Here is a 54,620-nt window from a genome sequence, read left to right on the forward strand (position 1 = left end):
TCGAACATGATCGGGCCGATGCTGGAGGCCGTCCGGGCCGAGGCGACGCTCGGCGAGATCTGCGACGCCCTGCGGGACGAGTGGGGGATCTACGTGGAGCCGGCCGGTTTCTGAGTCGCGACCGCCAGCCCTCCCACCACCAGCGCGGCGAACCGGCCCGCCCACTCCGGGTCCACCGGCTCCGCGCTGACCAGGGTGCGGTGCACCACCGCGCCCGCGATCACATCGAAGATCAGGTCCGCGTTGCGGGCTGCCGAGGCGGGGTCCTCCTCGTCCGGCAGCTCGCCGCGGACCTGTGCCCGTTCGCGCCCCAGCAGCACCAGCCGCTTCTGGCGGTCCACGATGGCGCTGCGGATCCGGGTCCGCAGCGCCTCGTCGCGCGTGGACTCCGCCACGACGGCCATCAGCGCCGTCTTCGTCTCCGGCCGCTCCAGCAGCGCGGCGAACTGCAGCACCACGCCCTCGATGTCGGCCTGGAGGCCGCCCCGGTCGGGGAGTTCGAGGTGCTCGTCGAAGAGCGCCGCCACGGCGTCCACGACGAGCTCGTTCTTGCCCGCCCAGCGCCGGTAGAGCGTGGTCTTGGCGACGCCCGCACGGGCGGCCACGTCGCTCATCGTCAGCTTTCCCCAGCCCAGCTCGACCAGCGCGGCGCGCGTCGCGTCGAGGATCGCGCGGTCGGCCTCGGGGCTGCGCGGGCGGCCGGTGCGGCGCGGCGCGGGGGAGGAGGCGGTGGAGCTCATGGCACCGGACCCTACCGCCGGGTAGGCCCGGTGGCGGGAGGGGCTTGCGGAGGGGGAGGGGGTTGCAGTTACGCTACGGCTCGTAGCGTAAGAGCGACAACCACGGACGCCGGGTGGGGACCCGGTGTCGCACGCCACCGCTATTTTTCCGGTTCGCGCGCGGAGGGGGGAGGATGGGCCCATGCAGCCACGGAACATGTCCATGAGTGGAGTGGTCGACCTCGCCGCGGTGAAGGCGGCCGGGGAAGCCAAGCAGAAGGCGGAGCAGGCGCGCGCCGAGGCCGCCCGGAAGGGCACGCCGCCCGCCGCCGCGGGCCGTCTGGTCTTCGACGCCGACGAGGCCGGCTTCGAGACGCAGGTCCTGCAGCGCTCCGCCGAGGTGCCCGTCGTCATCGACTTCTGGGCCGACTGGTGCGAGCCGTGCAAGCAGCTCGGCCCGCTGCTGGAGCGGCTGGCGGCCGAGTACGCGGGCCGTTTCGTGCTCGCCAAGGTCGACGTCGAGGCCAATCAGCTGCTCTTCCAGCAGTTCGGCGTGCAGTCGATCCCCGCGGTCTTCGCGGTGGTGGCGGGCCAGGCCCTGCCGCTGTTCCAGGGCGCCGCGCCGGAGGCGCAGATCCGTCAGGTGCTGGACCAGCTGGTGCAGGTGGCGGAGCAGCGCTTCGGCATCGTGGGCGCGCCGGTCTCCGCGGAGGGCGCCGAGGAGGGTGCGGCGGAGCCGCAGCAGCCGGCCGGTCCGTACGACGGCGTGCTGAGCCTGGCGCACGAGGCGCTGGACAAGGGCGACCTGAGCGGCGCCGTCCAGGCGTACAAGAACGTGCTGGCCGATGACCCGGGCAACCCGGAGGCGAAGCTGGGCCTCGCGCAGGCCGAGCTGCTCCAGCGCGTCCAGGGCGTCGACCCGCAGGCGGTCCGCAAGGCCGCCGCGGAGGGTCCCGGTGATGTGCAGGCGCAGATCGCCGCGGCCGACCTGGATCTGGTGGGCGGTCATGTCGAGGACGCTTTCGGCCGTCTCATCGACACGGTCAGGCGCACGGCGGGCGAGGACCGGAACGCGGCCCGCGTGCGGCTGCTGGAGCTCTTCGAGGTGATCGGGGCGGACGACCCGCGGGTGAGTGCCGCGCGGACCGCGCTCTCTCGCGCGCTGTTCTGACCCACATGACCCAGCGGCATCGCTTTACCAAAACTTGGTAAACGGGGCCGCCGTTACTGCGAGTAAGGAAAACCCGGGCTTTCGCCCGGGTTTTTCGTTTTACCTCCCCTTCTTTCCGGGCACGGTGCGGCGACCTCGCGCGGCCCGCCGATGCGCACCGGACGCCCCGCGGTTATCGGCTCGTTACTCGCTAGTAATGAACCTCTTGTGCGGCAGCCGGGAATGCACCACGATCGGCCAAGCTCGGTCCGTTCCCCCACCCGGCAGCCGGCCGGGGCCGGAGAACGGGTCCCCACCGGGCGGACCGGCCCCCTGCGGGCCGGTTCAGGGACAGGGGGGTCCCCGCCGCACTCCGGCAGGGCCTGTCCCGGAGGTTGCGCGAAGGCGTGGCCAAGTGGTTGTCGCTCGGGGGTGATCGCCGGTGGTCCCGGAGGCGTTTCGTGTCGCCGGACGGCGGCGCTCTCCTTCCCGAGGACGTAGCACGTCTCCCATCCCCGGGCGCGGATCCGCGACGCGGAGCCGGAGCCGGGGGTGTACGTCCGAGAAGGAGGCAAGTCATGGAGTCTCAGACTCGCGGTGGGACCAGATGGCGGCGGTTCGCCGTCGTCATGGTCCCGAGCGTCGCGGCGACGGCCGCGATCGGGGTCGCCATAGCGCAGGGTGCGCTGGCGGCGTCGTTCAGCGTGTCGGGCCAGCAGTTCCAGGTGACGGCCGGGAAGCTGCACGGCACCGGGTTCGTCCAGTACGGCGCGATGGACCAGACGAAGGCGGGCGGCAAGCCCGTGGCCGTCGTCGGCATCGACGAGGCGCAGATCAACAACCTGTGCCAGGCGGTCACGATCCCCATCCCCGGCACCGACAAGAAGGTGTCGATGAAGCTGGAGGCGGGCGGCGACAAGCAGGTCACGGCGTCCAAGCTCTACATCGACGCCGAGGACATGAAGGCCAACGCCACGTTCAAGAACGTCGACATCGGCGTGTCCGTGGACAACACCACCAAGGGGCCGGGCCCCGCGGGCGCGGGCAAGAACGGCGAGGGCGCGCACGTGCCCGGTTCGTTCGCCCAGCAGGCGGACGAGGTCTGGTTCGACAGCGTCGACCAGAAGGCCTGGGCCACCTCGGCCGGAACGTTCACGCTCCCCGGCCTGCACATGAGCGTCAACATGGGCGCGGCCGAGTGCCCGGCGCCCAAGGGCTGACACGCTGAACGGGCCGGTACGGGACGGGAGTTCCCGCACCCGTACCGCGTCCGCGCCGTATCGAAGAACATGCCCGTCCCGAGGAGCCGTACGACATGAGCGCCGACACGCGACCCCAGCAGATCAGTTCATTCGGCCGCGCCCGCCGTTCGTTCCGGGAGTGGCGCTGGCAACGCCCGTTCTGGGGCGGGCTGTGGACCCTGCTGGCCGGAATCCCGATCATGTACATCCCCTACCAGACCATGACGCTGGGCGACCTGCACATCCGCATGGCCACCACGGCGGGCGCCGGCTCGCTGATCATAGGGGTGCTGCTGATCGTGCTCGGGCTGACGCTCTGGTTCCAGCAGCAGTCGCGGATCTTCGCCGGGGTCGCGGCCATCCTGCTCGCGCTGGTCTCGCTGGTGGTCTCCAACTTCGGCGCGTTCGTCATCGGCTTCCTCCTCGCCCTCGTCGGCGGGGCCCTCGGGGTGTCCTGGGCACCGGGGAAGCCCGCCGCGAACGCGACCGCGAACGCCGGGGAGCCCGCCGTGTCGTTGGCCAAGGGGCCGGACGAGGGCCGGACGCACGGCGAGGAGACGGACGGAGGGCACCGTGCCGCCGAGTGACGGGCCGCGCCACGCCGCGCCCAGAAAGCCCCTGCTCGCCCGGCTGCACATGCCGGCGGGCAAGGCCGTCGCCCTCGTGGCGATGCCGAGCGCCGTCCTCATGGGGATGGGGCTCACACCGACGCTGGCCGCGGCCAAGCCCGCGCCCAAGAAGCTGTTCGACGGAGCCTGTGCCACGGCGCCGGACACGGCGTCCGAGAGCGCGAGCCCCGACGCGGAGAAGCCGGCCGGCCCGAGCGGCAAGCCGAGCGAGAAGCCGAGTGAGCAGCCGGGCGGCAAGCCCAGCAGCGGCCCGAGTGCGGCGCCGGGCGCGGGTGCGTCCGCGCCCGCCGGGAAGCAGGAGCAGCCGGAGAAGGCGGCGGCGCCGGAGAAGGCGGCTCCTGAGAAGTCCGCGTCGCCGAAGCCCGCGACGCCCCCGGCGGCCCCTTCCCCCTCGCCCTCCGCCTCCAAGGCCACCAACCCCCTCGACCCGCTGGGCCTCGGGGACAAGCTGCACGACATCCTGACCGGCGGCGCGAAGCCTCCCGCGGCGAGCTCCCCGGGTCCCGCAGCGCCGGTCCCGTCCGCACCCCCCACGTCCGGGGCTGCCGAGTCCAAGCCCTCCGCCAAGCCGTCCGCCCAGCCCTCCGCCCAGCCGGAGCAGGACGGGAAGAAGGCCGGGGAGAAGGCCGGGAAGAAGGAGACGGAGGAGCCGGACCCCTCCACGCCGGCCAGCCCCGCGCCCTCCGCCTCGACATCGGCGTCGGCCGCCCCCCAGCCGGGCGCCGACGGCGAGCTGCCCCCCTGCCCCAAGGGCACGGTCGTCGACGAGAACGAGCACCACGCCTTCCCGGACCAGCCCTGGTACCTGGAGGCGAGCAAGCTCACCCTCACCGGGCTGACCTACGAGGGCGTCAAGAAGATCACCATGGTGAACGGGCAGAAGAAGGACGTCCTCAAGTTCACCGCCGACTCGCTGGCGATCAAGGACCTGCACCAGATCGTCAACAGCCAGGGCAAGCAGTACCACGTGGCCGGCATCGGCACGGAGTCCACGGTCACCGGCGGGAAGATCACCATGTACACCGAGGAGCTGAAGGGCAACCTCCTCGGGCTCATCCCGGCGACCCACTCGCCCGGCGTCCCGCCGCCGCTGATCCCGGGGCTGAAGCTGCCGATCCCCGTCTTCTACACCAACGTCAAGATCCGTCAGGCGGGGCAGTTCGGCGGCACGCTGCACATCCCGAACCTGCACCAGTACATCACCGACGGCACGTACCCGTAGGGCCGGCGGGCGCACCCGCGCAGCAAACGGCCGTGGCCGCCGCCCCCGCGCGGGGACGGCGGCCACGGCCGTTCGTACGGGACGGGGGACCTAGCGGGTCTCGCCGCCCAGGTGGTGCACCCGCACCATGTTCGTCGTGCCGGGGACACCGGGCGGGGAGCCCGCCGTGATGATCATGGTGTCGCCGTCGTTGTAGCGCTTGAGCTTCAGCAGCTCCGCGTCGACGAGGTCGACCATCGCGTCCGTGTTCTCCACGTGCGGGACGACGAAGGTCTCGACGCCCCAGCTCAGCGTGAGCTGGTTGCAGGTGGAGGCGTCCGTGGTGAAGGCCAGGATCGGCTGGGCCGCGCGGTAGCGGGACAGCCGGCGGGCGGTGTCGCCGGACTTGGTGAAGGCGACCAGCGACTTGGCGCCCAGGAAGTCCGCGATCTCGCAGGCCGCGCGGGCGACGGAGCCGCCCTGGGTGCGCGGCTTCTTGCCCGGGACCAGCGGCTGCAGGCCCTTGGAGAGCAGCTCCTCCTCGGCCGCCTCGACGATGCGGGACATCGTCTTGACGGTCTCGATCGGGTAGGCGCCCACGCTGGACTCGGCGGAGAGCATGACCGCGTCGGCGCCGTCGAGGATGGCGTTGGCGACGTCGGAGGCCTCGGCGCGGGTCGGCCGCGAGTTGGTGATCATCGACTCCATCATCTGGGTCGCCACGATCACCGGCTTGGCGTTGCGGCGGCACATCTCGATGAGGCGCTTCTGCACCATCGGGACCTTCTCCAGCGGGTACTCCACCGCCAGGTCGCCGCGGGCCACCATCACGCCGTCGAACGCCATGACGACGTCCTCCATGTTGGCGACGGCCTGAGGCTTCTCGACCTTGGCGATGACCGGCACCCGGCGGCCCACCTCGTCCATGACGTGGTGGACGTCCAGGACGTCCTTGGCGTCGCGGACGAAGGACAGGGCGACCATGTCGCAGCCCATGGCGAGGGCGAACTTCAGGTCCTCGACGTCCTTCTCGGACAGCGCCGGGACGTTCACCGCCGCACCGGGCAGGTTGATGCCCTTGTGGTCGGAGATGACGCCGCCCTCGATCACGATGGTCCGCACGCGCGGGCCCTCGACCTCGGTGACCCGCAGCTCGACGTTGCCGTCGTTGATCAGGATCTGGTCGCCCTTGGCGACGTCGCCCGGCAGGCCCTTGTAGGTCGTGCCGCAGATGGTCCTGTCGCCGGGGACGTCCTCGGTCGTGATGGTGAACTCGTCGCCGCGCACCAGCTCCACCGGGCCGTCCGCGAAGGTCTCCAGGCGGATCTTCGGGCCCTGGAGGTCGGCGAGGACGCCGACCGCCCGGCCGGTCTCCTGTGCGGCCTTACGGAGGCGGTGGTACCGCTCCTCGTGCTCCGCGTGGGTCCCGTGGCTCATGTTGAAGCGGGCCACGTTCATGCCGGCCTCGATCAGCGTCTTCAGCTGCTCGAAGGAGTCGACGGCGGGGCCCAGGGTGCAGACGATTTTGGAACGGCGCATGGGGCTGATCCTATCGGTTTGTTTCGGAGCGGAATATTCGAGCTGTGGGAACGACCGAGCAGCGGCCGGCGATCAAGCGCTGACCAGGTCGTACGTCTGAGTGGCGATCTCCAGCTCCTCGTCGGTGGGCACGACGGCGACCGCGACCCGGGCGTACCCGGGGGAGATCAGGCGCGGCTCGCCGGAGCGGACGGCGTTGAGGTCGGCGTCCACGGCCAGGCCCAGCTCCTCCAGGCCCGCCACCGCGGCCTCCCGCACCGGTGCCGCGTTCTCGCCGACGCCCGCCGTGAAGGCCACGGCGTCGACCTTCCCGAGGACCGCGTAGTAGGCGCCGATGTACTTCTTCAGCCGGTGCACGTAGATGTCGAAGGCGAGCTTCGCCCGCTCGTCGCCCTCGTCGATGCGGCGGCGGATCTCGCGCATGTCGTTGTCGCCGCACAGGCCTATCAGGCCGCTCTTCTTGTTGAGCAGCGTGTCGATCTCGTCGGTGGACATCCCGGCGTTGCGCGACAGGTGGAAGATGACCGCCGGGTCCAGGTCGCCGGAGCGGGTGCCCATGACCAGGCCCTCCAGCGGGGTCAGGCCCATGGAGGTGTCGACGCAGCGGCCGCGCTCGACCGCGGACGCCGAGGCGCCGTTGCCCAGGTGCAGCACGATCACGTTGACCTCGGACGGGTCCTTGCCGAGCAGCTTCGCGGTCTCGCGCGCGACGTAGGCGTGCGAGGTGCCGTGGAAGCCGTAGCGGCGCACCATGTGGGCGTCGGCCGTGGCCGTGTCGATGGCGTAGCGGGCGGCGGCCTCCGGCATCGTCGTGTGGAACGCGGTGTCGAAGACGGCGACCTGCGGCAGGTCGGGGCGGAGCGCCTGCGCGGTGCGGATGCCGGTGATGTTGGCCGGGTTGTGCAGCGGGGCCACCGGCACCAGCCGCTCGATCTCCGCCAGCACCTCGTCGGTGATCACGGTGGGGGCGGTGAACTTCTGACCGCCGTGCACCACCCGGTGGCCGATCGCGGCGAGCTCCGGCGAGTCGAGGCCCAGCCCGTCCGCGGCCAGCTCCGCGGCCACCGCCTGCAGCGCGGCCTCGTGGTCGGCGATCGGCGCCTCCTTCTCGCGCTTGCCGCCGCCCGCGGCGAGCGGGGAGTGCACCAGGCGGGAGGTCTCCTCGCCGATGCGCTCGACCAGGCCCGCGGCCAGCCGGGCGCCGCCGGCCATGTCGAGCAGCTGGTACTTGACCGAGGAGGAGCCGGAGTTGAGGACGAGGACTCGGGTGGGGTTGGCAGTCATGAACGCTTTCCGGGTTGTGGGGGCTCGTACGTCGGGGGTGCGGGGGGCGGTGGGCCGGCCGTACGGGACCGGGCGGCGGTCCCGTACGGCCGTACGGGCGTCAGACGGCGGGGGCGGCCGGAGCGGTTCCGTTCGTGCGCTCGCCCTGGGCCTGGATCGCGGAGATCGCGACGGTGGTCACGATGTCCTGCACCAGCGCACCGCGGGAGAGGTCGTTGACGGGCTTGCGCAGGCCCTGCAGGACCGGGCCGACGGCCACGGCGCCGGCCGAGCGCTGGACGGCCTTGTAGGTGTTGTTGCCGGTGTTCAGGTCGGGGAAGATCAGCACGGTGGCCTTGCCGGCCACCTCCGAGCCGGGGAGCTTGGTCTTGGCGACCGCGGCGTCCACGGCGGCGTCGTACTGGATCGGGCCCTCGACCAGCAGGTCCGGGCGGCGCTCACGGACGAGCTCGGTCGCCTTGCGGACCTTGTCGACGTCCGCGCCGGAGCCCGAGGTGCCGGTGGAGTACGACAGCATCGCGATCCGCGGCTCCACGCCGAACTGCGCGGCGGTCGTCGCGGACTGGATGGCGATGTCCGCGAGCTGCTCGGCGTCCGGGTCGGGGTTGACCGCGCAGTCGCCGTAGACCAGCACCCGGTCGGCCAGGCACATGAAGAAGACGGACGAGACGATCTGCGCGCCCGGCGCCGTCTTGATGATCTCGAAGGCGGGGCGGATGGTGGCGGCGGTGGAGTGCACCGCGCCGGAGACCATGCCGTCGGCCAGGCCCTCCTGGACCATCAGCGTGCCGAAGTAGGAGACGTCGGTGACCACGTCGTGCGCGAGCTCGACGGTCATGCCCTTGTGGGCGCGCGCCGTGGCGTAGAGCTCGGCGAAGCGCTCGCGCAGCGGCGAGGTCTGCGGGTCGATGATCTGCGCCTCGGCCAGGTCGATGCCCAGCTCGCCGGCGCGCTTGCGGATCGCGCCCTCCTCGCCCAGCAGCGTGAGGTCGCAGATGTCGCGGCGCAGCACCACGTCGGCGGCGCGCAGCACGCGCTCCTCGGTGCCCTCCGGCAGGACGATGCGGCGGCGGGCCGAGCGGGAGCGCTCGATCAGCTCGTGCTCGAACATCATCGGGGTGACGCGGCTGGAGCGGGCCACGGCGATGCGGTTCGTCAGCTCCGCGGTGTCCACGTGCCGCTCGAACAGGCCGAGGGCGGTCTCCGCCTTGCGCGGCGAGAACGCGTCCAGCTTGCCCTCGACCGCGAACAGCTCGGCCGCGGTCGGGAAGGAGCCGCCCGGCACCGAGACGACCGGGGTGCCCGGGGCCAGCCGGTCGGCGAGGGCCAGGATGTCCGGGCCCGGCTTCTCGTCCAGGGTCAGCAGCACGCCGGCTATCGGCGGGGCGCCGGCGCTGTGCGCGGCGAGGGCGCCGACGATCAGGTCCACCCGGTCCCCGGGGGTCACGACCAGGCAGCCCTCGGTCAGCGCGGGCAGGAAGGCCGGCAGCATGGCGCCGCCGAAGACGAAGTCCTTGGCGTCGCGGGCCAGCCCGGCGTCGTCGCCGAGCAGCACCTCGGCGCCCAGCTTGCGGACGATCTGCGCGACGGTCGGCGCGGAGAGCCCGGCCTCCTCGGGGAGCGTGTAGCAGGGGACGGGCAGGCTCGCCGAGAGGCGCTCGCCGACGGCCTCGCGGTCGGCCGGGGCCACCCGGTTCACGACCAGGGCGACGACGTCGCAGCCCAGGGCCTCGTAGGCGCGGTAGGCGTTGCGCGCCTCGGCCCGCACGGCCTCCGCCGGCTGGTCCTGGCCGCCGACGACGGTGATCACCGACGCGCCGAACTCGTTGGCGAGGCGCGCGTTGAGCGCCAGCTCGTCGGGGAGCGTCGAGCCGGCGTAGTCGGTGCCGAGCACGAGCACGTACTCGTAGTCGCGGGCGACGGCGTGGAAGCGCTCGACCAGCCGCGAGACCAGCTCGTCCGTGCCGCGCTCGGCCTGCAGTGCGGAGGCCTCGCCGTAGCTCATGCCGTAGACCGACCCGGCGGACTGGCCGAGGCGGTAGCGGGACCGCAGCAGGTCGAAGAGGCGGTCCGGGCCGTCGCCGTGCACGAGCGGGCGGAAGACGCCCACCCGGTCCACCTGACGGGTGAGGAGCTCCATGACTCCCAGCTCGATGACCTGGCGCCCGTCGCCCCGGTCGGTACCGGTCACGTACACGCTGCGCGTCACGCGTGCTCTCCTTGATCCATCGCCGTGTTCTTCGGTGTTCTTCGCTGTGCTTCGGCGTGTCCCACGCCGTGTTCTTCGGCTTAAAAATTACCCGTTATGGTGGGCTTGACCTCTTGACAATACCTGCGCCCGTGGATAAGGCGCGCGTCAGCAGGCGGGAGCGCCCGCACCAGCGGAGGTCGGGACCGGCGCGGCCCTGAGGGTGTGCCCGGTACCCGTCGGACCGTGAAACAATCGGCCCGGCTCACATGTACCATCCCCTTACCTCCGGTAGGGGGGACCCCAGAGCAGGAGACACAGCACGCGATGCGCATCGGAGTTCTCACCGCAGGCGGCGACTGCCCCGGCCTGAACGCTGTCATCCGCTCGGTGGTGCACCGCGCGGTCGTCGGCCACGGTGACGAGGTCATCGGCTTCGAGGACGGCTTCAAGGGCCTGCTCGACGGCCGCCACCGCAAGCTCGACCTGGAAGCGGTCAGCGGCATCCTGGCCCGCGGCGGGACCATCCTCGGCTCCTCCCGCCTGGAGCGCGCCCGCCTCCGCGAGGCCTGCGAGAGCTCCAAGGAGCTCGCCCGCGAGTACGGCATCGACGTGCTCATCCCCATCGGCGGCGAGGGCACGCTGACCGCCGCCCGCATGCTGTCGGACGCGGGCCTGCCCGTCGTGGGCGTGCCCAAGACCATCGACAACGACATCTCCTCCACGGACCGCACCTTCGGCTTCGACACCGCCGTCGGCGTCGCCACGGAGGCCATCGACCGGCTGAAGACCACCGCCGAGTCCCACCAGCGCGTGATGGTCGTCGAGGTCATGGGCCGGCACGCCGGCTGGATCGCCCTGGAGTCCGGCATGGCCGGCGGCGCCCACGGCATCTGCCTGCCCGAGCGGGCCTTCGAGGTCGACGACCTGGTGAAGATGGTCGAGGAGCGCTTCGCCCGCGGCAAGAAGTTCGCCGTGATCTGCGTCGCCGAGGGCGCCCACCCCGCCGAGGGGTCGATGGACTACAAGAAGGGCGCCATAGACCAGTTCGGCCACGAGCGCTTCGCCGGCATCGGCACCAAGCTCGCCACCGAGCTGGAGAAGCGTCTGGGCAAGGAGGCCCGCCCGGTCATCCTCGGCCACGTCCAGCGCGGCGGCACCCCCACCGCGTACGACCGCGTCCTCGCCACCCGCTTCGGCTGGCACGCGGTCGAGGCCGCCCACCGCGGCGACTTCGGCAAGATGACCGCCCTCAAGGGCACGAACATCGAGATGGTGCCGATCGCGGACGCCGTCACGGAGCTCAAGCGGGTGCCGGAGAGCCGGATGGCCGAGGCGGAGTCGGTCTTCTGACGCGACCTCCTCCGCCTTTGCTCTTGCGAGGCTGTTGTACGAGGCCCTCGCCGGTCATGCCGGCGAGGGCCTCGTCGTGTGCCGGGCGGCCGAGCTCACGATGACCGCCTTTGTCCGCCTCACGGCTCGGGCGCCCACTCGGCAATGTCGCGCAGGGCGGCCAAGTGGCGGGTGAAGGCCGTACGGCCCCTGCCCGTCAGGGAGAGCCACGTACGCGCACGCTTGCCGACGAAGGCCTTGCGGACCTTCACGTACCCGGCCTCCTCCAGGAGGGCGATCTGCTTGGACAGGGCCGAGTCCGTGATCTCGATGGCGTCCCGGAGCGTCCGGAAATCAGCCTCGTCGACCGAAGCCAGCGCGGCGGCGATGGAGAACCGCACCGGTGCGTGGATCACGGTGTCGAGGGACTTGCGGGGATGCGTCACGGCCCGGACCCCGGGGTGCGAGCCGCCCTGCGGTCGAGGACGCCGATCACGAAGAAGGGCACGGCGCACAGGGCGGCCCCGGGGACCCACCAGAGTGGTTCGCCGGAGAAGAGCACCGTGCCGAGTGTGACGGTGAGTGTGTAGACGGCGGCGCCCGCCGCCGTCGTGAGGGCATACAGGGTCCGGTACCGGCGGGCCAGCACCGGACGCGTCGCCGTGTGGATCACGAGGGCGAAGAAGGGAATGAGCAGGACGGCCGGAACGGCGTACTGCGTCGAGGGCTCGATCAGCAGTCCGAAGACGGCCGTCATCACCATCATGGCCAGGCCGAGGAGGAACACCGCCAGGCCGGGCCGCCTGCTCCTCACGCGCATCCGGGAGGCCAGTGCGTCGGCCGAGGCAAGGGCTTCCTGCGCTTCCTTCTTGTCCATCACGGCCCTTCCTCGGGAGTGGGCAGGACTGGGGGACGCGGTCGCATGGTCGTACCTACTCCGCCTCGCCTTGATCCCACTTGAACGTGCGCACGGCGAGGACGACCGCCACGACGGTGGTGACGACGACGACGAGGACGGACAGCCATACCGGGTGGCTCGGGTCGCCGTGTGACATCTGCGTGAGCATGAGGTCCGCGAAGAAGGACGTCGGCAGGAGGCCCAGCGCGGTGCGGACGGCATCGGGCATGAGCTCGAGCGGGAACGCGAGACCGCTCAGGAACAGCGCCGCCAGCTGCACGAGCGTACCGACGTTGGTGGCCGCGTCCGGCGAGGACAGCCGGCCGCCGATCAGGTAGCCGACGCCTCCGAACATGGCGAGGCCGAGCAGGGCGATGCCGAAGAGGGCCGGGAGCCGGCTCGGTTCCACCTTGCCGAGGGCGGCCGCCAGAGCGAGCAGGACGACCGTCTGGGCGGTGACCATGAGCACCCTGGCGATCATGTGCGTGCATACGAGGCGGGCCCGCCCCACAGGTGTGGTGCCCAGGAGCCGGAGGGTGCCTTTGGCCCGCAGATTGGCCAGCGGTCCGGTGGTCACGGTCAGGGCCGCGCTGGTCACGGCGAGAAAGATCGCCATCGGGAAGACGAGCTTCAGGAAGTCCGGGGCACCGGAGTCCTTCGGCATGGCGAAGCCGAGGCCGAGGAATATGGCCAGCATGCCGAAGGGGAAGAACAGCGCGAAGTAGAAGTACTTGGGGTCGCGGACGAGCTCCCGGGCGTGCATGAGGGCCAGCTCACGCGAGGGCGAGGACATCACGCCATCACGCCTTCCGTCTCCATGGGCTCCGCACCGGCGTGCCCCGGGGGCGGTTGCGCGCCGTCTCCCCCTTCGTGGAAGGAGACTCCGGTGAGGATGCGGAAGACCGCTTCCAGCCCAGCCTCCTTGATCTGGATGCGGTGGGCCCCGAGCGGGCCGGCGAGCAAGCCGAATGCCGCGTCGGAATCGCTGGTCCGCAGCATGACGTGGGTGGTACCGCCGGAGTCATGGCTCTCGATGTGAGAGACGCCGTGCGCGGTGCGCAGCCGTGCGAGGTCGGTACCGAGCGGGACGGTGAAGCGCACTTCCCGCTCGGGTGCGTGCGTGCTGATCAGGTCCGCCGGTGCGCCGCAGGCGGCCACCCGGCCCTTGTGCAGCACGGCGACCCGGTCGCAGACCGTTTCCGCCTCCTCCATGGAGTGCGTGGACAGCAGTACGGTTCCGCCGGAGTCCCGGTGCGCGCGGATCGCGCTCCACAGTTCCTGCCGTGCGTTGGGGTCCATGCCCGTCGAAGGTTCGTCGAGCACCAGCAGGCGAGGGCGGGAGATGAGCGCCGTGCCGACGAGGAGACGCTGCCGCTGCCCGCCGGAAAGCTTCGCCACCCGGACGTCACGTGAGGCCGACAGGCCCATCCTGTCGATGATGACGTCCGGGGTCTCGGGGTCGGGATAGAGGGAGGCCCAGACCCGCAGCAGTTCCGCCACCGTCTGCTGTTCGAACACGGCGGCGTGCTGCGGCTGGATCGCGACGCACTTGCGGATCTCGTCGCGCTGCGTCGCGGGGTCGTGGCCGAGAACCCGGACGGTGCCTCCGGTGGGGCGGCGCAGTCCCACGAGGGTCTCGATGGTGGTGGTCTTGCCGGCTCCGTTCGGGCCGAGCAGGCCGAAGATCTCCCCTGGCCGCACGGAGAGATCGATGCCCGCCAGGGCGACGACATCCCCGTGCGGGCCCGGGTACCGCTTGGTGACGTTCTCGAGCAGGATCGCCGCGTCGTGGGACGGGCTTCGTTCAGCCATTCCGCATCTGCCTCTCATCGGATTCCACCGAGGTCTCACCGTGCGTACTGCTGTCCGGCCAGCGTGGCATCCACTTTCCATGTTGGCAAGTAGATGCGCAGTAGGCAACTAGTCTTTTTCGACGGCTAGTTGGCCGCTGCCAGCACGCCGAGAAGACTCTCCTCGGCCGGAACGAAACCCCAGCGGTTGAGGTCCATGTGCAGATAGTGGAGGAGCAACTCCTCCCGCGGGACCGGGTTGTGGACGGCCGGCGCCGCATCGAGGGTGCGCACGACCGTTTCGACCTGCCGCGCCGCACTCTCCCGGAGAGGGACGCCGAGGCGCGCCGCGGCCTCACCGGTGCCCTCCGCCGCGCGGGCGAGGAGAGCACGCAGGTCCTCCTGGCCGGGCGCCGCCATCCGCAGCTGCCGCCCCCACTGGCGGCGGTGAGCGGTCCAGAACGCCGTCCGCTCCCGGGGCCCAGGGAGCGCCTCTCGTACGAGTGCGCTCATGTACGAGACGGCCAGTGCCGCCCGGTCGAAGAGCGGGGCGAGGGCGCCGATGCGCTGGTCGTCGTACCAGCGGCTGGAGGCCGTGAAGAGCTCCTCCGCCGCGGCCACTCCGCGCGCACCCCCGTACTTGGCCAGTTCCGGTGCGTACAAGGAGCAGCGGGCCTGTTTGACCAGCGGCAGCCCCTGGGGCACGGATCCCGGCACGAGACGTTCCGGCGGGGCGGGCCTGCCGAGCGCGTGCAGCAGCCCGACGAGTTCGGGCAGGCGTTCGTGGACGCGGTCGACCCCATCGGCGGAGCACTTGAGCCGCAGCCGCAGGTGATGGCCGCTCATGTCCCAGTAGCGGGTGAAGAACCAGGCGGACGCCGCCTCTTCGGATGCCCGGGCGGACAACCAGGGGATGAGCACGCGCGTGGCCTCGTCCATCGCGTCCGGATGCCCCGGGTAGGCGCGGACGTACCACCAGTCCGTCTCCGCACCCCGGTCCGCTCGCCCGGTACGGCCCGTTGCCGGCCTCATCGGGTCTCCTCGGGCCAGGCCAGCAGGGCCACGTGCTCAGCGGCCCGCGGCCGGCCGAGGGCGTCGCGCTGGGCGTGCAGGGAACGTCCGGGAAGCGCCTCCACGAGCCGGAGGTGGCTGGTCCGCGGGCTGAGCCAGTGGTGCAGGACCCCCACGGAGAGCGGAGAGGCCAGGGACACCCACATGGGTTTCCGGTCGGCCGTCATGCCGAAGGCACTGCCCGCGCCGCCGAGCTGGTGCACGAAGACCTCCTCGGGAATGCCGTGGGCACGCCGGAAGGAGTCGAGCCGGACGGCGAGGGCGGTCTCGTCGCGCTCACCGGCTTCCGGGCGCGGGATCGCCGAGGCCGGCACGATCCACGAGGCGCGGCGGGTGACGAGACGGTTCCCGGGGCCGCCGGTGACCCGGGGCAGTTCCACCACGCCGTCGCCGCACAGCGGACCCAGCTCGTGGGCCTTCGTCATGGTGTAGTCGGAGTGCGGCGAGCCGTTGACCCAGGGATCGGCGAGGATCGCGAGCAGCCGGACGTACGACTGGAGCAGATGCTGCGGAATGAGGCCCAGGTAGGCCAGCCCGACGGGGTCGCCGTTCCGGTGGAAGAGGGACAGGGTGCCGGTGTGGGCGTCGTGCGCGAGCACGGTGTCGTCCAGGGTGATCCCGTCCTCGGCCTCGACCTCGCCCGGCAGGACCAACGGCGGCAGGAGACCGCCGCATTCGGACTGCACGGTGTTGCAGTCGGTCCACACCACCAGCTCGCGGCGGGAAACGCCGGGCCAGCAGCGTTCGGTGTACGCGGCGAGACGTTCGCGGAAGCCGTCGCCGAGAAGCCGCCCGAAGCGGCTGAACAGCCCTCCGGTGCCCGCCCCGAACTGGTTGATCACGAGCCGGTAGCGGCCCGCCTCGATCTCGGCCCTGCTCGCCGCCTCCAGCTGGAAGAAGACTCCGGTGTTCGGCGGGGCGCTGGTCGGCCCGACCGGGAGCCAGGCGCGGTCTCCCGGGTCGCGCCGGCTCGTCATGTCGGCGAACAGCGCGCGTTCGAGCGGCGGATTGGCGTCCCGGTCGACGGTGAGCCGCATGAGAAAGCCGAGCGGGTCGCGGCAGACGCCGCCGGTGCCGAACTCCGCGGTGAAGCGCTCCAGGAGGAAGTCGTAGAGGTGCGACCGGAAGAGGTACGGCCGCACCCGCTCGCCCAGCGCCGTGAGGTCGGCCCGGACCCCGGGAACGGCCAGCGGGTCGGGGAGCGCCAGGTCGGTCTCCCGGTCCTCGTAGACCAGCCCGCTGGGTTTGCGTTCACCGCGGTCACCGTGTTCGTTCCAGGCACCGGTGATGTCCCGGAGCTCTGCGGCGGCGGCGATCCGCCCCTCCGTGTCCTCCCGCCACGCGCCGTCACCCAGATGGTGGGCCCGCACCACATCGCTGCGCCCGATCGGAGAAGCGGTGCGGTCGTCCTCCAGAAGCGCGGCCAGGGCGGGGAACGGCGCCGCGCCCCTGCTCCAGGGCGGGACGGGATGGATGATCCCCGCGTCCAGCAGCCGGACGACCCGGGCGAAGGGCCGGGCGCCGCCGACGGCAGCGAGGAGTTCGGTGAGCGTGGCGCCGGAGCGCAGGCCGGCCAGTGAGGGCAGGGCGTAGTCGGCCTCGACGGCCCGGTCGTGGCGCCAGACGACGCCCTCGGTGATGACGACCTCGCTGTGGAGCAGCAGGCCCTGCGGCTCGGTGGGGGTGCCGGGCCGCACGGGCGCGACCCGGTAGCGCAGCAGGCCGGCGGTCGACGGGTCGCGTGCCAGCCGGCTCAGTGCCAGGTAGGCCGCGGTCGCGGAGGTACGGCTGCGCCCACGGCCCCGTCCTGCCGCTCCGGCCTCGCCGACCGTCGTCAGCCCGGAGAAGGGACTCGTCTTGACAGCGGCGCGGGCGACGTACGAGTACAGCGTCTTCAGTGTCTTCGCCGACCGGGCCTTGTGGTCGCGGTGGCGGATCCAGTCGGGCGCGGCGATCGCCAGGGACGCGCCGAAGCGGCTCTCCCCCTCGCCGTCGGCAACGTCCACGCCCGGTTCGAGGGTCCGGTGCAAGGCTTGGACGGCCTGTTCCCGGTCAGCGGCGAGCTGGACGGCCAACTGCTCGTGCAGTGCTTGTCGTTCGCGGACGATGCGGACCCATGCGGCCACGAGACCGGCCTCGCCGTGCGGGAGGCGCTCGGTCACACGGCGCCGTACGTCCTCGTCCCAGGGCAGCGGCTCCAGCCGGTTGACCGATCGCTTGGCAGCCAGGACCTTGCGGCGCAGCGGCACGTCGTCGTCGAGCCGGGGGACCAGCGTGAAGAGGGCCTCGGTCAGTGCGGGAGCCACTGCGCCCAGCTGTTCCGAAGCCGCGGCATGCTCGGCCAGCAGCTTGCGGGTGGCCCGGGCGACCAGGTCGAGTGCGTCGGACGGCAGGCCCGCCACCCGGGTCAGCACGACCTGGGAGATGACGCAGGAGGTCATCGGCCCACCGCCGAAAGAGCGAGGTTCACGGTGGCCGGGAGGGCGCGGAACGTGGCGTAGGCGAGGAGGCAGATGTAGGCCACGGCGAACAAGCCGTACGCCATGTGGCCGCGGCGGGCCGCCTTGCTGAGGTTGGCGAGGTACGCGGGGAGTTCCTCTCGCCGGACGGTGTGGCGCAGCAGCGCGAACGCCCGCCCCCGGGCGTTGGTGAATCCGGTCGCCGCTTCGAGGGCCGTGTACCCGTCGCTGGGCATCAGCGGATTGAGGTTGATGATCAGCATCAGGAGCTGCATCCCCAGCACCAGCACGGCCACGTCCCTGAGCAGCCCGCCGGAGTTCAGGGCGATCACACCCGACAGTGCGCAGAACCAGCCGTCGCTGAGGATGCCGGCCATGGCCAGGACGACTCGGCCGCCGCGGCCCCGGAAGCGGTAGGCGTCCGTGCGATCCACGTAGGCGACCGGCATGAAGTAGAACAGCAGTGCGACCCCCAGTCCGCGGACCGGGGTTCCGAGCATCTGCGCGACCAGGGCGTGGGCGGTCTCGTGCATCAGCACGTACAGCAGCATCACGCCGGTGCCCAGCAGGAACGCGGGCCCCGCCAGGTCCCGCGGAGCCGGCATCACGGTGAAGAGGGTGTGGAAGCCGAACGCGTATCCCGCGAGCGCGCCGAGTGCGGCGATCAGCACCAGTAGCCGGGCCGGCACGGCGCGCAGTACCACGGCCAAGGGTTCGAGCACACGGGGGAGAGAGCGGGTCAGGACGATCCGCGGCATCATCATGGAGCCGCGCACGCGACCGCGGTCCTTGGGCTTGCCGGGCGGTTCCGAGCCTTCGAGGAGCCCGCTCCTGTCCAGGGCGGCCAGGAAGGTGTCGATCTGCCCCGAAAGCGCTTCGGCACGCCGCTGATCGGCGCGCGCGAGGAAGGCGACGAGGTCGTCCCGGGTGCGGGTGCCGTCCAGATAGGTGAGCACCACTTCGCCGGCGCGGCTGATGCGGTGGTAGTTCCCGGTGACCGGATCGAAGATCAGCGGGATGTCGTCCATCCCGCGGATGACCTCCAGCTCCTCTCGGAGCTTCGGTGGCGAACTGATCACTGTCTGCCTCTCCTGTACTCCTGGACGCCCGGGGTCAACGGGCCGTGACCCGTTGACCCCGGGCGCTGCGTTGCAGGATGCTGCGAAATTGAGAAAGCCGCCTTCCAGCGGCGCCGGAGACGACGCCGCTGAAAGGGAGGAGCCGGGCCCGGCGGGCAGGTGCTGAGACGGTGTCAGCCAGCGAAGCGCCTTCCGCCGGGACCGGTCACCCGTACGTCGACGCCGTGGTGGAGCTGCTGGCCGAGCTGACGGGGCAGGACGCGCAGGCGGCGGACGTTGCGGTGGAGAAGGAGCCCAGGGCGTTGCCCTGCGGCAGTTCCTCCACGGACAGTTCGCCGTCCAGGGCGTACAGGTCGAACGCGTACGGGTCGCTGTGCTGCTCGTTCATGAGGTGTCACCTCTTCTCTGCTTCTCGGGTGCCGGCTGCGGCGAGCCGGCGGAGCGGAACGGATCAGCCGACGCAGGAGGCCGTGGTGGCGCTGCTGGCCGAGCTGGCGGGACAGGAGAAGGAGCTCGCCGAAGTGGCGCTGGAGAAGGAGCCCAGGGCGTTGCCCTGCGGCAGCTCCTCCACGGAGAGCTGCTCGTCCATCGCGTACAGGTCGATGAGCTTGTCGGTGCTGTTCTCGTTCACAGGTGATGTCCCTTCTGAGACGGGCGCGACCGCGAGAGGGCGGTCAGCCGAACGTCGAGGCGCTGCCGACGCAGGAGGCCGAGGTCGCCGGGCAGGACGCGGTCGACGCCGAGGCGGCGGAGAACCAGGAGCCGAGGGCGTTGCCCTGCGGCAGTTCCTCGACGGACATCTCGCCGTCCAAGGCGTACAGGTCGAACCCGGCTTCGTTGGTGTCCACTGGTCGTTTCCCTTCGGACGAGCTTCTGTGCGGGACGTGCGGGAACGGGGGCGCCGAGGCGCCTCCGGGCCCGTCAGGTGTAGCTGGAGAAGGAGGTGAAGGAGGAGGCGGTGGTCGCCGGGCAGGAGGCCGAGCTCGCCGACCCCGCGGTGGAGACCGACGCGAGGGCGTTGCCGTCCGACAGCGTCTCCATCTCCAGGGAGTCCTCGAGGATGTCGTCGAGGACGTAGAGTTCCAGTTCGGGCATGGTGCGCTTCCTCTCTTCCGAGTGCGCCGGGCTCAACCCGTGCAGTTGGCGGTCATGATGCTTCCGGCGCTGCTGACCGGGCAGCTGGCGGTGGTGGCGCTGGAGGTGGTGCTGAAGGTGCCCAGTGCCACGCCCTCGGGGATCTGCTCGATGGACAGGTCCTCGTCGCCCAGGTCGACGCTGTGGAGGTCGAGCTCCCACGCGCTGGCGTCGTTCATCGGATCACTCCTTCTGTTCGCGTTGTTCTCGCATCACCGGTGGCCGGTCGGCCCCGGAGGTGTGGGGGGCGGCACGAGTGCACCGCCCAGGGCCAGGGCGAAGAGCTGGTGCCTGCTGGCCCCGTCGCTGCGCAGCGGCAGCCGTACGGAGGCGGGGATGAATCCCGCGAAGACAGTGCCGGCGAGTCCGACGGCCACGGCGTCGAGCCACATCGTGTAGGCGGCTGCCGCGGCCCGGGTCATGAGCGTCCGGTAGCCGTGGGCACCGTGCAGTCTGCTCGCCAGGTCGAGGTCGGCGCCGAGGGAGACGATCGCGGCGGAGTCGCAGAACTCCCGCTGGATCGTGAGTCCGTGCAGTGCTTCGCCCTCCGGCAGCGGTGCGACCCGCACGTAGGACCGCTCCGTGGGAGTGCCCGCGTCGAGGGCGTACATGCCGGGCTCCAGGCCGCTGAGGCGGAAGGCGACGACGTTGATTTGCAGCGGCAGCCGCTCCCGTTCACCCGGCCATGACTCGAGGTCCGCCTGGATGCCGCGGGCGGCCACGTCGGCGACGAGTGAGGCGTCGACGGGACCGGGCCCGAAGAACCGTACGGAGCGGCGCTTCTCCAGAACGGTGCGCAGGGACGCCCTGTCCCGCTGCCGGGTGGAGAAGCGGACGGGCGGACCGAGGGGTGCGGGCGGCCGGGGAGCGAGCGGTGCGGGCGCCGGCGCGGCGGCGGTGCCGGCGGCCGCGGGAGCGGGTGCCCGGAAGGCGGTGAGGAGTTCCGTCGCCAGGTCGTGCGGGCTGCTCATGCGGTGCCTCCCAGATCGATGACGGCCGTGACCGGTTCCACGTCGGGGTTGATGCCGAGAGCTGCGGCGATGGCGTCGTCGTCCCAGCGGGGGCGCAGGGCGAAGCCGATGCCGAGGGCGCGGGCCGCCTCCCGGGCGGTGGCCTGGGCACAGCCGCCGTCGAGCAGCACGATCCGCAGGGCGAAGGCCGAGTACTTACGGGCGACCTTGGGGAAGTCGCCGGTCAGCACGAGGCTGAACGGCCCTTCACCGGGAACGGCGTCAGCGCGGGAGGACAGCCGGGCGAGCCGGTGCCCGGAGGCGACGTAACCGTAGATGCCGGGAGCGATGCCCGGCAGGTCACGGACGACGGCGTACGCCGTCACCGAGCCGATGTTGCCGCCGCTCGCGGTCCAGCGGGCGACCTTGTCGGGGTTGTCGGCCCTGATCCCCGCCGTGACGGACAGCAGCAGCGACAGCGTGTCCGGTCCCGGCCGCACGGCGTCCCGGGCCGGGCCGGACCGGTCGGAGTGGTCGAGGCGCTCATGGTCGGGCGGCGGGAGCTCGACGGCGGGGGCGACCGGCCAGGTCCGGGAGACGCGTTGCAGGGCGAGGTTGGAGGGCTTGTAGTGCATCTGGTGGGCCTTGAGGTCGGCGAACTCCTTCGGCGGCATCGCCACCGATGCCTCGAAGCGGGTGGCCGCCGCGGCGCGTTCCACGACCGGCCCCTCGGCGACGGAGCAGCGCGGGCATCCGGGCCGGGTCGCGGAGGAGGCGTCCTGCTGGCCGAGGGTCTCAAGGTCCACCAGCCGCCACCGCATCGGTAGCGGTGCGGGGGTCGTCCGGGAGACCACGGCGAACACGTCGCGGGCGAACAGTGCGGCGGCGAGCTCGTGGTCACCGGCGCCCGCCGTACGGTCGTCGGCCTCGTCCTCGGTGGTCAGGCAGTCCAGGCAAGGCGTCGTGCGGGGGTCGACCAGCGGGCCCAGGGCCGCACGGCGACCGCGCACGCGAAGGCGCAGCAACGGGACGCCCTTGTTCCAGCAGCGCCCGACGAGGGCGTGCCCATCGGTGCCGGAACCGGCGTCCCGCCCCCCGTCTCCGGCATCGGCCCAGACCACGAGCGTCGCCTGCTCGGTGGGGGCGTCTCCCTCGCCCAGGACGACCGGCATGGAGCCGGTGAGTTCGTCCCGCAGGAGCGCGGCGAGCGCAGGGTCGCCGAAGATCTCGATCACTGCGGTGCGGAGGCGGGCGGCCGCCTCCTCCCAGCAGGGGTTCACCTCGGTGGCGCTGCCCACCCGGGACAGGTAGTCGGCCAAGCGGTCATCGACGTCCGTGACCGCTTCGCGCTCCGCTGCCCCGGGCGGGCCCTCTTCGACGACGCCGCAGGTCCACAGCAGCGAGAGCGCCTTGAACACGACGTCTTCGGACAGCCCGAGCTCCGCCGCGAGCCGGTCATGGGTGTGCGCGCCGTCGAGCAGGCCGAGCAGCCCGGGCAGCATCTCCGTGGCGGATCTGCCACGGAAGAGCTGCTTCTTCGGCGGGCCGGTCACGACCACCTGGCCGGCCTCGGTGCTGACCACGAGGCCCCGGCGCAGCCGTGGCTGCCGGGGTACGCGCAGCTGCGGATCGAACCGTGCGGCAGAGCCGACGGTTTCGGCCGTCATGATGGATCGGTCGCTCACGCTGTCCGTCCTTCGGTGATCGAGGCCAGTAGGTGCCGGAGTTCGTCGCCCGTGGCAGCCGTGCGGCAACGCGTGCACCGGTCCACCGCAATGACGGAGGCTCTGCTGGTGGCACCGGTGATCTGGTCGAACTTCCGCACGGTGCCGCCGATCTCCTCCTCGCCGGCCGCTGGGCGCAGCGCCTCCTCGACCGCTTGCCGGGCGAAGGCCGTGGCGATGCCGACGTGGTGGACCGGATAACCGGTCGGATGGCGGTCCCCCGGGCCGGCGGTGCCGTGCCCGGCCCGCCGGTGCTGGTTGCGGCGCCGCACGTAGCACTGGTGACAGGCCGTGCGGCCGGGGACCACCACGGGGCCGCACAGCACCTCGGTGGCGGTGGTGTGCACCCCGAACCAGGGAGTGCCCCAGGCGAAGGCCGCCCGGTCCGCCGCCTCGTCGATACGGGGCCGCTCATGGGAGGTGGCCAGCACGATGAGGTCGGCACGGGGCCACAGACTCGGGTGGGTCCCCTCGTCGATCTCCATCACGGTGAGGGCGTGTCCGGCTTCCCGGGGGCCGTGTTCCAGGCGTCGCGCGACGTCCTTGCCGAACGCCCCGGAGGCGAGTACGAGCAGGTGACGATTCATGACCCACCTCACGCGAAGGGCTGCGGATTCGGATTGATGCCCGACTCGTCGTGCACGGGGTGGCCCATGGCACGAGGAGCCTCGTAGAGGCGGGGATGGGCGAGGTAGCGGGCGCGGTGCGCGAAGGAGAGCGGCATCAGCTGCGGCACCAGAACCCGTACGACGGTCGCACCCACCTGGCGGGCCTCGTCGGTCGTGATGTCGACGACCACGACCTCGCAGCCGGCCCGGGACAGCCGTTCCAGCAGCCACGGCAGCTGCTCGGCGCCCTTCGGGGGGCGCGGCAGGCCGGCGAGGGCGCGGACGGGGCGCTCGCCCTCCAGCAGGAAGCCGAACTGGTCGCGCCGGCCGGGCTTCCCCGCGAGGAGCGCGCCACCGATCACGCTGACGATGTCCTGCGGGTCGCCGGGGTTCGTGTGCCGGCTCGCGTGGGAGCGGAGGGCGATGCGCAGGGAGGCGGCCTCGCGGTGCAACTTGGCGACGGCCTTGCCCGGGTCGGTGTCACAGGTGGCGACGACGAGCTGGGCGAGATCGCGGTCGTGGTCGGCGAGCTGGACCCCGTAGATGACGGGGATGCCGAGGTCCGTCGTGGCGTCGAAGAGCAAGGTGCGGATGTTCTCGCCGGCCGCCCGTTCGACGAACGCCCGGTGCTCAGGAGCCAGGTCGCCGAGTTCGAACTCGAGCCGGGGCAGTCGCAGGCGCTGGAGCCAGGTCAGGGCGATGGAGTCCCGTTCGACGACCTCCATCAGACCGTTGGCTATGGCGGCCGAGGGGTCGGCGTGGGTGGCGCATCCCGTGGAGACCGGGTGCACGAAGCGCTCGGCGGCCGACTCCGGCGAGCACTTCAGATAGACCTGGACGGCCGGTACGTACACCTTCCGGCCGCGGGCGAGGGACCATCCTTCGACCCAGCGCAGCGGCAACCGCCGGTCAGTGGGCACCAGGCCGCAGCGAGGGTCGGCCAGTTCGGCCGGAGAGAGGTTCGGCCACTCCCAGGGCGGGATGGCGTCCCCTCCGAGTTCCTCGGCGGTTGCCCAGATCATGTCCTGCGGTGACCAGGCGCACGAGGAGTACCGCTCCAGTGATTCGGCGGCCGCGAGGTGCGCCGCCGTCTCCCGGTCCAGTGCTCCGCCGGCGCCGTCGAAGTTGCCGGAGGAAGCGTCGTGCGTCCATTCCGTCTGAGCCGCGAGAACCGCTCCCGGGTCGCCCAGCGATCCGGAGAAGACTGCGAAATCCGGCTCGCCCTCGGTGACGGGAAGCCAGGTGAGCCTCGACACGAGCCCGTAGGGCGACACCAGCTTGCCGATCCGGCGCAGAGATTCGGGCACTGCGGTGCCCTGGGGTGTCGCCTGGAGGGTCCTCATTCTTCACCTTCCTCGACCATCCGGAATCCGGCCGGAGCACAGCCGGGACCTCGCCCAATTCGCATCCATTGAAACCGCAATTACATCCCTCGTTCCGGATAGCGCAGCTCCGTTTCATTCCGCGAGGCATCACTAGCGGGCGGAGCGGAAAACGTGTTTGACTCCGTTCGGCGCCCTACGTAGCGGGGGATCGCGATTGGCTGCGAACGGTTCCAACCAGCTACACGTGGTGAGGAGTTCGGGGCGCTGCTCGCTGAGACAAAAAATCTTGAAACGGGGATGAACAGATTGAACGAGGCACACGAGGAGGACTTCTCGCAGTACGTCGCGCGTGCCCGGCCGGCACTGAGACGTAACGCCTTCGTACTGCTGGGAGACTGGTTCGCCGCTGACGATCTCGTACAGCAGACGCTGATCGCCGTGTACCGGAGCTGGGAGCGGCTGGAGCGTCACGACGCCTTGTCCGCCTACACCCGCACCGTGATGGTGCGGCTCTTCATCGACGAACGACGCAGGCATCGCTGGACCCGCGAACTGCTGCAGAACTCCTTACCCGAACCGGAGCCCGAACCGGAGGAGTCGGCCCGGGTCGGGGACAGGCTGGCCCTGCTCAAGGCGCTGTCCGGCCTCACGGCCCGGCAGCGCGGCCTCGTCTACCTGCGCTACTGGGAGGACCTCAGCATCGAGGACGTCGCGCAGATCATGGGCTGCTCGCCCGCGACGGTCCGCAGCTCCACGTCGAGAACACTGCGGATCCTGCGCGAGCGACTCGGCGGGCTCGGAACACCTCGGCACGCCCAGTGCTGACTGCCGGCCGCCGGGACCGGTCCGCTACGGGTGGTGTTGCCAAAGGCCCGGCGGCCCGACACTCTGGCAAGGATGCCCGCAAGGGCACCTACCGGGGCTTTCACCAGGAGACACGCACAGGAACCCTCCGAGGGTGCTGGTGACGCTCAGCGAGCTCCGCATCTGCTTGCGAAGCCAACCTGTCCCGCACCTGTATTTCATGGGGGTTTGAATAATGAGTGAAGCTTGGCGCTATCAGGCGTTAGAGCACGGACAGGGCGCTTCTGATTCGCTCCGGGAAATCCTGCACGCACTTCTCGGATCGGCGCCGGCCCCGTCCCCTGCACTGAGCGACGAGGAACTCGTCGCGAAAATTATTGAGGATGCCGGGAACATCCCGCCGGAAGAAGTCGTCAGCTCCTCATAGTGACCAGGAAAACCGCGGTCATGGCCGCTTGCATCTCCTGGATCGCCTTGCGGACGCTCTCACCTGCCCACTGCCCTTCGGAAATCTCCCGCATCCGCGGAACGACCTCTCGCGGCGGCGAGCCGGGGAAGGCGGGGCGGTGCAGCTTGGCAGCGTGCAGCAGCGCAATAAGGCCGGCCGAGCGGTCATCGGGCTCGGCATGCCGCAGGACCAGTTCTTCAAGCCGCGCGCGCAGTTCACGCTTGACCGTGCCGTCCGCCTCGGGAAACCACCGTACGGGGAACAGTCCCAGCGCATTCCGCTGCTCCTGACGGACCAGGCCGCGCTCCCTGAGGGATTCGACGACGGCGCCCAGAACCCTGCGATGGTCCTTGGTCAGCCACTCGGTGACTTTCGGCGGCTTGCGCCTCGGCGCCGCCCAGCTGTCGATCATTCCGAGCCGGTCGTCGAGCAGCTTGACTCCCGTCGGGGTCGTGTCGAGCACCCTGATCCGCCCACCGTCCACCGACAGGCGGCCGGCCAGGACCAGATCCAGGACGATCCCGCCCGCGACCGCCCACTGGCAGGCCTGCCGCTTCCGCACCGTCCCGGACTCGCCGTCCAGCGCCAGCAGCGTGATCTCCTCGGCCAGCGTCACGGTCATGCCCGATCCCCCGTCACTCGTCTCCTGTTCTGAGACGTGCGCAACAGCGCATCAGTTCCAGCGTCCGGCGAACTGCAGTGCGGCGCCCGGCGGTTGAGCCGCCCGGGGTTCGTCAGTAGCCGGCGGTGAAGCGCTGCCACCGGTGGGCGGGGGCCTCGAAGGTGCCGGTGCGCTCGCCGGGGAGGACGAACGCCAAAAAGTAGGTACTTACCCGCAGGTGCGTGTCCCGGCCCCGGTCTGCCTCTGTCCATGTCCGAAACTTTTCGGTCACATTGCAGGCCTGGGGTTGCTGAAAACGGAACCTTCCGCCGGTCCGGGGTCCCCGGCGCATGAGCTGTACGACGCATAACTGCCTTGTTGCAAATGGTGATTGCCGCCGGCAGCGGCAACGGATGGCCGATTCGGCCCCACGGGGGTCGACGCGTCACGTGTGGCCTCCCTAGCTTGCTGGTGGCCGGATCGCACCGTGAGGGTCCGGCAACGGAAGTGCACGGCAGTCACCTCAAGGGGGACCATGCGTAAGGTGAATGCACGTCGGTGCGCCGTCACCACGGCGGCCCTCGGCCTCGCGGCCGGGCTGTTCGCGGCGGCGCCGGCGTCCGCAATGGCAGCAGCGCCCTCGGCTCAGCGCTCGTCCGGAGACGTCGAGTTCTCCGTCTTCGACAACGGCTCCGGCATACCGAGAGACGCGTCGTTCCGGCTGGCCGACCTCGGCCGGCACGGGATTTCCGAATCCGCGGTGCAGCAGCTCGGCGAAGGCAAGGCGCCCCGTACCGCCGCGACGGAAAGCGCCGCGATCAACGGCCCCGACACCGTGGTGGGGCAGTGGAAGGACCGCGACGGCTGGACCGTCTACATGCGGCAGGGATACTACGACCCCGTCCGCGACAAGGGCTTCGGGCTCACCAAGATCGAGCAGAAGCACAACCTCACCATGAAGGCCGTCCGGGCCACCACGCAGTACCCGCGCCCGGGAGCCGCGGGGAAGCAGAAGTTCGCCGGCTATCCGGACACCTGGAACTACTTCACCGACGTGCTGCACGTGAAGTGCAGCGGCTGGTGGATCTTCCGGACCTGCCGTGTCGACAAGGTCCAGGCCGTGCGCGCGGGAGTAGACTTCAGCGTCAAAATCCCGCAGCTGCCCAAGGGTGTCATCACCGCCTACTGCGAGGGCGTGCAGGGGCGTTGCCCCGACTGGGTCAAGAACGCCATCAACATCTGATCCGCCCCGCACCAGGAGGGCCTTCCGATGAGCCGACGTCCCGTCCGGCCGTCCCGCACCCTGCCCGCGGCCGAGTGGTGGGCGCCGTTGCTCGTTGATCTGGGGGCCCTGCAGCGCGGGAGTGCCGAGCTCGGTCTGTGCGTGGGGGACGTCGACCTCACCTCCGGCCGTGCACGGGTGACCGTGCGATGGCCCGGCACCCCCGCCACCACCCTCCTGCCCGACCCCGAGGCCGGCCGCGACGCGCTCCTGCAGACGGTCGCCGCGGCCGGCCCCGCCCGGCTCGCCGAGCCCGACGAGCCCACCGAGTCCACGTCCGCACCGCTCGCCGGCCACGGCTGGCTGCTCGACGAACTCGGCCGGCGAAGCGACGCCTGGTACGCGTATCTCGCCGAACCGGTCGAACTGCTCCGCCTGCGGACCGACGGCCACCGGGCCACGGACGTCACCGTGGGGCGCACCTCGCGCGGCGACGTGGTGGCGGTCCGTGTCCCCCTGCCCGGCCTGGGAGCCGACGGCATGGACGCGGGCCTCGCCTACACGATCGTCGAACGCGCCGTGACCGCGGCAGCGCACGACCTCCGGCCGGTCGAGCCGGTGCAGGGGCTGCCCGCCTTCCTGACCGGGCTTCCGGGCGAGGACCCGTTCGGTTCACCCTGAGTCATTCGATGAGGGCGAGCACCATCACGTCGGTGGTTCGGAGCCTGCTGGGCCGAGCGTGGTAACTGTCAGCGGTTGAGGTCGAGGAACGGCAGTCCCAGCGGGGCGTACGGCTTCGGGTCGACCGTGGCGATCATTGCTTCCGCGCCCCACTCGGGCAGATGGCGCACGGCGTGGGCGGCGGCTGCGATTCCCGGCGGAACGCCGTCCCTGCGCAGTCGCGCGACCGTCAGCAGGGCCGGGTAGTCGAAGTCGACCGTGTGGATGACGTCCAGCTGACCGATGTGGCCGGCGATTCCCGGGTGTTCCGGATCCGCCTCCAGGACGGACAGCACCGGCGCCCACAGGAGGGTCTCCGGCTCGGAACAGGCGTGATGGATCAGCGCGGAAACCTGTCGGTTGCCGGACAGCGCGACCAGCGTAGGAGTGTCCAGAACGAGGTGATACCGATCGGTCACGCGGCGGCGTTCTGCTGCTGCCGGGTGAAGGCCTCACGGACCTTGCGGCCCATGGACGCGCTCTCCTCGTCCGTTACCTCGACGCCGAAGTGTTCGGCCAGGTAGGCACGTGCTGCTTCCGCACGTTCGCGGCGCTCCTCGGCGGTGAGCGTGGACTCCGCGAACTCCTGCACCAGATGACGGATGGAGGTGCCACGTGACTCGGCGATGACGGCTAGACGGTCCCGCACCTCGGCGGGAACCCGGATCATGGCGTCGGACATGCGGCGAATATACGTCTATGTATACGCCCTGGGGGCTGTTTCGAAGTATGCGTTGCACAGGTGAACCCCCGCCGGCCCGGTCGGAGGCCGGCGGGGGGCTTCCCTCGTCCGGGGAGGCGGGGCCGGGGCGCGGGGGCGAGCGCTCCTGCGAGAGCGCCGGGCGGCCCGGCGGGCCCTACTGCGCCCCGATCGACTCCAGCATGTTGAGCTTCGCGGCCCGCCGCGCCGGCCAGACCGCCGCGAGGACGCCCACCGCGAGGGCCAGCAGCAGGAACAGGCCGATCCGGCCCCACGGGACGACCATCGCGTACTGCGGGAACGAGGACCGCAGCAGGTGCCCGCCCGACCAGGCGAGGAAGACGCCGGCCCCGACGCCCAGCACCGCGCCGAACATCGCGATCATCACCGACTCCAGCCGCACCATCAGCTTGACCTCGCGCCGGCCCAGGCCGATCGCGCGCAGCATCCCGATCTCCCGGGTCCGCTCGAAGACCGACATGGCGAGGGTGTTGACGACGCCGATCACCGCGATGACGACGGCCATGCCGAGCAGCCCGTACATCAGGTAGAGGACGTCGTCGATGTTCCCGGCCTCGGAGCGGCGCAGGTCGTCCTGGCTCTGCACCTTGATGAGGGGGTTGCCGCCCAGGGTCTCCTTGATCGTGCCGGGGAGGCCGGCGGCCCGGCCGGGGGCGGCCTTCACCAGCACCTCGTCGTCGCGCACCTTGTCCAGGTGCGGGTCGAGGAGGGCGGGGGCGGTGAGGACGGAGGACAGGACGTCGTTGTCGCGGTAGACGGCCGCGACGCGCGGGGCGGCCTTCTTGCCGTCGTAGAAGGACATGGGCAGCGTCGAACCGGGCTTCAGGCCCCGGTCCCGGGCGAACGTCTCGGAGACCGCGACGGCGGCGGTGCCGCGGACACCGGCGACCGAGCCGCTGACGACGCGGAAGTCGGTCACCCGGGCGAGGGCCCGGACGTCCGTGGCGACGGCCGTCGCGGGGCGGCCGTCCGACCGGAAGCCGGTGGACCGCAGCGGGACGACCGCGTCGACCTCGGGCTGCCCGGCGAGCGTCCTGGCGATCTCCGGGGAGAGGCCGAGGTAGCTGGTGGAGCTGACCTTGTAGTCGGCGGTCAGGTCCTGCTTGCCCATCTTCTTCATGCCCTGGTCCGCCGAGACGGCGGCCACGGTCAGGCCGGTGATCAGGGTGAGGCCGATCATCAGGGCGGAGGCGGTGGCGGCCGTACGGCGCGGGTTGCGCAGCGCGTTCTCCTTGGCGAGCCTGCCGCTGACGCCCGAGACGCGGGCGGGGAGCTTCCCGAGGAGCCGGCCGGCGAGGCGCACGAACGGGCGGGAGAGCAGCGGCGCCAGGACGATGACGCCCGCGAGGGTGAGCGCCGAGCCCGCCATCGCGTACTGCAGGCCGCTGCTGTTCCTGAACGTGGTGACGTACAGCATGGCCGCCACGCCCAGGCCGGTGAGCACCGCGCCGAGGGAGTTGCGCACGACGAGGCTGCGGGTGGCCGGTGCCTGGTCGGCGGTGGCCAGCGCCTCGACGGGGGCGATCCTGGCGGCCTTGCGGGAGGGCAGCCACGCGGCGACCACGGTCACCACGACGCCGACGCCGAGCGCCGACAGCACGGAGGCCGGTTCGACGACCAGCGGGCCGTCCGGCAGGCTCGCGCCGGTGGCGTTCAGCACGGGGTGCAGGCCGGTGGCGATGCCGAGGCCGAGCCCGAAGCCCACGGCGGAGGCGACCAGGCCCAGCAGGCCCGCCTCGATCAGCACCGAGCGCACCACCTGGCGGCGGGAGGCGCCCACGGCCCGCAGCAGGGCGATCTCGCGGCTGCGCTGGGCGATGAGCATGGTGAAGGTGTTGGCGATGATGAAGACGCCGACGAAGAGGGAGATGCCCGCGAAGACCAGCAGGGTCTTACGGATCGAGCTCGTCTGCTCGTCGATCATCCTGGCCTCGGTGGCGGCGAGTTGCTTGCCGCTCCGGGCGTCGAAGGACTTCGGCAGGGCGTCCCGGACCTTCGCGGTCAGCGCGTTCTGGTCGGTGCCGGGGGTGGCCGTGACGACGAGCTCGCTGAACTCGCCGGGCTTGCCGAAGAGCTTCTGCGCGGTCGCGGTGTCGAACAGCGCGAGGCTGCCGCCCGCGCCGACGCGCGGGTCGCCGGTCCTGACGATGCCGGACAGCTTCTTGGTCATGACCGGGCCGTCGACGGCCATCCGTACGGTGCCGCCGACCTCGGCGCCGATCTTGCCGGCGGTCTTCTCGTCCAGGGCGATCTCGCCCTCGGCGGCGGGGCCGCGGCCCTTGACGAGCGGGTAGCGGCTGTCCTTGCCGTCCTTGCCGGGGACGTAGTTGGCGCCGGTGTTGCCCCACTCGTTGCCGGCGGGGTCGTTGTGCCGGTCCGCGATCACCGGGGTGCCCGTGACGGACGGGCGGACGGAGGCCACACCGGGCAGGGCGCGGACCGAGTCGACCACCCGGGAGTCGAGCGCGCCCCGGTCACCGGCCTCGGTGCCCGGCCCGCCCGGGGTGACGGAGACCGCCACGTCGTCGAGGCTCTTGGCCATCCTGTTGCGGTAGGCGCTGCCGACGGAGTCGCTGAAGACGAGCGTGCCGGAGACGAAGGCGGTGCCGAGGAGGACCGCGAGGGCGGTCATCATCAGCCGGGTCTTGTGCGCGAGGAGGTTGCGCAGGGCGGTACGGAACATGGTGGTGGGTTCAGTCCTGGAGGTCGGGTCAGCCCGGGAGGCCGAGGTCAACGGCGGGTCGTCGCTCGTGAGCCGGTCGCCGGCCGGTCGGCCGGCCGTCGGCTCGTCAGCGCGTACGGCCCTCGGCGTCAGCTCGTGCGGCCCTTCGCGTCGAACGCCTTCATGCGGTCCAGGACCGCGCCCGCGGTCGGCCGGCGCATCTCGTCCACGATCCGGCCGTCGGCGAGGAAGATCACCCGGTCCGCGTACGAGGCGGCGACGGGGTCGTGCGTGACCATGACGATCGTCTGCTGCAGGGCCTGGACCGACTCGGCCAGGAAGCCCAGGAGTTCGGCGCCGGAGCGGGAGTCGAGGTTGCCGGTCGGCTCGTCCGCGAAGATGATCTCCGGCTTGGCGGTGAGCGCGCGGGCCACGGCCACGCGCTGCTGCTGGCCGCCCGAGAGCTGGCTCGGCCGGTGGGTGAGGCGGCCGGCGAGGCCGACCGTGCCGACCACCATGTCCAGCCACTCCGCGTCGGGCTTGCGGCCCGCGATGTCCATGGGGAGGGTGATGTTCTCCAGGGCGGTCAGCGTCGGCAGCAGGTTGAACGCCTGGAAGATGAAGCCGATCTTGTCCCGGCGGAGCCGCGTCAGCTGCCGGTCGCCGAGCGAGCCGAGCTCCACGTCGCCGATCCGGGTGGAGCCGGAGGAGATCGTGTCCAGGCCCGCCATGCAGTGCATCAGCGTGGACTTGCCGGAGCCGGACGGCCCCATGATCGCGGTGAACTCGGCGCGGCGGAACTCCACGGAGACCGCGTCCAGCGCCGTCACGCGGGTGTCGCCCTGTCCGTAGACCTTGCTGAGGCCGGTGGCGCGGGCGGCGACGGCGGCGCCGCCGCGCGGGCGAGTGGGGGCGGGAAAGGCGGCCGCGTGTGACACGGGTCTCCTCCGGGAGGCTGGGGGAAGGAAGGGAGACCGGCCACGGGGCGGGCCGGAGCCCGGGGGCTCACGGCTCGGGGATGGCCGGAATCGACTCCTCCAATTCTCGGAGCGCAGCGCGTGCCGGGCGTCAGCCGTACGGCCGGAAAGCTCGTACGCCCGGAAGGCCGACGGGAGGGGCCGGGCGTAGTCCCCCGGACGGACACCGTCATCCTCAGGACCCACGGGCGTCACCCTCGGACGTCGCTTACGGGTGTCCCGCAGAGCCGCTCCGTACGGGCCGCCGCCTACCCGCGCAGCGTGCGGGACGGCGGGCGCCCGTAGCGGCGCTGGTAGTACCCGGCGAAGCGGCCGAGGTTGTTGAATCCCCAACGGTAAGCGACTTCGGCCACGGTGACGTCGCCGTCCCCGCGGGCCGCCGCCAGTTCCTGGTGCGCCCGGCCCAGCCGGACCTCGCGCAGATAGCCGAGCGGGGTGGTGTCGACGTGCCGGCGGAACGCCTCCTGCAGGGCGCGCGGGCTCACCCGGGCCGCCCGCGCGAGATCGGCCAGCGTCAGCGGCTGGTCGGCGCGCTCCTCGGCGAGCGCCATCGCCCGGCGCACGGCGGGGTGCGCGACCTCGCCCGGACGCTGCGCGTCCACGCCCCGGGTGATCAGTTCGTGCGTCTGCATGAGGATCGCGGCCGTGGACTGCGTCAGGTGCCCGGCCACGAGGGGGCTGCTGCGGGCGACGCCCTCGCCGAGCACCTCCCGGTGCACCGCGGCCGAGATCCCGGCCCAACTCCGTGCCGCGGCCGCCGAGATGGTGCCGTTGAGGGAGAAGCGGGCCCGCAGCGTCCCTTCGACGCCGAGCGCGTCGGCCGCCGCCCGCTCCACGGTCTCCCGGTCGAGCCGGAGCGTCGTCATGCGGGCGCCGGGCGACCAGTGCACCTGGAAGGAGCGGTACGGGTCGAGCACGTACGTCTGCCCCGTCCCGACGACCCGCTCCTCACGACCGGGCGAGATCACCCGCACCCGGCCCCGTACCAGCTGGCAGACCAGCAGGTACGAGTCGAGGGGCTGCGGCGCGACGAGCGTCTCGGCCCCGTACTGCAGCCCGGACACCGTCACCCCGGGAAAGCTGCCCTCCGCGTACCACGCGGAGAACTCCCGGGGGTCACCGAGCACGCTGAGTTGATAAGGACTGTATGCAGAGCTGATGATCTCCCTGGTCTCGTCGAGGTCGTTGCTGAGGACGAGCGTGCGCATGTTGCCGGGGGCCTCGGGCCCCACACCTGGTTCGGTCATCAGGCTTCCCTCAAATGTCCGCGTATCGGGGACAGGAGCCGCGTTCGGCGAGTAGCCGGTGGATGGCCCCGTTAGTACCGTTGCCCTTGTCCGCAGTCAAGGCGGGGGCCGGTCCCACGGCTGTTTCGGGACAGGCCCGGCCTAGGGGGGAAGAGCGGGTGCGGCCCTGGGTTCACGGGGGACATCCAGGGCCGGTCCCGTCGCGGGGGCGCCCCGCCGTCAGCGGACGGACGGCGGGGTCTTCGCTTGTGCGCGCGTAGTGCGCCGTGGGACGGGACGGTCCGGCGAGTCGAGCCACACACGCTCGCCGGCGTCGTCCACGGTGAGCCCGAAGCGCGCGAATCCGGGCCTGCCGTGCGCCTCCCACCAGCGGTAGGCGGCCTCCACCTCCTCCCAGAGCTTCCGGGGACCCGACTGCCGGACCTCGAACTCCTCCCGCCCCTCCTCGTACTCGGCCGTCGCCCACGACGTGACCGCCGTGTCCCTCAGCCACAGGGTGTACGAGCCGTCGTCGTACGACTCCATCCACGGGAACACGCCCGGCACCTGGACACCGACGGCGAACATGACCACCCACTCCCCGAGGGCCTCGGGGGACAGCGCCGTGGTGCTCCGGGCGGCGTCCGCCGGCCACGGCACGCCCTTGAGGTACTCACGGACGTGGACCCTGGCCGTGCGCTGCGCCCGGAGGCGCATGAACGCCGACGAGCCGGCGAACCGGCCGGAAGCGCTGCCGTCCCCGGCGACCGTGAGCCGCGCCACGGCCTCACCGCCGTAGACCGGGCCCCACGGGGCGACGATGAGGCCGCCCGGCTTCGTCTGCGCACGCCACGCGCGGGGGACGCGGCCGACCGAGCAGGTCGCGATGACACGGTCGTACGGGGCGGCATCCGCGTACCCTTCCGCGCCGTCGCCGACGACGCACAACGGCTGGTGCCCGGCCGCACGGAGGCGCTGCCGCGCGGCCTCCGCGCTCACCGGATCCACCTCCACCGTGACGACGTTGCCCGCGCCCAGCCGGTGGGAGAGCAGCGCCGCGTTCCAGCCCGTGCCGGTGCCGATCTCCAGGACCGTGTGGCCGTCCTCGACGCCGAGTGCGTTCAGCATCGAAAAGACCATGGTGGGCATGGAGTTGGAACTGGACGGCACCTTTCCCTTGCCGGGGCCGTCGTACGCGCCGTCGTCCCACTGCGTGGTGATCGGCGCGTCACGGTGCACGGCCTCCCACCAGGCGTCCGGCTCTTCGCCGCGGATGACGCGGTCGCTCTGCCGGTTCATTCCCGCCCGGCCGGGCCAGATCACGTCCGGCACGAAGAGGTGACGGGGGACCGCGGTGAACGCGGGCAGCCAGTCGCTCGTCAGCGCGCCGGACTCCATGAGCGCGGAGGCGAGCCCCTGGGGGCCCGCCTCGTCCTTGCCGTGCGTGGCGCTCATTCAGCTGCCGTCCGCCGGGTTGCGCCCGTCGTTCGTGTTGCCGCCCTCGTCGGAGCCGCCTCCGCCGTGCTTGTTGCCGGAGTCGCTGTCGTCCTGCGGGTTCCCGCTCTCCGCCATCGTCATGCCGTTTCCCTTCTTCGGTGGGTTGCGCAGGAGGCGCCCCCCTGCGCTCGTACGTTGCTGTCGTGCCGCCGGTGGCCCTACGGGCCGGGCGACGGCCGGGCCCCCGGCATCCCGAGACGGGGGCAGCCCCATGCGGGGGCGGGCGCCCTCTCGGGCATCGGCAACCTCAGCGTGGCGTACGCCGGGTGCCGCTCCGTACCGCACAGGGGGCACCGTTCGACTCCGAGCGAGCGGGTCCAGCCCGCCGGGTGAACGCACCGGTGGAGCACGAGGCGACCGGCCGCCATCCGCGTCGCCGCGGCCACGTCGCGCGCGGCCCTCTCCGGGGACAGCGCGGTCACGAGTGCACCACCTGCTGATGCCGGGCGAACTCGGCGTTCAGCGCGTGGGCCTCGGTGAACCGCCCCAGGCGCACGGCGCCGTAGAACCGCAACCGCAGGTGCGCACACCTCAGGCACCACCGGGTCATCCTCGCCGACGGCTTCCACGGTTCCGTCCGGCGCGATGCCGTGCTCTAGCTGCTGCGGTCCGCTCATGGGACTTGCCTCCGTCACATTCACCCCTTGGTGGGGGGTGCTCGTTGTCTGCAGGTCCAGCGTCGCGGGCCGTACGTACGCTCGGCCAGAGGTTCAATTCCCAACCGGGTGCCTGAGAAAAGGAGTTGCCGGGATGGCGCGACCACCGAGGAAGCTGACACCGGACCGGTCCGCCCGACACCTCTTCGGTGCCGACCTCAGGCACCGGCGGGAGGCGGCGGGCATGACGCTGGAGAAGCTCGCCGAGGTCGTCTGCTACAGCCGCAGCCACCTGGCCCGCATCGAGACGGCCGAACACGTACCGCCGCCGGACCTGCCGGGGAGACTGGACGAGGTATTCGGCACGGGGGAGCACTTCGCGCGGCTGTATGCGATTGCGCGGCATGAGGTCCATCCGGAGAAGTACCGCAGGCGGATGGAACTGGAGGCGCGGGCGAGAGTGATCGACGAGTTCGCCGGCCATGTGGTGCCGGGCCTGGTCCAGACAGAGGGCTACGCACGCGCCCTCTTCCGCGTCAGCAATCCGAAGGCTTCGCCCGACGCGATCGAGGAGATGGTTTCGGCCCGGTTGAGCCGTCAAGCGCTGCTGACGGCAGAGGCACCGCCGGATCTCTCCATGATCCTGGACGAGGCAGTGATCCGACGGACGGTCGGAGGATCGGCCGTCATGCTGGCCCAACTGGCCAGCTTGGTCGAGCTCGTGGACACCGCGACCACGACTGTTCAGGTTCTGCCATTCGAACACGGGGAACATGCCCTGATGGGCGGTGCCCTGACGCTGATGACACTGGACGACGACACGAACGTTGCCTATGTAGAGAGCATCGCCACCGGCTCGCTGATCGAAGATCCGGAGGCTGTCAGCGCTCGCCGCCGGTCCTACGATCTGCTGAGGGCCTATGCCTTGTCGCCAAGCAAGTCGGCGGCCTTCATCCGAGCCGCAATGGAGGCACCCTCATGAGCGCTCCCCTCAATCTCGCCCGAGCCGAATGGCTGAAGTCCAGCCACAGCAACGGTGACGGCGGCAACTGCGTCGAATGGGCCCCCGCCCTCGCCGCCGCCCACAGAATCATCCCCGTGCGGGACTCGAAGATACCTAGCGGCCCGGTGCTGGCCTTCGGGCCGAGAGCGTGGGCGTCGTTCGTCACCGCCGTATGCGACGACCGTTTCCGGCCTTGACGCAGGCGGCCCGCGGGCAAGGCATCGTCGCGATCGAGCCCCTGGACGGGGCGGCAGCAGCGCGGGCCGAGGACGCATTCCGACTCGTGTAGGCGTCGGCGTTCGCCGAGCCGCCGTACAACGAGGCCGGGGATGACGTCGCGGCCGCCTTCCGCCGCTTCCGCGCGCAGACGCGCAAGCCCGCCTTCCGAGGCGCCCTCGCGCGTACCGAATCCGGGGACCCCGTGGGCATCGCCTTCGGCTATCCGCTCAGCGCGCGGACACGTTGGTGGGATCAGCTGCTCGCGCCGGTCCCGGAGGAGACGCGCCGCGAGGACGGCCGCCGGACCTTCGGGCTGATGGAGCTTGCCGTACGTGCGCCTTGGCGCGGGCTGGGCGTCGCGCGGCGACTGCACGACGCCGTCATCGAAGGCACCGGGCGGAACGCGTGCTCCTCAACGTCCATCGTGATGCCACGGCGGCCCAGGCCGCATACCGCGCGTGGGGGTACCGGAAGGCCGGCGAGGCGCGCCCTTGGGAAGGGGCCGTGCTCCATGACGTGATGGTGCTTGACCTTGTCACTGGGTGACCCACGCCCAAGACGCGCCCTTCTTGAACTCGTCGGCGGTCGTCGCGGTCGCGCTCCAGGCGAGTCGGGCAGGCTGCTTCGACCCGGTTTTCGCGATGTAGATCGAGCACTGGGTGCGGCTCTCGCCGATGTCCCAGCCCATGTAGACCTGGCCCACCGGGCAGCCACCCTCGCCATAGCCTGAGTGGACGACGGGCCGCTCCGCCGCCTTTTCGCCGTTCTCGTCGAGGATCACGGCACCGGAATTGAGGTCGGAATTGACTACGCTCGGCTTCCCTTCCTTCAGCGTGTACGTCACATACACGAAGTACGGAGTGCCGCCCTCCAGCGTTCGATCGGCCTCGATGTAGTGGCCTTCCTTCAGCTGCTTCTGGGTTCCCTTGACGACCTTCGTGGCCGCTACCTGGAACTTTCCGCCACCGGAAACTCCGGGCTCGTACAGCCCCGGAGCCGGCTGGCCCATCGTCAACGCGGGGGTCCACTCCACCTTCACGGCCGGACTCTCCTTGCCGCTCTCGCCCTTCGCCGCGCTCCCCTGGGAAGCGGGTGATTCCTTACCACCTTCCCCGCCGCCTTCATTGCCACCGCAGGCGGTGAGCGCAATTCCCAGTGCGGTGGCCAACATCCCGTAGAGGATCTTCGAGCGGCGATGCATTTATTCTTCCTTCTCACAGAAATACCCGACCGGGGGAACAGCGGCCCGGGTATGGCGAGTTCTCCTCTTGACCGCACCCATGCGCGTCATGTACATGCTATGCACTCCGGGCATGCGCACGCACCGGCGGTCAGCCCTTGACGGCCGCGCCGAGGGCGAAGCCGCCGCCGAGGTGGCGGTGATCAGGGCGTACATCAGGACCACCGGCGTCGGATGCAGGGTCGAGAACGCCGCGAGCTGCCCGTACGCCACCTGCCCGAAGTTGCCGAAGAACGTGAAGATGCTGACGGACGCCGGGAGCGGATGGCGCAACCAGGGACTAATACGGTCGGCTTCAGCTGGGATAGGCGACGGGGACCGCCCTGCCGTCCGCGTAGACGTCGACCCCGCGTGAAGGCGTGAGCCGGGAATACCGTGGATTCCCGCCCTCCTCCGACACCCCTGCAGAGGCCTGGACGCGGTGTGCCTCTCCCTTGAGGCCTGAGCGGATGCAGTTCCGCAGCTGGCTGGACCACGTCGCCCCGGGGGCGATCACGACGTGGTCCTGAGGGAACGGCGACGAGCAGTCGTAGCGTTGGCTGGTCATCCAGTACTCGACCCACACGGCGACGGCCGCCTGCCGGTTGCTCGTGTTGCGTACGGTGACGCCGAACAGTGCGCTGCCGGAGAAGCTCTTCGCGTAGGTGCAGGGCTGGAAGTCGACGCCCGTCATTCCTGGGACCGGCGTCCAGCGGTCCCCGACGGCGCACACCGTGCCGTCGGGGTAGGGGTCACTCGGCGATTCCCGGCGTACGGCTGCGGGTGGCGTATCGTCCGGGCGGCTTCCGGGCGCCGCATCCTCCTTCAGGGCCTGGCCGGGGCCCGGGACCGTGCTCGGTGCGGCCCCGGAGTCAGGCCGTCCCCGGCCCGCGTCCGGCGCGGAGGAGGCTCGGCCGGCTGCCGACGCCGAGGGGGACGCCGGGGCTGCCGGGGGCGCGGAATGCGCGGGCGCTCCGGCGGCGGCACGCGTGGAGTCTCCGACTGCGCTCGTCCGGTCCGGGGAGGACGGCAGCAGAGCCAGGGTGATCGCCGTGGCGGCAGCCGCCACGGCTGCGGCGGTCGCGAGGAGGACCGGCCGTTTTGCCCGTCGCCCCTTCTCCCGCCGTCCGCCGGCGGCCTCCGCCGGTCCGCCGGGCGGATAGACGTTGATGTCACCGCCGCTGGTGATGTACTGAATCCCGCTGTCGTGCGTGGTGTTGTGCTGTGTGCCCGGGGGCTTGTCGCTCATCCCGGCCTCAGGCACCGGCCCGGCCGCGGCCGACGTTGATGTCGCCGCCCTGGGTGATGTACTGGACCGCGCCCGCCTGGGCGGTGTTGTGCTGCACCCACGACTGCTGTGCCGGCGGCAGCTCCGCCCGTACGCGCTCGATCAGCTCGCGGAGCTCGTGCGCGGCCTCGGGGTGCTCTTCGAGGAGGATCTCCAGCTGACCGGTCCAGCGGCCCTGCAGCTTGTCGCGCAGCTGCTCCCGGGCGCCGCCGGCGGCCTGCCCGATCTCGGTGGCGGTCCGGTCGAGCCGCTCGATCGCGTACTGCTCCTGGCTCCGGTCCCCGCGGCCGAGCAGGCGTGCGACGCCCGCCCGTGCCGTGTGCCAGGCGTCGGTCGCCGCCGCCCCCACCACCGCGGAGCCGCCCGCGGCTGCCAGACCTTCCAGCGCTTCCGTCAGCACCGGTACCTCCCTGCCGACTGGCCAAGACGTTTTCAGTGCACAACTCCCGGCGGAGGGGCGGGGTAACGGGCGCCGCGGAAAGGGAATCCGGCGGTCAGCCCTTGACCGCGCCGCCGAGGGCGAAGCCACCGCCGAGGCGGCGGGAGATCAAGGCGTAGAGCAGGACCACCGGCGTCGAGTAGAGGATCGAGAACGCCGCGAGCTGCCCGTACGCCACCTGCCCGAAGTTGCCGAAGAATGTGAAGATGCTGACGGACGCCGGGAGCCGGTCGGGGGAGAGCAGCAGCATGAACGGCACGAAGAAGTTGCCCCAGGACAGGGCGAAGCAGTAGATCGCGACGACCCCCACGCCCGGGCCCGTCAGCGGCAGGACCACCCGCACCAGCGCCTGCGTCCGGCTCGCCCCGTCCGTCCAGGCGGCTTCCTCCAGCGCCACCGGCACGTCGTCCATGAAGTTCTTCATCAGCCAGACGGCGAAGGGGAGTTGTGCGGCGGCCATGAAGAGCGCCGTGCCGTACACGGTGTCGATGAGGTCGACCCGGACGAACAGGCCGTACACCGGCACCATGATCGCCGTGACCGGCAGGCAGGTCGTGAACAGCACCCCCAGCAGATACGGCCGGGTCAGCCGGGACCGGTACCGGGACAGCGGGTACGCGGCGAGCGCCGCGCACACGATCGTCACGGCGGTCACGGCCCCGCAGAGCAGCAGGCTGTTGAGCATGGGCGTGAAGGTGATGTCGTCCGTGAGGACGGCGGAGAAGTTCTCCGCGGTCGGCCGCTCCGGCACCCGTACGGCGAGCCCGGCCTCCGCGTCGGCGGACGCGAGGAGCAGCCAGACGAGCGGTACGGAGAACGCCGCGACCACGGCGAGCAGCGCGGCGTCGGCGGCCAGCCGGTGACGGGTGCGGCGGGCGAGGAGCGGGCGCATGGCACCTCCGGGCCGGATTGTGATCGGATGTGCGGCGAAAAATATTGCTCTTTTTACCGGTGCATGACTATAAGTAGTTCTTCTTCGAACCAGTGAGGACCCTTTTCATGCGCCGTACCACCGTCCGCCGTACCGCCCTCGCCGCCTGCGCGGCGTCGCTGGCGCTGCTCATGAGCGCCTGCGGCGGCTCGGACAGCTCCGGGAAGTCCGACGCGAAGGACCAGCCCGAGGGCGCGGCTTCGCCGAGCGCTCCGGCGCAGTCCGCCGCGCCGGGCGGGGCGAAGGGGGACCTGGGCAAGCGCCTGCTGGCCCAGGGCGACGTCCCGGGCTACAGGATCAGCGAGTTCCCCGCGGCGGACCTCGCCGCCGGCAAGACCCTCGCCGGCGACAAGGCCGAGTGCAAGCCGCTCGTCGACGCGATGGCCCTGCGCGGCACCGGTACGCCCGCGGAGACCGCCAGCCGCAAGCTCATGGCGCTGCCCAAGGGCCCGGCCGTGGGCACGGACGCCCCGGCCGAGGACCGGACGAAGGCCGCCCTCAAGGGCTTCGGCACCACGATCACGGCCGACACCCTGGGCTCGTACACCGGGCAGGGCGCCACCGAGGCGCTCGCCGCGCTCAAGAAGGCGGGCGCGGACTGCGCCGGCGGCTTCACCATGGGCGCCGGCAGCGACAAGACGCAGTTCAAGAAGATCACGCCCGCCGAGTACAGCGCCGGCGACGAGGCGGTCGCCTTCGACCTCGACATGGCGGTGGACGGCGACAGCACCAACACCACCCACCTGGCCGCCGTCCGCAAGGGCAGCACGATCGCGGTCTTCTACTCCCTGAGCCTCACCGGCCAGGCCGAGCTGCCGAAGGCGGCCATCGACGCCCAGGTGAAGAAGCTCGGCTGAGGACGGGCCACGGCGTGCGGGAGGAGGCCCCGCTCTCACACCTCCTCCCGCATCAGCCGCAGGTACACCACGGAGAACAGCGCTCCCACCAGCAGCAGAAGCAGCGCCACCGCCGTCCCGTAGCCGATCAGCGACTTCTCGAACGCCTGGTCGTACATGTACACCGGGAGCGTCTGGCTCCGGTTGCCCGGGCCGCCCCGGGTCATCGCCCAGATCAGCCCGAACACCGACAGGGTCTGCAAGGTGTTGAGCATGAGGTTGGTGGCGATCGAGCGGCGGATCATGGGCAGGGTGACGTGCCACAGGCGGCGCGGCCCGCTCGCGCCGTCCACCTCCGCCGCCTCGGTGACCTCCCGCGGGATGCCGGCGAGCGCGGCGGAGTAGACGAGCATCGAGAAGGCCGTGCCGCGCCACACGTTCGCGAACGAGACCGCCAGGACGGGCAGCGTGAACAGCCAGTTCTGCGCGGGCAGATGGAGCCACTCCAGGACGGCGTTCAGCGTCCCGCGCCGGTGGAAGAACGTGTAGAGCAGGAACCCGGCCACGATCTCGGGCAGCACCCACGCGGCGATCACGACCGAGCCCGTGAGCGTGCGCACGGGCCGGGAGGCGCGCCGCATGAGACCCGCGAGGGCCAGGCCGAGGCTGTTCTGGCCGGCGATCGAGGACAGCACGGTGAAGACGAGCGTCAGCACCACGGCGTTGCGGAAGCCGTCGTCGGCGAAGGCCCGGCGGAAGTTGGCGAGGCCGACGAAGGACGCGGACGCCTGGCCGGTCAGCCGGGTGTCGGTGAAGGCGACGGCCACGCAGTAGGCGACCGGCCCGGCGAGGAACAGCAGCAGGAGGACGGTCGCGGGCGCGAGGGGCAGCCAGCGCAGGGCCCTCCGGGCGGCCCCCGCCCCCGTGCGGCTCCCTCGGCGCCTCCCCGCGCGGGCCCCGGTCACGCTGCCGGTCCCGGCCCCGGTCACCGTCACCGGGCCCGTTCCCGTGCCGTCACTCCCGCCCCGCCGGCCACCGACTTCAGCTCCTCGTCGTACCGCTTCGCGGCGTCCGTCACCGACGCGTCGCCCGTCGTCACCGCCTCCATCGCGTCCCTGATGGCGCTGGAGACCTGCGGGTAGACCGGCAGCGCCGGCCGGTAGTGGGTGAATGCGACCAGTGCGGTGAAGAAGTCGACGCCCGGCATCGACGTCAAGTACTTGCGCGAGGCCGCCACGTCGTCCCGTACGGCGATCTGGGCGTCGCGCACCGTCCACTCGGTGGCGTTCTCCGGCGTCTGCAGTGTCTCGATCACCTGCCACGCCAGGTCCGCCTTGCCGGACTTGGCGCTCACCGACCACGTCCAGCCGCCGGACAGGCTGACCTTCCCCGGCTCCGCCCCGTTCTGCGTGGGGAAGGGCGCCCGGCCCATGACCGAGGTCCACCGTGGCCAGGGCCTGGAGCCGCCCGGCTGCCAGTACTTGCCGAGCCACGAGCCGTCGAGGTCGATCGCGAGCCGCCCGGACGGCAGCCAGTCCGTGGCGACGCGGTTGTCGACATTGGGGTCGAGGGCGTCCGAAGGATCCGGGCCGAGCTTCTCCGCGAACACGGTCCGCACGAACCCGAGCGCATCGCGGAAGCCGCGGCTCGACGTCACCCACGTGCCCGCCGCCGGGTCGTACAGCGGGTCCTTCCCCGTGCCGTACAGCAGCATCTCGAAGCCCTGCATGGTGGCGGCCTCGCCCGGCGCCTTGCCGGTGTAGACGTTGAGCGGAGTGACGCCGGGGACCTTCTCCTTCACCTTGCGGGCGGCGTCCAGCACGTCGTTCCACGTGCGCGGATGCCAGTCGGCGGGCAGCCCGGCGCGGGCGAAGACCTCCTTGTTGAACCACAGCCCCCGGGTCTCCGTGCCGTCCGGCACCCCGTACGTTTTGCCGTCCTCGCCCTTCGCCGCGGCCTTCGCGGCCGGCGCGAAGTGCGCCCAGTCCTTCCAGCCCGCCAGCTTGTCGTCCAGCGGCCGCAGATAGCCCGCCTTGATGTCGGAGTTGATGAGGAAGGTGTCCTCGCGGACGATGTCCGGCGCGGTCTTCGGCGACCGCATCATCTGCTGCAGCTTGGCGTAGTAGTCCGCCTGGGCGGCCTGGACGGGCACCAGCTCCAGCTTCTTGCCCTCGTGCGCGCGCTCGAACTGTCTCTTGATCCCGGCCAGGTAGTCGTCCATGAGCCGGTTCTTGTTGTCGGTGGTGCGCTGGTAGGCGATCTTCACGGTGTCCGGATCGCCACCGGATCCGCTGCCGCACGCGGTCAGGGAGGCCGCGGCGAGCGCCGCGACGCCGAGCAGGGCGGGAGCGGCGCGGCGTACGGAAGTGCTGCGGCGTACGGGGGCGGTGGGGCGCACGGGCGACCTCCTGGGGGCGGGGCCTCGGCGCCTGGGGCTGCGCCTCGGCGGGCTGCGCCTTCCTGGGACGTACGTTCCCGCTGCGGCCGTGCCGCACGCGTGGCGTCAGCGCCCGCTCTGCCAGTGGTAGCGCAGCTCCGGGCGGCCGATCTGGCCGTAGCGGGGCGTCCGGGCCGCACGCCCCGTCGTCACCAGGTGTTCGAGGTAACGGCGGGCGGTGATCCGGGAGATGCCCACGGCCGTGGCCGCCGAGCCCGAGGACAGGCCGCCCTCCCCGGCGCCCCGCAGGGCCTCGGTGATCGACTGCAGGGTGGCCTGGCTCAGCCCCTTGGGGAGCGCCGCCGGCTGCGGGGCGCGCAGGGCGGCGAACGCCCGGTCCACCTCCTCCTGCCCGCTGGCCTCACCCGCCACCGAGCGGAACTCGGCGTAACGCGTGAGGCGGTCCCGCAGGGTGGCGAACGTGAACGGCTTCAGGACGTACTGCACGACGCCGAGCGAGACCCCCTCGCGCACGACCGTCAGGTCGCGGGCGGAGGTCACGGCGATGACGTCGGCGGTGTGCCCGGCCGTGCGCAGGGAGCGCAGCAGCTGCAGGCCGTGCCCGTCGGGGAGGAAGAGGTCGAGCAGCAGCAGGTCGACGGGCGTGCGCTTGAGGAAGTGCGAGGCGTCGCCCAGGGAGTGCGCGATCCCGGCCACCGTGAAGCCGGGCACGCGGCCGACGTAGAGGGCGTGCGCGTCGGCGGCGACGACGTCGTCCTCGACGACGAGGACGCGGATGGGCCGCGGGGCGGCGGCGGGTCTGCTCATGAGGGCGCTCCGGTCCGGACGACGGGGGTGGACGGCACTTCCGTGGGGCGGGCGGCGTGCAGGGGCAGCCGTACGGTGAACTCCGCGCCGCCGCCCGGCGAGCCGGTGACGGAGACCGTACCGCCGTTGCGGCGCACCGCCTGCCGCACGAGGGCGAGGCCGAGCCCGCGGCCGTGGGGCGCGGTGCCGGGCGACTTGGTCGACCAGCCGCGCCGGAACACCTCCTCCATGAGCTCGGGCGCGACGCCCGCCCCGGTGTCCCCGACGCGCAGCAGCAGCTCGCCGCCGCTGCCGCCCGCGCCCGGCCCGGCCTCCGTGCGCAGGGTGACGGTGACCCGCGCGTGCCGGACCTCGGCCGCGCTGCGGTTGGCCTCCTCGGCGGCGGCGTCCACGGCGTTGTCGACGAGGTTGCCGAGGATGGTGACCAGGTCGCGGGCCGGCAGGCGGGGCGGCAGCAGGCCGTCGTCCACGTGCGTGCCGGGGTCGAGGACGAGCTCGACGCCGCGCTCGTTGGCCTGGGCGGCCTTGCCGAGGAGCAGGGCCGCGAGGACGGGCTCCGCGACGGCGCCGACCACCTCGTCGGTGAGGGCCTGGGCGAGTTCGAGCTCGGCGGTGACGAACTCGACGGCCTCGTCCGCGCGCCCCAGCTCGATCAGGGAGACCACGGCGTGCAGCCGGTTCGCCGCCTCGTGCGCCTGCGAGCGCAGCGCCTCGGCGAAGCCGCGCACGGAGTCCAGCTCGCCGGAGAGCGCCTGGAGTTCGGTGTGGTCGCGCAGGGTCACGACGGTGCCGTGGCGCTCGCCGCCGGAGACGGGCGAGGTGTTGAGGACGACGATGCGGTCGGCGGTCGCGTGCACCTCGTCGACGCGCGGCTCCTCGGCCAGCAGGGCGTCGGTGAGGGCGGGCGGCAGGCCGAGGGCGTCGACGCGGCGGCCGATCACTTCGCCCGTGAGGCCGAGGAGTTCGCGCCCGCCGTCGTTGATGAGGGCGATACGGTGCTGCCCGTCGAGCATCAGCAGCCCCTCGCGGACGGCATGGAGCGTCGCCTCGTGGTAGTCGTGCATCCGGCTCAGTTCGGTGGCGTTCATGCCGTGGGTGTGGCGGCGCAGCCGGGCGTTGAGGAGATACGTTCCCGCGCCGCCGAGGGCGAGCGCGCCCAGGGCGACGCCCAGCAGGGCGAGCAGCTGCCGGCGTATCTCGGCGCTGATCGCGTCGACCGTGATGCCCGCGCTGACGAGGGCGACGGCCCTGCCGCCCTCCATGACGGGGACGACCACGCGGACCGACGGGCCGAGCGTGCCGGTGTACGTCTCGGAGAACGTCTCGCCGCGCAGGGCGGGCCCGGTGTGGCCGAGGAAGCGCTCGCCGATGCGGGCGGGGTCGGGGTGGGTCCAGCGGATGCCGTCCGGGTTCATGATCGTCACGAAGTCGACGCCGGTGTCGCGGCGGACGCGCTCGGCGTACGGCTGGAGGCCGGCGGCCGGGTCGGGCGAGTGCACCGCCTCCCGGACGGACGCGGACGCGGCCACGGCGACCGCCGCCGCGGTCACCTCGCGGCGCGCGGCCTCCCCGGCCTGGCCGCGGTCCGCGACGTACGCGAAGGCCGCGCAGCCGGCCACCACGACGGTGACCAGCACGATCTGCATCGCGAAGAGCTGGCCGGCCAGGCTGCGGGGGCGGCGGATGCGGGGTCTGCGCATGGCGGACAGTGTGCACCGGGCCGCGCCCGTGAACGTAATGCACATAAGGGTGACCACGGTCACAGAGCCGTGCATAGTCGCCGGAGCCCCACTCGGCAGGACGGCGGAGTGCGGGACCCCCAGCCGCGGACCCAGCCGCTGACCCATCCGCGCCCCACCCGCGAACACCGAGGAGACACCCGTGACGGCACAGGCAGCACCACCGGCAGCACCACCCGCCGGGCCGGCGCCCCGGCGGCCCGACCGGACCCACTACCTCTACCTCGCCGTGATCGCGGCCGTCGTCGCCGGCATCGTGGTCGGCCTCGCGGCGCCGGGCGTCGCCGTGGAGCTCAAGCCGCTCGGCACCGGCTTCGTGAATCTGATCAAGATGATGATCTCGCCGGTCATCTTCTGCACGATCGTGCTGGGCATCGGCTCCGTGCGGAAGGCCGCCAAGGTCGGCGCGGTCGGCGGCCTGGCGCTCGGCTACTTCCTGGTGATGTCGACCGTCGCGCTGGCCATCGGCCTCGCGGTCGGCAACGTCCTGGAGCCCGGCAGCGGGCTCCACCTGACGGACGCGGTGCGCCACGCGGGAGCGGCGCAGGCGAAGGGCGGGAGCGAGTCGACGACCGGCTTCCTGCTCGGCATCATCCCGACCACCATGGTCTCCGCCTTCACCGGCGGCCAGGTCCTCCAGACCCTGCTGGTCGCCCTGCTCGCGGGCTTCGCGCTGCAGGCGATGGGCACGGCGGGCGAGCCCGTGCTGCGCGGCATCGGCCACGTCCAGAAGCTCGTCTTCCGCATCCTCGCCATGATCATGTGGGTGGCTCCGGTCGGCGCCTTCGGCGCGATGGCGGCGGTCGTCGGCGCCACCGGCACCGACGCGCTGAAGGCCCTCGCCGTCATCATGATCGGCTTCTACGTGACCTGCCTGCTCTTCGTGATCGTGGTGCTGGGCGCGCTGCTGCGGCTGGTGGCGGGGGTGAACGTCTTCGCGCTGCTCAAGTACCTCGGCCGGGAGTTCCTGCTGATCCTCTCGACGTCCTCGTCGGAGTCGGCCCTGCCGCGCCTGATCGCCAAGATGGAGCACCTGGGCGTCAGCAAGCCCGTCGTCGGCATCACCGTGCCCACGGGCTACTCCTTCAACCTCGACGGCACGGCCATCTACCTCACGATGTCGTCGCTGTTCATCGCGGAGGCGATGGGCGAGCCGCTCGCCCTCGGCCAGCAGATCTCCCTGCTCCTGTTCATGATCGTGGCGTCCAAGGGCGCGGCGGGCGTCACCGGCGCGGGCCTCGCCACCCTCGCCGGCGGCCTCCAGTCCCACCGCCCCGAACTCGTCGACGGCGTCGGCCTGATCGTCGGCATCGACCGCTTCATGAGCGAGGCCCGCGCCCTCACCAACTTCGCGGGCAACGCGGTCGCCACCGTCCTCGTCGGCACGTGGACTAAGGAGATCGACAAGGAGCGGGTGACCGAGGTGCTGGCCGGGCGGATGCCGTTCGACGAGACGACGCTCGCGGCGGACGGGGGACACGGGGACGACTCCTTGCCGGAGCCGCCGAAGCAGCCGGCGGGCGTGCCGGCCTGAGCGGGCCGGGCCCGGGCGTCGGCGCACTCCTGACGCGCGAACCCCTCCCACCAGCCCGGGCCCCCGCGTCCCGGAGCCCCCTTGCGTGGGCGTGGCATGCTCGCCGCATGACCGCACCGCCCGACGGCCTGCCCGTCTACCGCGTCCTGACCGGCCCCGACGACGCAGCCTTCTGCCACCGCGTGAGCGAGGCGCTGGCCCTGGGATACCGGCTCCATGCGGGGCCTTCGGTGACGTTCGACGGGGAACGCGTCATCGTCGCCCAGGCCGTCGTGTGGGGCGGGCGGGCGTAGCGGGAGCTCAGGCGTCGTCGCCGGCCGGCAGTCCGGCCGCGGGGTTTCCTCGCCAGCGGCTGCCGGCCGGGACGTGTTCGCCCTTCATCAGGAAGGAGTCGGCGTCGATGCGTGCGCCGTCGTCGATGACCACGCCGTAGTGGACGAACGCGCCGGTGCCGAGGGTGCAGTCGTTGCCGATCGTGACGGGGCGGGACTTGAAGACGCCGTCCTCCAGGGAGTGGGCCTGGAGGGTGCTGGCCGCGTTGAGGACGCAGTGGTCGCCGATCCGGGTGAGGGTGCGCTCGATGATGTCGCAGCCGTCGTCGAAGACCCGGCGGCCCATGCGGACGCCGAGGAGCCGCCAGACGACCGGCTTGAGCGGGGTGCCGTTGAAGACGGCGGGGTAGACCGAGGACGGCACCTTCCAGTACCGCTCGTGTCTCCAGAACGTGTTCTCGTAGATGGAGCAGAGGCGGGGCTGCAGCCCGTGCCGGCCCACCACGGCCCGTTCGGCCAGCGCGAACCAGGCGACGGTGAAGACGAGCCCGGCCAGGAGGGAGAAGGCCGTCTCCAGCCAGCGCCACGTGGTGCCGCCCCCCAGCGGAAGCATGGCGATCAGCACCAGCCCGCACACGTACAGGCAGCGGACGGTCAGGAACAGCACGACCGTGACGGCGTTGTGGCGGTTCTTGGCCGCGAGCCGGCGCCGCCGCTCGGGCCCCGCGTCCAGGCGGCCGAAGCGGTCGTCGCGTTCGACCGAGCGCGGGATCTCGAAGGGCGGCGAGCCGAGCAGGCCGGTGCCTTCCCTGAGCGGGCCGCTGACCGGGATCATGGCCTTGGTCGCCAGCAGGCAGTCGTCCCCGGTCCTGCCGCCGGCGGGGTAGACGATGCCGTTGCCCAGGAAGTTGCGCCGGCCGATCACGGTGGGCACGGCACGGAAGGAGCTGCTGGAGAACTCGGCGTTCATCAGGGACAGCCCGTCCGAGACCATGGTGCCGGTGCCGATGCGGCTGAGGGCGGGGACCTCGTGCTTGACGGTCATGCCGAAGTTGGAGCCGGTCTGCACGAGCGGATTCAGCCGGTAGCCGACGGCGCGCAGGTAGTGCACGACCGCGGAGCTGTCGCCGAACAGGGCGTTGAAGAAGGCGATGTTGGTGAGCCGGGCGGTGGCGCGCTGCAGCGTGAACTGCATCCCGTACAGCGGGTGCACCGCGTCCTGCCTGACGAGGCGGCACAGCAGCCGCGACAGGGCCGTGACCAGGACCGGCCCGAGGACGGCGAGGCCGAGCACCGCCGCCGCGGAGATCTGCAGGCCGTCCGCGTAGTACTCCCAGGTGTCCGGGCCGGCCGCACCGGGGATCACACGGTCCAGCAGGGAGGGCCGGGACACCAGCAGCGCGGCGACGGCCGTGTCGGCAGCCCCCGTGGTGGCCACCACGGTCAGCAGCCGGAGGACGCTGTGGCAGGTGCGGCGCACCTTGCCGCAGCGCGCCGGCGGGACCGTGAGGTACCGGCAGCCGGCCGGCGCCCGTACGGCCGGCGAGCCGTGCCAGCACTGCCCGGCCGGTACGGACTGGCCGGAGTGCAGCGAGGAGGCGTGGCCGAGCTCGGCGGCGTCGCCGATCCGCACGCCGATGTCGAGGACGCTGTGCTCGCCGACGAAGGCGCCGTCGCCGACGGTGATGGCGCCGGTCTCGACCGCCCCGTCCTGGGCGCGGTAGCCGTTGAGGTAGGTGTCCTTGCGGATGACGCTGCCCGCGCCGATGGTGAGCAGATCGGTGCACACCGGCACCTGGCGGGTGAGGATCAGGGCACGGGGCCCGACCTTGGCCCCCAGCGCCCGCAGGTACAGCGCGTACAGCGGCGTGCCGACGGCCAGCCGGGCCAGCGGGTTGGTGGTGACCAGGGTCTTCACGCACCAGAAGCGGAAGTAGGCCATGCTCCACAGGGGGATGCGCCGCTCCGTCCAGCGGCCGACGAGGACCCACTTCGCGGCGACCGGCACCAGGGCCATCGCGGCCAGCGCGGCGGCGGTGAAGGCGACCGCGCGCCCGTAGACGGCGGCCCACCCGCCGCCCTGCAGCACCCAGGCGGTCCCGGCGTTCAGCACCACCGAGCCGAGGCACAGGTACACGAGGAAGGCCAGGACCTGCATCGCCCCGCACAGGGCGTACCGGGGAGCGCTCGCCACCGGCGCCGGCGGGGGGCGCTGTGCCGGTACGCGGCCCGGTGCTGCCGGTCCTGCCGGTGCTTTCCGGTCCAGGGCCGCGGCGAGGTCGCGCACGGTGGGATGCAGATAGACGTCCTTCATCGACACGCCGGGCAGGCCCGGGAGTTCGCGGACGGCCGCGTTGAAGTGCGCCATGAGCAGGGAGTTCGCGCCGAGGTCGGTGAAGAAGTGGCTGTCCACGGAGACCCGTTCGACCTGCAGGACGGCGGCCAGCCGCTCGGCCAGCGCCCGTTCGGTGGCGGTCGCCGGGGCCGCGTGGTCGCGCTGCGCGACGAGCCGGCGCGGCCCGCTCGGCGCGGGCAGCCGGGCGCGGTCGGCCTTGCCGCTGGGCAGCACCGGTATCGACGCGACGGGTTCGAGATAGGCGGGGACCATGTAGCCGGGCAGCTGCTCCCGCAGCTGTGCGACGACGTGATCGGGGTCGACGGCGGCGCCTTCGCGGGTGGTGTAGAACGCGCACAGCTCCACGGCGTCCGGGGCGGGCTCGTGCCGGGTGACCACGGCCTGGGCGATGCCGGGGACGCGGAGCAGCACGGATTCGATCTCGGCGAGTTCGACGCGGTAACCGCGGATCTTGACCTGGGTATCGATGCGGCCGTGGTGCTCGATCTCGCCGTCCGGGGTGATCCTTCCCAGGTCCCCGGTGCGGTAGATCCTGCCGGACGGGTTGCCGGGAACGCCGAGGAAGTCCGGGACGAAGGCGCGTTCGGTCAGGTCCGGCCGGTTGAGGTAGCCGCCGGCGAGCCCCATGCCGGCGATGGCGATCTCGCCCGTCGCACCCGGTGGCAGCACGGTGTCCGCCCCGGGGTCGAGCAGCGCCACCGCGTACGTCGGCAGCGGGACGCCGATCGTCACCGGGCGGTCCGGATCCAGCAGCGTCCAGGTCGCGGTGACGGTCGCCTCGGTCGGCCCGTAGACGTTGAGGAACCGCCGGCCGGGCCGGTGCCAGCGGCTGATGAGGTCCTGCGGGCACGACTCCCCGGAGACCAGCAGGAACCGCAGCTCCGACCGTTCCTCGTCCAGCGTGGCGAGCAACGTGGGGACGCAGCACAGCGCGGTGACCTTCCGGTCCCGCAGGAAGGCGTCCAGCTCCGCCCCGACCAGGGCGGGCCCGGCCGGCCGGGGCACCAGCGTCGCACCGGCCGCCCAGGGCACCCACGTCTCCTCGACGGAGAAGTCGAAGGCGAGGGTCATCCCCTGGTACACCCGGTCCTCGGCGGTGATGCCGTAGACCTCCGCCGCCACGCGCACGAAGTTGCAGATGGCCGGGTGCCCGATGGCCACGCCCTTGGGACGGCCGGTGGAGCCCGAGGTGTAGATGACGTAGCAGAGGTCGCCGCCGTCCGGCCGCCCGGTGGGGAGGGGGCCGGGACGCCGGCGGGGCTGCGCCGCCACCTCCGCCCGCACCCGGTCCAGATACAGGAGCCCGGCACCGTCGGCGAGGGGGGCCGCCCGGTCGCCGAGGCGGGAGAGCGACAGCACCGTCCGCACGGAGGCGTCGGAGACGATGTACGACAGCCGGTCCGCCGGGAATCCGGCGTCGAGCGGGACGTACACGGCGTGCGCCTTCAGCACGGCCAGCATCGCCACGTAGGCGTCCACCGCGTCGTCGAGCAGCAGCCCGATCCGGTCGCCGGGCCGCGTGCCCGGCGCCAGCAGGAAACGGGCGAGCTGGTTCGCCCTCTCGTCCAGCTGCGCATAGGTCAGCGTGACCTCGCCGGCGTCCACCGCGAGGCGGCCTTCCCGCCCCTGCGCCCGCAGCCGGTCGCACTGCTCCTCGAAGAGGTGCTCAAGCCGCTCGCCGTCGCGCCACCGGGCCGACCCGTCGTCCCCGGCACAGGTCAGCAGCCCGTCCGGGCGGCTCGACGACCGCGGCACCCGCTCCCGCGGCGGAGCCCGCCCGGGGGCTTCTCCTGATCTCCGCTCGCCGTGTGCAGCCATGACATTCAGGGAAATACTGGGCCATTGAAGGCCCCTACATTTTACCGGAGGGGGGCCTGCGCAGCGCTACCCGGTCGTCTACGCCGCCCTCCGTACGCCCCGCCGGACAGGCTTCCCCTTCAGCGCGCCGGAGACGCCCACCGCGCGGTACGCCGGTTGTACGAGACCGCGCTCCTCGAGGGCGCGCAGTGCATTCAGGGGGGCGCGCGGGTGCATGGGGCGTGCCGGTGCTGGACGCGGGTTCGTGCGAGGCAGACGCTGCTGTTCGACGGCGCGTCCTTCGTGCCCAGGGGGATATGTGTACAGCGTTCTCTACGGCAGTTCCCGCATCACTCTCACTTCCCGCAGCGGCACCCGGCTCCGGCGTTCGGAGCTGCTTCTGCGCGACCCCGGTCCGCGGCACCGGTGGGCCGCCCCGGCACCCGTTCTGCTCGGCCGGGAGGAGGTGCTGGCCACCGCCTGGCGGGAGCTCCTGGACGGGCGGTCCGTGGAATTCCACGGGCCGTGCGGGTTCGGGAAGAGCAGCCTGCTCCGGAACGTCGCCTCGGGCGGCAGGCGCAGCGCGTTCGTGCGCGTGGGCCGGAATCCGCTGGAGGACGTTCTCCAGATGCTCGTGGACGAGTTGTACGTGTCCGCGGACGCGGAACCGGTGAAGCATTCCGGCCAGGTGTGCCGCCGGCTCGTCCGGCACGCCCTGCCGCTGATCGTGCTGGACGAGGTGCCGCCCGGTTCGCGGATTCCGCGTCAGCTGGCGGACGACCTGCCCGGCTGCGTCCTGCTCGTGGCCGGGGAGCAGCCGGTGCTGGGCGGCGGTGCGGCGGCGTCACGGCCGCTGACGGGGCTGCCGCAAGCCGCGGCGTTCGAGCTGTTCGTGCAGTCGCTCGGCCGCCCCGTGCGGGACGCCGAACTGCCCGCCGTACGGCGGCTGCTGGAGGCCGTGCGGGGTCGGCCGCTGTCGGTCAAGCAGGCCGCGGCGCTGGTGCGGGCCGGATACCCGGCCGACGCGGTGGCGGAGCGCGCCGCGCGGGGCGTGCGCGAGCTGGACCGGATGAGTGCGGGACGGCTGTCGGGGCCGGAGCGCACGGCGATCGCGGTCCTGGCGCTCGTGGCCGGGGCCCTGGTGCCGGGGAACTGGGTGGCGGCGGCCGGTGACATCACCTACGCGGTGCAGAGCCTGATCTCCCTGCACGAGCGGGGGCTCGTCGAGCGGCCGCAGGAGGACCGCTTCGGGCTGCCGGTCTGCCTGGAGAACGGCCTCCGGGACCTGCTGCTCGACGCGGTTTCGCTGAGTGCGACCGTCAACGGGCTCGCCGACTGGCTGGACAGCGCCCTCGACGGGGACGTGCACGGGCTCAAGGGCGCGCTCGAAGGCGTCGAGGGCATCGTCGGGCTGCTCGGATTCGCCGCCGAGCGGGCGGAATGGCGGGCCGTGGTCCGGCTGGCGAAGATCGCCGAAGCCGCGTTGTTCGCCGGACGCCGCTGGCAGCAGTGGAAAGAGGTGCTGGAGCAGGGCGAGGACGCGGCCCGGCGGATCGGGGACCGGGCGTCGGAGGCGCTGTTCTCCCACCAGCTGGCCACCGTGGCCTACGTCGAGGACCGGCCCGAGGACGCCGCCGCCCGGCTGCGTCACGCGCTGCAGTTGCGGACGGCCCTGGGCGACACCGCCGGGGCGGAAGTGACCAGGGCGAACCTCGCCTACGTGGCGGCCTCCGGGCCGGACCGGGGCGACGGCGGCGGCCCGGCCCGGCACCCTCTGCTCCGGCGCGGGCTGCTCTGGCTCGCCGGGCTGGTGGCGCTCGTCGCGGTGGTCGCCGCGGTGCGGGCGGCGGTCGCCGGAGCCGGCGGCAGCGATCCGCCCCCGGGGCCGCAGCCCGGCTTCTCGGGGCCCGTGGCCGGCGGCAGCCGGTCCCCGGACGGCCCTTCGGGCGGGGCGAGCGGCCCTCGGGTGAGCTTCAGCCCGGCTCCC

General features: G+C 71.9%; 54 protein-coding genes and 2 pseudogenes (2 of these 56 running past the window's edge). 16 read left to right on the forward strand and 40 right to left on the reverse strand.

The window, feature by feature from the left end:
* On the forward strand, positions 1–114 hold the end of the coding sequence (locus ACFZCD_RS12615) for a methylmalonyl-CoA mutase (RefSeq protein ID WP_391829857.1). Its footprint begins 1,587 nt before the window's first position; the window shows 114 of its 1,701 coding nt (coding positions 1,588–1,701); its start codon lies beyond the left edge, outside the window; the stop codon is at positions 112–114.
* Here the strand turns inward: ACFZCD_RS12615 and ACFZCD_RS12620 are convergent.
* The gene (locus tag ACFZCD_RS12620; protein WP_391829859.1) at positions 90–740 is read right to left on the reverse strand and encodes a TetR/AcrR family transcriptional regulator; all 651 of its coding nucleotides are present in this window, start codon (positions 738–740) and stop codon (positions 90–92) included. The genes ACFZCD_RS12615 and ACFZCD_RS12620 overlap by 25 nt on opposite strands.
* A gap of 181 nt (positions 741–921) precedes the next feature.
* Here ACFZCD_RS12620 and ACFZCD_RS12625 point away from each other — a divergent pair, with 181 nt between their 5' ends.
* From ACFZCD_RS12625 to ACFZCD_RS12640, 4 genes are all read left to right on the forward strand, one after another.
* The gene (locus tag ACFZCD_RS12625) at positions 922–1,890 is read left to right on the forward strand and encodes a tetratricopeptide repeat protein (RefSeq protein WP_391829861.1); all 969 of its coding nucleotides are present in this window, start codon (positions 922–924) and stop codon (positions 1,888–1,890) included.
* A 557-nt stretch (positions 1,891–2,447) separates the two neighbouring features.
* On the forward strand, positions 2,448–3,089 hold the full coding sequence (locus ACFZCD_RS12630; protein WP_391829863.1) for a DUF6230 family protein: 642 nt from the start codon (positions 2,448–2,450) through the stop codon (positions 3,087–3,089).
* A gap of 95 nt (positions 3,090–3,184) precedes the next feature.
* Entirely contained in the window at positions 3,185–3,697 is a 513-nt protein-coding gene (locus tag ACFZCD_RS12635; protein ID WP_391829865.1) for a DUF6114 domain-containing protein, read from the forward strand.
* Positions 3,684–4,961, forward strand: a complete 1,278-nt coding sequence (locus ACFZCD_RS12640; protein ID WP_391829867.1) for a hypothetical protein — start codon at positions 3,684–3,686, stop codon at positions 4,959–4,961. The genes ACFZCD_RS12635 and ACFZCD_RS12640 overlap by 14 nt, the downstream gene beginning before the upstream one ends.
* A gap of 90 nt (positions 4,962–5,051) precedes the next feature.
* Here the strand turns inward: ACFZCD_RS12640 and pyk are convergent, their stop codons facing one another.
* The 3 genes from pyk to pta form a co-directional block, all read right to left on the reverse strand.
* A complete protein-coding gene (pyk, locus tag ACFZCD_RS12645) occupies positions 5,052–6,479 on the reverse strand; it encodes a pyruvate kinase (RefSeq protein ID WP_391829869.1) in 1,428 nt (475 codons plus the stop codon).
* A 72-nt stretch (positions 6,480–6,551) separates the two neighbouring features.
* A complete protein-coding gene (locus tag ACFZCD_RS12650) occupies positions 6,552–7,763 on the reverse strand; it encodes an acetate kinase (protein WP_391829871.1) in 1,212 nt (403 codons plus the stop codon).
* A 100-nt stretch (positions 7,764–7,863) separates the two neighbouring features.
* Complete coding sequence (pta, locus tag ACFZCD_RS12655; protein ID WP_391829873.1) at positions 7,864–9,972, reverse strand: phosphate acetyltransferase; 2,109 nt, start codon at positions 9,970–9,972, stop codon at positions 7,864–7,866.
* Positions 9,973–10,278: 306 nt separating this feature from the next.
* Between pta and ACFZCD_RS12660 the strand changes: the two genes are divergently transcribed.
* Positions 10,279–11,304 carry an ATP-dependent 6-phosphofructokinase gene (locus ACFZCD_RS12660; protein WP_391829875.1) on the forward strand — a complete coding sequence of 342 codons (1,026 nt, stop codon included), beginning with the start codon at positions 10,279–10,281 and terminating at the stop codon, positions 11,302–11,304.
* 119 nt (positions 11,305–11,423) lie between these two features.
* Here ACFZCD_RS12660 and ACFZCD_RS12665 read toward each other — a convergent pair whose 3' ends face one another.
* The 16 genes from ACFZCD_RS12665 to ACFZCD_RS12740 form a co-directional block, all read right to left on the reverse strand.
* Positions 11,424–11,729, reverse strand: a complete 306-nt coding sequence (locus ACFZCD_RS12665) for a winged helix-turn-helix domain-containing protein (protein ID WP_391829877.1) — start codon at positions 11,727–11,729, stop codon at positions 11,424–11,426.
* Complete coding sequence (locus tag ACFZCD_RS12670; RefSeq protein ID WP_391829879.1) at positions 11,726–12,160, reverse strand: hypothetical protein; 435 nt, start codon at positions 12,158–12,160, stop codon at positions 11,726–11,728. The genes ACFZCD_RS12665 and ACFZCD_RS12670 overlap by 4 nt, the downstream gene beginning before the upstream one ends.
* Before the next feature lie 55 nt (positions 12,161–12,215).
* Positions 12,216–12,974, reverse strand: a complete 759-nt coding sequence (locus tag ACFZCD_RS12675; RefSeq protein ID WP_391830365.1) for an ABC transporter permease — start codon at positions 12,972–12,974, stop codon at positions 12,216–12,218.
* Positions 12,974–13,993 carry an ABC transporter ATP-binding protein gene (locus tag ACFZCD_RS12680; protein ID WP_391829881.1) on the reverse strand — a complete coding sequence of 340 codons (1,020 nt, stop codon included), beginning with the start codon at positions 13,991–13,993 and terminating at the stop codon, positions 12,974–12,976. Before ACFZCD_RS12680 ends, ACFZCD_RS12675 begins: the two co-directional genes overlap by 1 nt.
* Positions 13,994–14,118: 125 nt before the next feature.
* Positions 14,119–15,003: a thiopeptide-type bacteriocin biosynthesis protein gene (locus ACFZCD_RS12685; protein WP_391829883.1), complete on the reverse strand. Its 885-nt coding sequence runs from the start codon at positions 15,001–15,003 to the stop codon at positions 14,119–14,121.
* Positions 15,000–17,483 (reverse strand): hypothetical protein, encoded by a 2,484-nt coding sequence (locus ACFZCD_RS12690; protein ID WP_391829885.1) that lies wholly within the window; start codon positions 17,481–17,483, stop codon positions 15,000–15,002. The genes ACFZCD_RS12685 and ACFZCD_RS12690 overlap by 4 nt, the downstream gene beginning before the upstream one ends.
* Positions 17,480–18,580, reverse strand: a complete 1,101-nt coding sequence (locus ACFZCD_RS12695; protein ID WP_391829887.1) for a hypothetical protein — start codon at positions 18,578–18,580, stop codon at positions 17,480–17,482. The genes ACFZCD_RS12690 and ACFZCD_RS12695 overlap by 4 nt, the downstream gene beginning before the upstream one ends.
* Positions 18,581–18,785: 205 nt before the next feature.
* On the reverse strand, positions 18,786–18,968 hold the full coding sequence (locus ACFZCD_RS12700; protein ID WP_391829889.1) for a thiocillin family RiPP: 183 nt from the start codon (positions 18,966–18,968) through the stop codon (positions 18,786–18,788).
* Positions 18,969–19,031: 63 nt separating this feature from the next.
* Positions 19,032–19,211, reverse strand: coding sequence for a thiocillin family RiPP (locus ACFZCD_RS12705; RefSeq protein ID WP_391829891.1), 180 nt, complete (start codon positions 19,209–19,211; stop codon positions 19,032–19,034).
* 43 nt (positions 19,212–19,254) lie between these two features.
* Positions 19,255–19,428 carry a thiocillin family RiPP gene (locus tag ACFZCD_RS12710; protein ID WP_391829893.1) on the reverse strand — a complete coding sequence of 58 codons (174 nt, stop codon included), beginning with the start codon at positions 19,426–19,428 and terminating at the stop codon, positions 19,255–19,257.
* A gap of 73 nt (positions 19,429–19,501) precedes the next feature.
* Positions 19,502–19,675 carry a thiocillin family RiPP gene (locus ACFZCD_RS12715; RefSeq protein ID WP_313742431.1) on the reverse strand — a complete coding sequence of 58 codons (174 nt, stop codon included), beginning with the start codon at positions 19,673–19,675 and terminating at the stop codon, positions 19,502–19,504.
* Positions 19,676–19,707: 32 nt separating this feature from the next.
* Positions 19,708–19,893 carry a thiocillin family RiPP gene (locus ACFZCD_RS12720; RefSeq protein ID WP_391829895.1) on the reverse strand — a complete coding sequence of 62 codons (186 nt, stop codon included), beginning with the start codon at positions 19,891–19,893 and terminating at the stop codon, positions 19,708–19,710.
* Between the two features lie 33 nt (positions 19,894–19,926).
* The gene (locus ACFZCD_RS12725) at positions 19,927–20,685 is read right to left on the reverse strand and encodes a hypothetical protein (RefSeq protein WP_391829897.1); all 759 of its coding nucleotides are present in this window, start codon (positions 20,683–20,685) and stop codon (positions 19,927–19,929) included.
* Positions 20,682–22,349 carry a tpaE gene (locus tag ACFZCD_RS12730; RefSeq protein ID WP_391829899.1) on the reverse strand — a complete coding sequence of 556 codons (1,668 nt, stop codon included), beginning with the start codon at positions 22,347–22,349 and terminating at the stop codon, positions 20,682–20,684. The genes ACFZCD_RS12725 and ACFZCD_RS12730 overlap by 4 nt, the downstream gene beginning before the upstream one ends.
* Positions 22,346–22,975: a TOMM precursor leader peptide-binding protein gene (locus ACFZCD_RS12735; RefSeq protein ID WP_391829901.1), complete on the reverse strand. Its 630-nt coding sequence runs from the start codon at positions 22,973–22,975 to the stop codon at positions 22,346–22,348. The genes ACFZCD_RS12730 and ACFZCD_RS12735 overlap by 4 nt, the downstream gene beginning before the upstream one ends.
* A gap of 8 nt (positions 22,976–22,983) precedes the next feature.
* Positions 22,984–24,339, reverse strand: a complete 1,356-nt coding sequence (locus ACFZCD_RS12740; RefSeq protein WP_391829903.1) for a YcaO-like family protein — start codon at positions 24,337–24,339, stop codon at positions 22,984–22,986.
* A gap of 288 nt (positions 24,340–24,627) precedes the next feature.
* Here ACFZCD_RS12740 and ACFZCD_RS12745 point away from each other — a divergent pair, with 288 nt between their 5' ends.
* Complete coding sequence (locus tag ACFZCD_RS12745) at positions 24,628–25,146, forward strand: SigE family RNA polymerase sigma factor (protein WP_391829905.1); 519 nt, start codon at positions 24,628–24,630, stop codon at positions 25,144–25,146.
* A gap of 392 nt (positions 25,147–25,538) precedes the next feature.
* On the opposite strand, the gene ACFZCD_RS12750 is transcribed toward ACFZCD_RS12745, so the two are convergent.
* Positions 25,539–26,195, reverse strand: a complete 657-nt coding sequence (locus ACFZCD_RS12750; protein WP_391829907.1) for a GPP34 family phosphoprotein — start codon at positions 26,193–26,195, stop codon at positions 25,539–25,541.
* A gap of 523 nt (positions 26,196–26,718) precedes the next feature.
* Between ACFZCD_RS12750 and ACFZCD_RS12755 the strand changes: the two genes are divergently transcribed.
* Both ACFZCD_RS12755 and ACFZCD_RS12760 read left to right on the forward strand, forming a co-directional pair.
* Positions 26,719–27,417, forward strand: coding sequence for a hypothetical protein (locus ACFZCD_RS12755; RefSeq protein WP_391829909.1), 699 nt, complete (start codon positions 26,719–26,721; stop codon positions 27,415–27,417).
* A 27-nt stretch (positions 27,418–27,444) separates the two neighbouring features.
* On the forward strand, positions 27,445–28,077 hold the full coding sequence (locus tag ACFZCD_RS12760; protein WP_391829911.1) for a hypothetical protein: 633 nt from the start codon (positions 27,445–27,447) through the stop codon (positions 28,075–28,077).
* 68 nt (positions 28,078–28,145) lie between these two features.
* On the opposite strand, the gene ACFZCD_RS12765 is transcribed toward ACFZCD_RS12760, so the two are convergent.
* The 9 genes from ACFZCD_RS12765 to ACFZCD_RS12805 form a co-directional block, all read right to left on the reverse strand.
* Entirely contained in the window at positions 28,146–28,535 is a 390-nt protein-coding gene (locus tag ACFZCD_RS12765; RefSeq protein ID WP_391829913.1) for a hypothetical protein, read from the reverse strand.
* Positions 28,532–28,798 carry a hypothetical protein gene (locus ACFZCD_RS12770; protein WP_391829915.1) on the reverse strand — a complete coding sequence of 89 codons (267 nt, stop codon included), beginning with the start codon at positions 28,796–28,798 and terminating at the stop codon, positions 28,532–28,534. Before ACFZCD_RS12770 ends, ACFZCD_RS12765 begins: the two co-directional genes overlap by 4 nt.
* A 175-nt stretch (positions 28,799–28,973) precedes the next feature.
* The gene (locus tag ACFZCD_RS12775) at positions 28,974–31,520 is read right to left on the reverse strand and encodes an ABC transporter permease (protein ID WP_391829917.1); all 2,547 of its coding nucleotides are present in this window, start codon (positions 31,518–31,520) and stop codon (positions 28,974–28,976) included.
* 128 nt (positions 31,521–31,648) lie between these two features.
* Positions 31,649–32,437 (reverse strand): ABC transporter ATP-binding protein, encoded by a 789-nt coding sequence (locus ACFZCD_RS12780; protein ID WP_391829919.1) that lies wholly within the window; start codon positions 32,435–32,437, stop codon positions 31,649–31,651.
* A 287-nt stretch (positions 32,438–32,724) separates the two neighbouring features.
* On the reverse strand, positions 32,725–33,723 hold the full coding sequence (locus tag ACFZCD_RS12785) for an AraC family transcriptional regulator (RefSeq protein ID WP_391829921.1): 999 nt from the start codon (positions 33,721–33,723) through the stop codon (positions 32,725–32,727).
* A 219-nt stretch (positions 33,724–33,942) separates the two neighbouring features.
* Complete coding sequence (locus tag ACFZCD_RS12790; RefSeq protein WP_391829923.1) at positions 33,943–35,157, reverse strand: methyltransferase domain-containing protein; 1,215 nt, start codon at positions 35,155–35,157, stop codon at positions 33,943–33,945.
* A complete protein-coding gene (locus ACFZCD_RS12795; RefSeq protein ID WP_391829925.1) occupies positions 35,158–35,280 on the reverse strand; it encodes a hypothetical protein in 123 nt (40 codons plus the stop codon).
* Positions 35,281–35,357: 77 nt separating this feature from the next.
* Entirely contained in the window at positions 35,358–35,567 is a 210-nt protein-coding gene (locus ACFZCD_RS12800; protein WP_391830367.1) for a DUF6255 family natural product biosynthesis protein, read from the reverse strand.
* A gap of 50 nt (positions 35,568–35,617) precedes the next feature.
* On the reverse strand, positions 35,618–35,749 hold the full coding sequence (locus ACFZCD_RS12805; protein WP_391829927.1) for a hypothetical protein: 132 nt from the start codon (positions 35,747–35,749) through the stop codon (positions 35,618–35,620).
* Positions 35,750–35,949: 200 nt separating this feature from the next.
* Between ACFZCD_RS12805 and ACFZCD_RS12810 the strand changes: the two genes are divergently transcribed.
* From ACFZCD_RS12810 to ACFZCD_RS12820, 3 genes and pseudogenes are all read left to right on the forward strand, one after another.
* Positions 35,950–36,777 (forward strand): Scr1 family TA system antitoxin-like transcriptional regulator, encoded by an 828-nt coding sequence (locus ACFZCD_RS12810; RefSeq protein ID WP_391829929.1) that lies wholly within the window; start codon positions 35,950–35,952, stop codon positions 36,775–36,777.
* The gene (locus tag ACFZCD_RS12815; RefSeq protein WP_391829931.1) at positions 36,774–36,995 is read left to right on the forward strand and encodes a DUF397 domain-containing protein; all 222 of its coding nucleotides are present in this window, start codon (positions 36,774–36,776) and stop codon (positions 36,993–36,995) included. The genes ACFZCD_RS12810 and ACFZCD_RS12815 overlap by 4 nt, the downstream gene beginning before the upstream one ends.
* Positions 36,971–37,563 (forward strand): annotated as a pseudogene (locus ACFZCD_RS12820) (GNAT family N-acetyltransferase). Before ACFZCD_RS12815 ends, ACFZCD_RS12820 begins: the two are co-directional and overlap by 25 nt.
* On the opposite strand, the gene ACFZCD_RS12825 reads toward ACFZCD_RS12820, so the two are convergent.
* The 5 genes and pseudogenes from ACFZCD_RS12825 to ACFZCD_RS12845 all read right to left on the reverse strand — a co-directional run bounded on the left by ACFZCD_RS12825 (position 37,553) and on the right by ACFZCD_RS12845 (position 40,855).
* A complete protein-coding gene (locus ACFZCD_RS12825) occupies positions 37,553–38,218 on the reverse strand; it encodes a hypothetical protein (protein WP_391829933.1) in 666 nt (221 codons plus the stop codon). The pseudogene ACFZCD_RS12820 and the gene ACFZCD_RS12825 overlap by 11 nt on opposite strands.
* 130 nt (positions 38,219–38,348) lie before the next feature.
* Positions 38,349–38,518 (reverse strand): annotated as a pseudogene (locus tag ACFZCD_RS12830) (carbohydrate ABC transporter permease); the annotation flags it as partial.
* Between the two features lie 34 nt (positions 38,519–38,552).
* Positions 38,553–39,485, reverse strand: coding sequence for a hypothetical protein (locus ACFZCD_RS12835; protein ID WP_391829935.1), 933 nt, complete (start codon positions 39,483–39,485; stop codon positions 38,553–38,555).
* Positions 39,486–39,492: 7 nt separating this feature from the next.
* Positions 39,493–39,924 (reverse strand): hypothetical protein, encoded by a 432-nt coding sequence (locus tag ACFZCD_RS12840; RefSeq protein ID WP_391829937.1) that lies wholly within the window; start codon positions 39,922–39,924, stop codon positions 39,493–39,495.
* Positions 39,925–40,018: 94 nt separating this feature from the next.
* Entirely contained in the window at positions 40,019–40,855 is an 837-nt protein-coding gene (locus ACFZCD_RS12845) for a carbohydrate ABC transporter permease (RefSeq protein WP_391829939.1), read from the reverse strand.
* A gap of 107 nt (positions 40,856–40,962) precedes the next feature.
* On the opposite strand from ACFZCD_RS12845, the gene ACFZCD_RS12850 reads away from it, so the two are divergent.
* Positions 40,963–41,751: a hypothetical protein gene (locus ACFZCD_RS12850; RefSeq protein ID WP_391829941.1), complete on the forward strand. Its 789-nt coding sequence runs from the start codon at positions 40,963–40,965 to the stop codon at positions 41,749–41,751.
* A gap of 35 nt (positions 41,752–41,786) precedes the next feature.
* Here ACFZCD_RS12850 and ACFZCD_RS12855 read toward each other — a convergent pair whose 3' ends face one another.
* The 4 genes from ACFZCD_RS12855 to ACFZCD_RS12870 all read right to left on the reverse strand — a co-directional run bounded on the left by ACFZCD_RS12855 (position 41,787) and on the right by ACFZCD_RS12870 (position 46,635).
* On the reverse strand, positions 41,787–42,695 hold the full coding sequence (locus tag ACFZCD_RS12855; RefSeq protein ID WP_391830369.1) for a carbohydrate ABC transporter permease: 909 nt from the start codon (positions 42,693–42,695) through the stop codon (positions 41,787–41,789).
* Positions 42,696–42,721: 26 nt separating this feature from the next.
* Entirely contained in the window at positions 42,722–44,128 is a 1,407-nt protein-coding gene (locus ACFZCD_RS12860) for an extracellular solute-binding protein (RefSeq protein WP_391829943.1), read from the reverse strand.
* A gap of 105 nt (positions 44,129–44,233) precedes the next feature.
* Positions 44,234–44,935, reverse strand: coding sequence for a response regulator (locus ACFZCD_RS12865; RefSeq protein WP_391829945.1), 702 nt, complete (start codon positions 44,933–44,935; stop codon positions 44,234–44,236).
* Positions 44,932–46,635, reverse strand: coding sequence for an ATP-binding protein (locus ACFZCD_RS12870; protein ID WP_391829947.1), 1,704 nt, complete (start codon positions 46,633–46,635; stop codon positions 44,932–44,934). The genes ACFZCD_RS12865 and ACFZCD_RS12870 overlap by 4 nt, the downstream gene beginning before the upstream one ends.
* 181 nt (positions 46,636–46,816) lie before the next feature.
* Between ACFZCD_RS12870 and ACFZCD_RS12875 the strand changes: the two genes are divergently transcribed.
* Together ACFZCD_RS12875 and ACFZCD_RS12880 are read left to right on the forward strand one after the other, a co-directional pair.
* On the forward strand, positions 46,817–48,208 hold the full coding sequence (locus ACFZCD_RS12875; RefSeq protein WP_391829949.1) for a cation:dicarboxylate symporter family transporter: 1,392 nt from the start codon (positions 46,817–46,819) through the stop codon (positions 48,206–48,208).
* A 107-nt stretch (positions 48,209–48,315) separates the two neighbouring features.
* On the forward strand, positions 48,316–48,501 hold the full coding sequence (locus tag ACFZCD_RS12880) for a DUF1737 domain-containing protein (RefSeq protein ID WP_391829951.1): 186 nt from the start codon (positions 48,316–48,318) through the stop codon (positions 48,499–48,501).
* Between the two features lie 7 nt (positions 48,502–48,508).
* Here the strand turns inward: ACFZCD_RS12880 and ACFZCD_RS12885 are convergent, their stop codons facing one another.
* The gene (locus ACFZCD_RS12885) at positions 48,509–52,654 is read right to left on the reverse strand and encodes a Pls/PosA family non-ribosomal peptide synthetase (protein ID WP_391829953.1); all 4,146 of its coding nucleotides are present in this window, start codon (positions 52,652–52,654) and stop codon (positions 48,509–48,511) included.
* A 298-nt stretch (positions 52,655–52,952) separates the two neighbouring features.
* On the opposite strand from ACFZCD_RS12885, the gene ACFZCD_RS12890 reads away from it, so the two are divergent.
* Positions 52,953–54,620, forward strand: the 5' portion of a protein-coding gene (locus ACFZCD_RS12890) for a hypothetical protein (RefSeq protein ID WP_391829955.1). Its footprint extends 405 nt past the window's final position; 1,668 of the gene's 2,073 nt are visible here — the first part of the coding sequence; it begins with the start codon at positions 52,953–52,955; the stop codon falls past the right edge of the window.

The organism is Streptomyces sp. NPDC008001 (assembly GCF_042958085.1).
In the GTDB taxonomy this organism is placed as follows: domain Bacteria; phylum Actinomycetota; class Actinomycetes; order Streptomycetales; family Streptomycetaceae; genus Streptomyces.

What these genes read in the sequence shown, in the direction of transcription:
- ACFZCD_RS12885 (WP_391829953.1), bottom strand. Translation starts at nt 52,654, where the DNA reads ATGGCTGCACACGGCGAGCGGAGATCAGGAGAAGCCCCCGGGCGGGCT.
- ACFZCD_RS12815 (WP_391829931.1), top strand. Translation starts at nt 36,774, where the DNA reads ATGAGCGCTCCCCTCAATCTCGCCCGAGCCGAATGGCTGAAGTCCAGC.
- ACFZCD_RS12690 (WP_391829885.1), bottom strand. Translation starts at nt 17,483, where the DNA reads ATGACCTCCTGCGTCATCTCCCAGGTCGTGCTGACCCGGGTGGCGGGC.
- ACFZCD_RS12735 (WP_391829901.1), bottom strand. Translation starts at nt 22,975, where the DNA reads ATGAATCGTCACCTGCTCGTACTCGCCTCCGGGGCGTTCGGCAAGGAC.
- ACFZCD_RS12680 (WP_391829881.1), bottom strand. Translation starts at nt 13,993, where the DNA reads ATGGCTGAACGAAGCCCGTCCCACGACGCGGCGATCCTGCTCGAGAAC.
- ACFZCD_RS12625 (WP_391829861.1), top strand. Translation starts at nt 922, where the DNA reads ATGCAGCCACGGAACATGTCCATGAGTGGAGTGGTCGACCTCGCCGCG.
- ACFZCD_RS12740 (WP_391829903.1), bottom strand. Translation starts at nt 24,339, where the DNA reads ATGAGGACCCTCCAGGCGACACCCCAGGGCACCGCAGTGCCCGAATCT.
- ACFZCD_RS12635 (WP_391829865.1), top strand. Translation starts at nt 3,185, where the DNA reads ATGAGCGCCGACACGCGACCCCAGCAGATCAGTTCATTCGGCCGCGCC.
- ACFZCD_RS12675 (WP_391830365.1), bottom strand. Translation starts at nt 12,974, where the DNA reads ATGTCCTCGCCCTCGCGTGAGCTGGCCCTCATGCACGCCCGGGAGCTC.
- ACFZCD_RS12795 (WP_391829925.1), bottom strand. Translation starts at nt 35,280, where the DNA reads ATGACGATGGCGGAGAGCGGGAACCCGCAGGACGACAGCGACTCCGGC.
- ACFZCD_RS12760 (WP_391829911.1), top strand. Translation starts at nt 27,445, where the DNA reads ATGAGCCGACGTCCCGTCCGGCCGTCCCGCACCCTGCCCGCGGCCGAG.
- ACFZCD_RS12880 (WP_391829951.1), top strand. Translation starts at nt 48,316, where the DNA reads ATGACCGCACCGCCCGACGGCCTGCCCGTCTACCGCGTCCTGACCGGC.
- ACFZCD_RS12685 (WP_391829883.1), bottom strand. Translation starts at nt 15,003, where the DNA reads ATGAGGCCGGCAACGGGCCGTACCGGGCGAGCGGACCGGGGTGCGGAG.
- ACFZCD_RS12790 (WP_391829923.1), bottom strand. Translation starts at nt 35,157, where the DNA reads ATGAGCGCCACGCACGGCAAGGACGAGGCGGGCCCCCAGGGGCTCGCC.
- ACFZCD_RS12700 (WP_391829889.1), bottom strand. Translation starts at nt 18,968, where the DNA reads ATGAACGAGCAGCACAGCGACCCGTACGCGTTCGACCTGTACGCCCTG.
- ACFZCD_RS12650 (WP_391829871.1), bottom strand. Translation starts at nt 7,763, where the DNA reads ATGACTGCCAACCCCACCCGAGTCCTCGTCCTCAACTCCGGCTCCTCC.
- ACFZCD_RS12775 (WP_391829917.1), bottom strand. Translation starts at nt 31,520, where the DNA reads ATGTTCCGTACCGCCCTGCGCAACCTCCTCGCGCACAAGACCCGGCTG.
- ACFZCD_RS12750 (WP_391829907.1), bottom strand. Translation starts at nt 26,195, where the DNA reads ATGACCGTGACGCTGGCCGAGGAGATCACGCTGCTGGCGCTGGACGGC.
- ACFZCD_RS12725 (WP_391829897.1), bottom strand. Translation starts at nt 20,685, where the DNA reads ATGAGCAGCCCGCACGACCTGGCGACGGAACTCCTCACCGCCTTCCGG.
- ACFZCD_RS12870 (WP_391829947.1), bottom strand. Translation starts at nt 46,635, where the DNA reads ATGCGCAGACCCCGCATCCGCCGCCCCCGCAGCCTGGCCGGCCAGCTC.
- ACFZCD_RS12715 (WP_313742431.1), bottom strand. Translation starts at nt 19,675, where the DNA reads ATGCCCGAACTGGAACTCTACGTCCTCGACGACATCCTCGAGGACTCC.
- ACFZCD_RS12825 (WP_391829933.1), bottom strand. Translation starts at nt 38,218, where the DNA reads ATGCATCGCCGCTCGAAGATCCTCTACGGGATGTTGGCCACCGCACTG.
- ACFZCD_RS12800 (WP_391830367.1), bottom strand. Translation starts at nt 35,567, where the DNA reads ATGGCGGCCGGTCGCCTCGTGCTCCACCGGTGCGTTCACCCGGCGGGC.
- ACFZCD_RS12850 (WP_391829941.1), top strand. Translation starts at nt 40,963, where the DNA reads ATGCGCCGTACCACCGTCCGCCGTACCGCCCTCGCCGCCTGCGCGGCG.
- pyk (WP_391829869.1), bottom strand. Translation starts at nt 6,479, where the DNA reads ATGCGCCGTTCCAAAATCGTCTGCACCCTGGGCCCCGCCGTCGACTCC.
- ACFZCD_RS12630 (WP_391829863.1), top strand. Translation starts at nt 2,448, where the DNA reads ATGGAGTCTCAGACTCGCGGTGGGACCAGATGGCGGCGGTTCGCCGTC.
- ACFZCD_RS12805 (WP_391829927.1), bottom strand. Translation starts at nt 35,749, where the DNA reads ATGACCCGGTGGTGCCTGAGGTGTGCGCACCTGCGGTTGCGGTTCTAC.
- ACFZCD_RS12770 (WP_391829915.1), bottom strand. Translation starts at nt 28,798, where the DNA reads ATGTCCGACGCCATGATCCGGGTTCCCGCCGAGGTGCGGGACCGTCTA.
- ACFZCD_RS12810 (WP_391829929.1), top strand. Translation starts at nt 35,950, where the DNA reads ATGGCGCGACCACCGAGGAAGCTGACACCGGACCGGTCCGCCCGACAC.
- ACFZCD_RS12670 (WP_391829879.1), bottom strand. Translation starts at nt 12,160, where the DNA reads ATGGACAAGAAGGAAGCGCAGGAAGCCCTTGCCTCGGCCGACGCACTG.
- ACFZCD_RS12620 (WP_391829859.1), bottom strand. Translation starts at nt 740, where the DNA reads ATGAGCTCCACCGCCTCCTCCCCCGCGCCGCGCCGCACCGGCCGCCCG.
- ACFZCD_RS12835 (WP_391829935.1), bottom strand. Translation starts at nt 39,485, where the DNA reads ATGAGCGACAAGCCCCCGGGCACACAGCACAACACCACGCACGACAGC.
- ACFZCD_RS12660 (WP_391829875.1), top strand. Translation starts at nt 10,279, where the DNA reads ATGCGCATCGGAGTTCTCACCGCAGGCGGCGACTGCCCCGGCCTGAAC.
- ACFZCD_RS12785 (WP_391829921.1), bottom strand. Translation starts at nt 33,723, where the DNA reads ATGACCGAACCAGGTGTGGGGCCCGAGGCCCCCGGCAACATGCGCACG.
- ACFZCD_RS12845 (WP_391829939.1), bottom strand. Translation starts at nt 40,855, where the DNA reads ATGCGCCCGCTCCTCGCCCGCCGCACCCGTCACCGGCTGGCCGCCGAC.
- ACFZCD_RS12865 (WP_391829945.1), bottom strand. Translation starts at nt 44,935, where the DNA reads ATGAGCAGACCCGCCGCCGCCCCGCGGCCCATCCGCGTCCTCGTCGTC.
- ACFZCD_RS12720 (WP_391829895.1), bottom strand. Translation starts at nt 19,893, where the DNA reads ATGAACGACGCCAGCGCGTGGGAGCTCGACCTCCACAGCGTCGACCTG.